The organism is Jeotgalibaca sp. MA1X17-3, assembly GCF_021513155.1.
In the GTDB taxonomy this organism is placed as follows: Bacteria; Bacillota; Bacilli; order Lactobacillales; family Aerococcaceae; genus Jeotgalibaca.
In genome coordinates, this window is record NZ_CP090983.1 from 1,059,728 (window position 1) to 1,117,398 (window position 57,671).

A 57,671-nucleotide genomic window follows, 5' to 3' on the forward strand; every position below is an offset into this window, starting at 1 on the left:
AAAAATTATAGAAAAAGTCAGAGGGAAAAAGCGATTACTCAAACGGCTCGTGGAAATTGTTGAAACTAGAGCCGATCAAATTGAAAATCAAACCGTTGGAATTGTTTATAGCAATGAGGAAGATATGAAAATAAAACTGATGGAAGCGATGGAGAGTCGTTTTAAATATGAAGAGCTTGTTGTTCGACCGGTGGGAGCTACAATTGCTACCCATACAGGGCTAGGGACGATGGGGGTCACTTTTTTAGAACAATATGAATCATAAAAAAAGAGTTGGGATAAAAGTCCCAGCTCTTTTCATTTGGTGTTTTTTGATAAAGTAACGACAATTAATTCGGGGCTATTAAATACTCTTACAGGAATAATACTATTGCCTAGTCCACGACTAATAATCAAGGAAGTATTGTTTTTAGTATGAATCCCTTCTGTTAATGAAGGGAACAAACCTTGATTAGGAGCAATGAGTCCTCCCATAAAAGGAATTCTAATTTGACCACCATGAGCATGCCCAGAAAAAACTAGATCAATTTTTTCTTTTGAATACCATTCAAATAATTCTGGTCGATGTGAAAGTAGAATGGTGAACGTGGTATCATCTTCTATTAAATTACTCAACGTATCTTCTATAGGTATTGAATCATTATGGTCCTTCCAATCTCTTTCAGTAAAAGAAGGGTCAGATAAACCTACTATACGAATTGAATCAAGATGATGATGGAATTCATCTGCTTGATTATCTAAAACAATAACCCCATTTGCTTCTAAGTTATTTTTAAGTTCATCGTATAACCCGGACCATGCCTCATGGTTTCCAGAAACATAATAGATAGGAGCAATATTAATTGCTTCCTTAATTAAATCCATTGCAATATCTAAGTTAGGGCGATTTGAATCAATTAAATCTCCAGTTATTACGATGAGATCTGGATCTATATGTTCTATTTTTGTAAGTAAACCATCTTGTTTTGTTCCAAATTCTTTATTATGAAGATCAGATAGATGTAAAATTTTAAAACCCTCAAATGCTTCTGGAATATCACTGTTTTTAAATTCTATTTCATGAGTTGTTATTGAATTATTTTGCCAATAGAAGAAAAGAATGAATCCTATTGTAAGACTTACTAGAGTGAGTAGAACCTTTTTTTTATTTTTCATATACTCGCCTACCTATTGTAAGATACGTACATTTATAAAAAAACTACTGAATGGTAGTGAAATATTCACTCCATGCAGTAGCTCTGTTTTTTTTGGAAACTTATTTATATGCGGCCAAGAGGACTTGAACCTCCACGGGATTTCTCCCACCAGCCCCTCAAGCTGGCGCGTCTGCCATTCCGCCATGACCGCAGTAACTTCTCTATTATAAAAGTAGTTTCCTTTTCTGTCAACAAAGAGTTACGTGTAGCAAGGACAAATTTATTTATAAAAAAAGGACCGAGAAAAGTCTCGATCCTTTTTTATTAGTATCCGAAATGGGTACGTTTTGGAGTAAATAATTGTGAGGTTGTTTGTGAAATAACCACTAAAATTAAAATAGTAAATCCTCCAGTTGCCAAAGCACTAGCGCTATTCAATAGGATAGAATAGATCCAAGGACTCATTCCTTCTGGTGCATATTGACCCCAAAAATAGTAACCAGCAATGGTATGCCAGAAATAACGAGCAATGGTTCCTACTACTGTAGCAACCACAATGAGGATAGAGGAACGTTTCCAATCTCTTTTTTCTACTGATTCTTGAACAGGTTTTGCCCAAAGTCCAGCAAATCCAGTAAAACCAAATGCAACAAAATATTCAATGAATCCTTGTAAAGGTGTTAGTATAGAAGCGTTCCCTACAAAGATATGTAAAATCCCCCACAAAAAACTAGCAATTAAACCAGGAACTAAACCACGACGCAAACAATATAAAACTATTACGGGAGCACCAACTGTTACAGAAAAACTAGGACCAATATTAAAAGGTACAAATGACAAGACAGTGGCAAGAGCAGCAATAATAGTCCCTTCAATCCAAATATTTAAACTTTTTGACATAAAAAAAACCTCCTTTGTTATTTGATAAAACAGACCTATAACAAAGGAGGAGAATACTTTACGTGTTCTCGACTCACACAATCCCTACGTTCGAATTAACGAAACAGGTTCCAAGGGTTAGAATTTTCATTCAATCTCAGCCAGTAACGGCACCCCTTTGTGATAAGCGTTCTATTCAATTACATACATCGTAGCATAGGCTTAAAATTAAATCAAGATAGGAAGAGGGTATTAAAAATTAGACTCCATATAAACTTTGAATGTTTTCTAATAGATGAACATGGATAAATAAGGAGTAATCAAACAATAAAACGATATCATGACCAATATTGTAAAATGAAAGGAATTGAAGCTTCATTTCAGTTATACTATACAATGGAACAAACAAGGGAAGGGGAAGATTAAATGCCAGAGATGGATTATGAATTATATATGGATACCGCAGTACTTGCTGGTAAAATTATGCTAGAGAGTAATGCAGAAACGTACCGAGTTGAAGATACGGTAACAAGAATTCTTCAGATTACAAATTTAGAAATGATTGATGCGTTGGCGTTGACAACGGGTCTGATCGCCACTCTGGACAGTCCTCATATGCATGCGATAACAGTGGTTAAAAGAATCTCGAATCGTACTGTAAATTTAAATAAAATAACGAAAGTAAATGATGTTTCAAGGAGACTTACAGAAGGAGTAATCACCGTTCATCAAGCCTATGATTTGTTACAAAATATTGATGAAATACAATATAATGAATTCCAACGTGATATAGCAATTATAGGGTTTATCCAAGCAATTGTGCTTATGTTTGATGGTGGAAAAAATGAGTTTATTTCGATACTGCCCATTTCGATTGCTGTTTCAATTATGATTCATTTTGGACGAAGTTGGAGAGTAAAGCCTTTTATCTTAGACATGGTAGCGAGTTTCGTTATTGCTTTATTAGCAACGATTATTTCTAGATATACTCCTTATCCTATTCAAGACGATATCTTAATCATCTCAGCTATTATGCCACTGGTTCCTGGAACAGCATTAACAATTGGAGTCCGTGATATCTTCCGAGGAGATTATATGTCTGGTGGAGCGAAAATCTTAGAAGCATTAATGATTGCGATCTTTATTGCAATTGGAATTGGTACGGGTCTTATTTTAGGGGGGCAATTACTATCATGATTACGATTATCATACAATCTTTTGTTGCTTTTATTGCGGTGTATTTTTTTGCAGTCATACTAGAATCTCCAAAGCGTTCTCTTTTAATGGCTGCAACTACTGGTGCAATTGGATGGTTTGTTTATCTAATAAGCTTAGAAATCATGAATAAAGTTCCGGCAACCTTAATAGCTGGTTTGGCTATTTCTGTCTTGTCTCATTACTTCGCTAGAAAATTAAAAACTCCTGCAACGGTGTACTTTCTTTCAGGATTTATTCCACTTGTTCCCGGAGCGGGACTGTATCAAGCTGTGTTTGCTTTTATTGATGGGAACTATGGGGAAGCTCAAATGTATTTAAATGAAACATTATTAATTTCTGGCTCAATAGCAGTTGCTATTTTTATGGTAGACTCCGTTTATGGATTGTATAATCGAATTAAAAGCACGAGGAAGTCTAAAGAAACTGAGTAAATGAAACATATCTGTAATGAAAAAAATAAAAAGTAGTAACCCAAAATATGGTAGGATAGATCGGAAAGGAGTTAAAATAAAATGTCTAATAATAATAATGAAAATCAGAATGAAACTAGAAAAGAACGCTATAAAAGTAATGAAAATCCTAATATGCTTGTAAAACTATCGATAGGATTGGCTGGTCTTTTAGTACTAGCTCTTGTATTCAATTATTTCTTGGGTGGTTCTAATGAAGATCCAAATCAAGTAGCAGGTGCGAGTGATCAAAATGAGTTCAGTATGATTAATAAAAATTCTGGTACCGATAGTTCCCAAGAATCCGTTACCAGTTCTGAAACACAAGTAGCAGAATCTTCTTCTCAAAAATCAGATAAAGAAGAAGCTGCTAATGAAGAGAAAGAAAAAGATTTAGAAGAAAAACAGGTTGAAACCAATGATTCAAATGTGAAAAAAGCTATAGTGGCAAATTGGGAACCTATTGGAACCAAACAAAGTGAGCCCCATGTTACCAGTTATGAAGATGGCAGTCAGGATCGTCTTGAAATAAAAGAAGCAGTATCTCAAGTAACGGGTGTTAACGGGAACGATATGATTGTAAACTGGGTAGGAAATGATACAAGGAATGATGGTGTCCAAAGAGTTACTTCTACCATTACACAGTCATCTACTGGAATGATTTACAAAGTGTATCTCCAATGGGTACCTAATGAAGGTTGGAAAGTAAACAGAGTTGAAGAATTGTATACAGTCATTCGTTAAAAAGAGGTTGGGACCCAAAAAAGTCCCAACCTCTTTTTTAATGTTCTGAATCATATTGGACTTCCAATGCTTTCATTTCAGAAAAACTCACTGGATCAAATACTTTAGCTGCAAGAAATAAATTGAAATCATCTCTAGCTTGATGATCAGCTGCATCCCATATTGCAAAGTCAGCTTCTGAATCGTCCAATAGATCATCTTGAAAAGAAAGCATGGTTTCTCTCCACTCGTTATACGCATCGTAATGTTCTGGTTTCACTCGTTCACCTTCTTATTGTAGGATATATACCATCTCAATGGCACGTTCTTCTATATCAACTGCACCACGCATAAAACCTGCATACTCCAGAGTGTGTTTTGCCCAAGTGTTACCAATAGCAGTTATCGTATATAGTGTTTGAAATGGTTTGATTTGTTCTGCATATTCGACAAACTTTCTAAGAGCATCTGTACCGTACCCTTTTGATTGGAAATGCCGGTCAATTAAAAATTCTTGTAACAAAATATTATTTGTTTTGGGATAGAGATGAAATAAAAGAAAACCAATCGGTACTCCATCTAAATGAATGATTAAAGGAATTAAATGATCAGGATTAACATAGGCACGTGCAAGGCTATCCGCAATAGGAGCAGCGAACTTTTCTTGCCAAGGTGCAACGGAAAGAGAAAGGCAAGTATCTATATCTTTTTGAGTGATATTTTTTAATTCAATCATTCTTGTATCCCCTTTATTTATTTTAGGAATCTGAATAAAAAATTATAAAAATTATTCCTTCTATCTATTTTAAATGACTAAAAAGGAATGGTCAATAGTACCACTTATAGGAAAAATATACAAAAAAATGCTATCATCAGGTAATAGAGAGAAAATGAAATGAAACGGGGAGAAAAAATGGAACCTTTGAAAAGAAGAAACGAAATCATTCTTATTTTGAAAAAACAAGAAGAGCCGATTCCTGCAAAAAAAATTGCTAAACTTTTTGATGTAAGTCGGCAAGTTATTGTAGGCGATATCGCTCTTCTTCGAGCAGAAGGGCAGGATATTATTTCGACTCCGCGTGGCTATATATATGAGCAAAAGAAAAGTAGTCATTCTGGAAAGTATATAGGCAAAATTGTTTGTTTACATTCTGTTGAAGAAACAGAAAAAGAACTCCAAATCATTGTAGATAATGGTGGGGAAACTACGAATGTAGAAGTAGATCATCCATTGTATGGAAGTATTTCCAGTTCCTTACGAATTCGTTCTCGTCATGATATAAAAGAATTTATGAAAAAAGTAAAAGAGCAAAATACTACCCTGCTAGCTTCATTAACAGATGGGATTCATCTGCACACCATTCAGTGTGAAGATGAACAGACTTTTATTCGAATTAAGCGGGAATTAGATGAGGCAGGAATCCTCTATCAACAGAAAAAATGAAAAAATGCTTGCTTATTTTCAAAAGTGACTTATAATAAACGGTGCAGGTGTCAAGACACATGTAAAGACTTTTAGGAAGGTATGATGATTCTTGAACAAAAAAGCGAATACTTATAAGGTTACAATTGCAGCATTATTAATTGCTATCGGAATTTTAATTCCAATGATTTCACCTTTAAAAATTATTTTAGAGCCAGCTTCTTTTACTTTAGCAAGTCACGTAGCTACAATGATTGCTATGTTTTTATCCCCAGCGATAGCAGCAGCTGTAGCAATCGGAACCGCATTTGGTTTTCTATTAGGAGGGTTTCCAATTGTCATTGCTTTACGAGCTGCGAGCCATGTGATCTTCGCTTTTGTAGGTGCTAAGATATTAAGCAGACGTCCGAACATACTCCAAAATCAAAAATCATTTTGGATGTTTAATTTATCCTTGGGAATTCTGCATGCACTATGTGAAGTTATCGTTGTTTCTTTATTTTATTTCTCAGGAAATTTATCATCCGATTATTATAACCAAGGAATGTTAATGTCAGTCATGCTCTTAGTAGGGGTTGGAACAGTGGTTCATAGTATGGTTGATTTTTGGCTGGCTAAAATAGTGTGGAAGACTGTAGGAAAACAAAGTAGAGTTAAATCTACTAGTTATATTAAATAATTCATATAGCTAGTCAGTATACATAAATGAGGAACCCCTTCAAAATGATAAGAAAAGTATAATAGGGCTCAAGTCGGAGGACTTTCACTTCTTTTTGGAGTACACTTATTCATAGAAATGTTTTGGAGGGATAAGAATGAAAAAATGGAAGCAGAAAATACAACTGCTAGCAGGATTAATGGCTATTGGAATTGTACCCCTTGTAGCACCTTTAACTGCTCAAGCAAGTTCTAATGGGATTGATACGACCGTTATTAATGAAAAGTGGGGAAGCCTACGTTTGTTTACGGAGGTGGCTTATCTGATGCTCAAATTAAAGAAACAGCAGAATTATTAGACATTGAAGATATGGATAACGTAAATAGTCTTCCAGTAACAGGTGAAGATTTAGAGTTTTATTTGAATGATGGGGATACTCAGACATCAGAAATGATTTCTTCCGTTCTTGTGCAGAAACAAAATGCCGGAAAAGGTGTTGAAGTTATTATAGAGAATCCAGAACAAATCACCCAAATTACTTCTGATCAGTATACGAACGCTTCGATTACTGCGGGCGTTGCAGATGCTAAAATAGTTATAGCGAGTATCAGTCGTGTTACTGGTGAAAGTGCCTTGACTGGTATCTATAAAGCCTTTGATAAGAATGGTGAGAAATTAGATCAGGATCGTATGGAAGTAGCTCAAGAAGAACTAGAAACCACAAATGAAATTGCTCAAGAAAACGCTGAGAGTGAAGGGTTTGATTCTTCTAAATTAGATCAAGCTATTATTGAAATTAAACAAGCCTTAGCTGATTTAAAAGAAAAACAAGGTGAGCTTGCTACACGAGAAGACGTAGAAAGAATCATTAATGAAGCATTATCCAAGTTTGACTTAGAAAATATGGTTACTCAAGAACAATTTGATAAGCTGCTATCACTTTTTGAAAAATATCAAAAAACTTCTGCTATTGATTCTACAGAAGTAAAGGAACAGCTTCTTAACCTATCTAGTAGTGTTCAAGATAAAGTTTCAGATCTAATTAGCCAAGCAGAGGAAAGTGGCTTTTTCGATCGAATTGGTAATTTTTTCAAAGAAATCTGGCAAGCAATTAGTAGTGTTTTTAATTAAGAATAATTACTTTACAGAAATAGGAAACGCGACATTTTGTCGCGTTTTTTTTGTAAAAAATAATAAATAAAGAATTGGTAAAAAATATATTGATCAGAATTAATAAGAAAAGAAGAATCAAGTGCATATATATGATAAAATAGAGATTCCCTACCTTTTAAATTTAAAGATAAATGATTAAAGGAGCTTGATAGTCGATGAATCAGAAAGAACAAGCAGAACTATTATTAAAGAAAGCCAGAGAGATTAAAGAAAAAGCGTATGCCCCGTATTCACATTTCCATGTGGGAGCTGCTGTTCTTTATCAAGATGGTACTATTATTACGGGAGTAAACATAGAAAATGTCTCTTTTGGCGCTACAAATTGTGCAGAGAGAACGGCTCTTTTTACTGGAGTTACACAAGGGTATACTAACAAAGAAGTAGTTGCAATTGGTGTTGCAGGTAACACCGAAGATTTCTTACCTCCTTGTAGTATCTGCCGCCAAGTGATGGTAGAACTGTGTCAACCTCATACATCTGTTTATCTAACGAATAACAAAAATGAAGTGTTGACCACAAATGTAGAAGAGTTAGTACCTTTTGCATTTTCAACTATGGATATGTAAAAAGGAGAGAGGGGCGAAAGCCCTTCTCTTTCTTCATGAAAAAGGATCTATTATTTTTGACATATATCTTTTGTGCGTGTAATCTAAAGGTGAACTAATTTATATTTTCTAGCAAAAATTTGCTAAGTCATTCGTTTTATTGTATTGGATAAAAAAAGGAGGAGTATTATGAGCCGAGTTAAAAAAGCGTGGATTAATATTATTTTGTTAGCAACTACACTAGCAGCAAACGCAGCAGGTGCATTTGGTCTTATTAACGGATTATCTCAAAAAGATATTTCTGATAAGTACCAAACTCTCATTACACCAGCACCGATGACGTTTAGTATTTGGAGTGTCATTTATGTCTTATTAATTACTAGTTTAATTGTTTTAATAATCAAACATGATAAAGAATACTATAGAAAAAGTATTGATCGGATTTCAATGTTATTCTGGTTGAGTTGTTTATTCAATATTCTATGGATTGTAAGTTTTTCTTATCTTCAATTAGTACTGTCTGTTGTATTTATCTTCTTGTTATTAGTAATGCTCACACTTATTTCTCAAAAGCTGATTCCTATTCATAGTCAAAAGAAAATCCTTTTACCGTTAACGTTTGGATTATATTCTGGTTGGGTTTTCATTGCAACCGTAATAAATATTGCAGCTTTACTAGTTAAAAATAATTGGAATGGATTCTCCATTGCTGATTCAACATGGGCGATGATTATTTTAGGAGTATCAGTAGTTCTTACTGCATTGGTTTTATTAAAAGTCAGAAACGCAGCATTTCCTTTACCGATTGCTTGGGGATTTTGGGGGATTTATCAGTTTCTAAAAGATACCAATGGTTTCCAAGGACAATATCCTGGAATAGAATGGACCGCTTTAGTCGGGATTGTTGTTCTGATTTTATTGAGTGGTTTAACATTTTATAAGAATCGTTATTCACTATTACCTAGACCAGAAAACAGATAAAAATAGAGGAAGAACGTAAGTTTAAAAACGTTCTTCCCCTATTTTTTTATATGGTTAAAGTTTAATGAATATATAGGCAATCGTACTTAATAAAATAGAGTGAATACTTACACCGAAAAGAGACCATTGAAATGATTTGCTTATAGAGTTCCCTTGCTGGGTAAAATATAGGTGAGTTGCTGAAACAAAGGAAACGAAATAAGAAAGGCTATGAATAAAAATAAGTAGAATAGCTGGAAGTGCCATTGCCAATGGAGCAATTAGATTCATAATCAAACCAATCCAGAGGAGAAGGTAAGTAAAGGAATTCATCCCAACAAACGGTGTAATCGTATTGTGAAAAATAAAGGATTCCTTCTTTGTTATTCTTTTAAAGATGTAAAGAATAATGGGGAAAAATAAAAAGAATAAGATAAAAATAATGCTTAACTTCCATATCCATTCAAATAAGTTAAATTGAAAAATGAGGTTAGGTAGAATAGAGATTTGAGATAGGAGTTGGTAGCTATTTTCTATAGCCGAAACAATTCTTGCCAATATAACCGAAGATAGGATAGACGCAAGGACGATATTGACATAACCAAAGATAGGGCTTTTTTCAAATTCTGATTCATTTTGAATTGGATCGATACTACGTTTCAAATTAAAAGCTAAGTAGTGAATACTTGCTTGCCATAGAAGATTCAATTTAAAAGAAGACTTCTTTCTCCTAGTCCCACTTTTTTCTCTAGGAAATGATTCTTGGGTATAGCGGGGTTCTTCTTTTGAGGGGTTTGGAGAGGGCTTGTATTCTTCAACAGTACTTAAATCAGATCCACACATCGGACAAATAATAGCATCTTTAGGTATTTCATTATGACAAAAATAGCATTCTTTCATATTTAGTTTTTCTCCTTTTTTAGTTCATACCTACTAGCTTAAAATATAAAGATACTGAAGGCAAGAGGTAAAATAAAAAAGCTGGCTTTTGGTTTTAAGGAAGAGTGCAGAAAACATTTTTCAGAAAATGATTTTATATTAGTTTACCTAGTTTTAGAAAATAGGTATTGCTTTATGAAAGTTATTATGATAATATATTCTTTATGCGATGAGGCGACAAGCAATCAGATGGTTTTACCATTCTGCTTCGGCAGTTGATGATTGCAGTTGTAGCGGGACATATGTGCTTCGGCACACCACAGGATGTGGATGTTTGATAAAAACTGTTGTGAACCGGGATTTATCCATGAGAAATCATGCCGCGGAAAAAATAGTATTCCTTAATTGGAATACTATTTTTTTTATTATTAAAAACTAAAGCGCTTTCACTTTAGTTGGAAAATTGCTATAATAAAGGGAATAAATATGATAATAGAGCGAGGGGATAGATTTGAAAAACTGGGGAAGGAACCTATTTTTTATTTTATTTTCAATGTTGTTATTCGGATGTTCTACACCTAATAATGACACAAGCCAAACGGTTGAAAACGTTGGGATGGAAGAAATGACGATGGACACAGATGTGGATTCAGAAGATAAAGAATCACAAGGGATAAAACTAATAGGAGATAAAGTTATTAAGACGGTAGATGTAAGTTATAAAACGGTCCATTATGAAGATACAATCAATTATATAATGGAAACCGTATCGAAATATAAAGCCTATGTAGAATACTCCTATGAGTCTACTTATTCTCAAGGAAATTCTGTTTCAAAAATGCAAAACCAAGAATATAGAACTATTAATTATACATTTAGAGTCCCAACGAAAGATCTAGAAGCGTTCCTGAAAGATATAGAGGGAGCACAAGCTGTAAAAGTAAGTGAACAAATTGGTTCTCAAGATGTTACACAGATGTATCGAGATACTGAAACAAGAATCAATGTACTTGAAAAAAAGAAAAAAGATTGAATGAGTTACTAGAACAAGCAGACACGATTGATCAGATTATTCAAATTGAAAATAGTCTAAGTGATACTATTTCAGAAAGAGAACAACTACAATCGCAATTAGATGGTTTTGATGATTTAATTGATTATACAGCTGTTCACATGACCATTGAAGAAAGACAACGAGTATCTTCTAGAAGTGGAGACTCTATTCCTTTTTGGGAGCGAGTGAAAGAAGCGTTATTAGATTCTGTTTTTGTCTTTTACTACTGGGTACAGAATGCATTTATTTGGATCATTTATGCATTACCATTTTTAATTATTATTGGGATTATAGTTTTTATTGTCTACATTTTTTTAAAAAATAAAAGACTGAAATAGGGTGAAATGTAGTTTAAATGAAAAAAACGAAAAAAATTCTTGAACGAAACTATATATCCTCATTTATTTATCATAAAAATATTGCAGATAATAGCTCAATTTAAAATATCAATATACAATAATCGTTCACAATTAAAAGCGCTTCCATCTTTAGTTTACATACATTATTGAAATATATTGAAAAATAAAAAAAGAAATATACCTCATATCTTGTTGTTTAATGGCACAAATCCCTAAGCAATGTTATTATGAAGATAAGAAGTATTTAATAATTTTTTAATAAATACAAACATGCTCATTTAGCAGGTTTTTTACAAGGGAGAAGGGGTAGTATGAAAAGAAACCTTTTTGAAAATTTAGAAAAAGAGATGTATTTATTCAATAAGGGAGAACATTATGAAAGTTATCGGATAATGGGAAGTAAAAGAAGTTTTGAAAATAAACAAGACGGCTGGAGGTTTACAGTGTGGGCTCCACACGCAAAGCAAGTGTCGCTTGTGGGAGACTTCACTAATTGGGAAAATGTTTCTATGGATAAAGTTGCAGAAACAGGGGCTTGGTCTGTTTTCCATACGCAAGCTGATGAAGGGCACTGTTATAAATACTTTATTGAAGATCAACAAGGAAATTCGAAGTACAAAATTGATCCTTTTGCTTTAGCCTTTGAGGTCCCACCGAAAGATGCTTCCATTATTCAAGATTTACCAGAAAAAAAATGGAATGATGGTAGATGGAGAGCCAATAAAAAACGGAAACCCATCTATAAAAAACCACTTAATATTTATGAGCTACATTTCAGTTCATGGAAACAACATGAAGATGGTACTCCTTATTCTTTTTATGAACTATCCGAAACACTCCTTCCATATGTAAAAGAAATGGGCTATACACATATCGAACTGATGCCCGTTATGGAACACCCGCTTGAAGCGTCCTGGGGTTACCAAACCACTGGGTTTTACGCAGTTGCTGCTCGCTTTGGTAATGTTTTAGAGTTTAGAGAGTTTATAGATAAAGCTCATCAACAGGGGATTGGGGTTATAGTCGATTGGGTGCCTGGTCATTTTTGTAAAAATGATTATGCATTAGCTTATTTTGACGGAACGCCTACCTATGAATATCACGATCCTAATCGTGCCATCAACCAGCGTTGGGGAACGTTAAATTTTGATTTAGGGAAAAACCAAGTACACAGCTTTTTAATTTCAAATGCTATTTTCTGGTTGGAAGAATTTCACTTAGACGGAATCAGAGTGGATGCTGTTTCAAATATGTTGTATTTGGATTATGACGAAGGAGATTGGACTCCTAATGAAGATGGTGGAAATGATAATCGACAAGGAACTGCATTTTTAAAAAAATTAAATACCGTCGTATTTAATCGTGATCCGGATACATTAATGATTGCAGAAGAGAGTACAGCATGGGCAAATGTAACGAAGCCCATTGAACTTGGTGGTCTTGGTTTTAATTACAAGTGGAATATGGGTTGGATGAACGACACCTTAAAATTCTACTCCATGGATCCTCTCCATAGAAAAAATCACTTTAACCTTATTACCTTTTCATTTATGTATGCTTTCAATGAAAACTTCATTTTACCTTTCTCCCATGATGAAGTTGTTCATGGTAAAAAATCATTACTAGGGAAAGTTCCTGGAGATCGTTATAACCAGTTTGCAACATTGAGGAATATTCAAGCATATATGATGTCTCATCCAGGAAAGAAATTGAATTTCATGGGAAATGAGATGGGAGTATTTCTAGAGTGGAGATTTTATGAGCAGCTAGAATGGTCCTCTTTGGAACAAGAATTTAATCAAGAATATCAAAATTATATTAAAGAATTGAATCATTTATATCTAAATCAAAAAGCACTTCACGAAATTGACGATGCACGTTCCGGTACAGAAATTATCGATGCAGATAATCATGAAGAATCTATCCTTTCTTTTATTCGAAAGTCAGAGAAAGAAAGAGATTTTTTAATTATCGTATGTAATTTTACACCGGTAGAGAGAAGAGATTTTAAAATGGGTGTTCCTTACGAAGGAATCTATGAAGAACTTTTGAATACAGAACGACAAGAGTTTGGAGGAACGTGGACAAAAGGCCAAGAAGACATGCGAACGATGGCAGAACCATATAAGCAATTCGAACATTCTATCAATTTGATCGTACCAGCAATGGGTGTTTTATATATACGTCCCAAAAGAATTTATGGAGTAAATAAAAAGAAATAATGATTTTAAAAAGGAGGGAAAGGGAAGATATCTTCCCGAAAACCATGGAAAAAGAATTATTAGCTATGATACTCGCGGGTGGACAAGGTTCTAGACTCGGAAAGTTGACTCGTGAAACTGCAAAACCAGCTGTACCTTTTGGGGGACGTTATCGTATTATCGATTTCGTTTTAAGTAACTGTTCGAACTCTGGTATTAATAACCTCGGAGTAATTACTCAGTATCAACCTCTTGAATTAAATGAACACATTAGTAACGGTGAATCTTGGGGAATGAACGGTCATAATGGAAGTGTTACGATTGTTCAACCTTATACGGACTCAGAAGGAGAAAGTTGGTTTAAAGGAACTGCGAATGCAATTACGAACAGCTTGCCTTATATTGATTCTGTAAATCCAAAATACTTACTGGTCCTCTCTGGTGATCATATTTACAAAATGGATTACGAACCGATGTTTGAGTACCATAAAGAAACAGGTGCTGATTTAACAGTCGGAGTAATTCCAGTGACAATGGAAGAAGCTTCTCGTTTTGGAATTATGAATACCGATGAGAATGGAAAAGTTATTGAATTTGAAGAAAAACCTGAAGTTCCTAAAAATAATTTAGCCTCTATGGGGATTTATATTTTTAACTGGGACAAACTTCGTAAAATATTGGTAGAAGATAAAGAAACTGATAAAAAAATGATAGACTTTGGACACGACGTAATTCCTGTTTATTTAGAAAACAAAGAAAAAATATATGCCTATGCATTTGAAGGATATTGGAAAGATGTAGGTACTATTGAAAGTCTTTGGGAAGCGAATATGGAATTTTTAGATCCTAATCATAGCTTACATATTCGACAAGAAGCATGGCAGATTTATACAAATAATCAAGTATCTCCTCCACAGTTTTTAACAGATACATCTGATGTAGCTCATTCAATGATTGTAGATGGCTGCTATGTTGAAGGAGAAGTCAAAAATTCTCTTCTTTCCCAAGGGGTTCAAGTTGGAGAAGGCAGTTCTGTTAAAAATAGCGTTGTTATGGCAAATTCAAAAGTAGGCAAAAATGTACAGATGGATTATGTGATTATAGGAGAGCACGCCATTATTGAAGATGGGGCTAAGTTAGTTGGTAAAAAAGGAGCAATAGAAGTTGTAGGGTACGGAGAACGGATTGGAGGGCAAAAAAATGAGAATGAATAGTATGTGTGCCATTATCAATATGACAGAAGCAAGCACTCAAAAATTATTTCCTTTAACATGGATGAGACCCATCTCAGCACTGCCGTTTGCCTCACGTTATCGAATGGTAGATTTTAGTCTATCCAGTATTAGTCATGCTGGAATGGATTCAGTAGCTATTTTTATTGGGGGAACGGGTCGTTCAGTTTATGACCATATTCGAAGAGGGGCAGAATGGAATTTAGCCTCACGCCTACGGGGAGGAATATTTACCTATTCACAGACCTACATGAAGCAATTCATGATTGAACAGACATATGGACAGGATGACTTTTATTCCAACCATAAAGAATTTTTACAAAAATCAAAAGCTGAATATGTAGTAGTGATGGGGGGCGCTTTGTAGCGAATGTGGATTACAAGCGCGTTCTCAACCAACATCTGGAAGCTCCAGGAGATATAACAGTCGTTTACAAAAATATTGAAACAAATAAAATAAAAAAACATCCTGAAGAAAGAATACTGAGAATGGACCAAAATGGTAAATTATTAGAGTCCTATCCTGTGAAGGATTACGTTTATGATGAGCCAACTCTACCTGTGAGTATGAATATTTATTTTCTAAGTGTACGTAAAATGTTAGAAATTATAGCGCGCTCTGAAGAAGAAGGGCTTCGTTTGGATGCAGATCGTTTAGTATCTCATTATCTAAAGGATTATGATGTAAATCCAAGGGAATATCCAAGTTATTTAGCTTTGGTAGATTCAATTGAATCGTATTACGAAGCAAACATGGAATTGCTAGATAAAGAAGTATTTAATGAGCTTTTCAATACACGACTTCCTATTATGACAAAAGTCAAGAATGAAGCACCTACTTACTATTCAAAAACAGCAAAAGTAACTGGCTCTTTATTTGCTACTGGATGTGTAATTGAAGGAACCGTTGATCATTCGTTGATTTTCCGAAAAGTAAAAGTTGCAGAAGATGCAGTCGTCAAAAACTCTATTATTATGCAAGGTTCAAAAATTGGAAAAGGTGCTGTTCTAGAATATTGTATTTTAGACAAGAACGTTGTTGTTCAACCAGGAGTAGAATTAAAAGGGACACCTGATAATCTAATCGTACTACAGAAAAATAAAGAAGTAGTATTGGAGGAAGAGGGTTAATATGAAAATATTATTTGCAGCAGGAGAAGCAGCACCCTTTTTTAAAACTGGTGGGCTAGGGGATGTCGCCTATGCTTTACCAAAAGAATTAGTAAAACAAGGTGTCGATGTTCGTGTTGTTCTTCCTTACTACAGTAGCATGCCAGATAAATATAAAAAAATGGCAGAAGATGTCCTTCATTTTACTGTAAAAGTAGGATGGAGAGATGTTTATTGTGGTATAAAAAGAATAGTATTAGATGAAGTAACGTATTACTTTGTTGATAATGAAGATTATTTCAATCGTTCCTCTTTATATGGGGATTGGGATGATGGAGAGCGATTTGGTTTCTTTTCTATGGCAGTGATTGAAATGATGGAAAAAATTGATTTTATTCCAGATGTTTTACATGTAAATGATTGGCATACGGCTATGATTCCTGTATTACTAGTGGATAAATATCATTGGATTGAAGCGTACCAAAATATCCGTAAAGTTATTACGATTCATAATATACAATTTCAAGGAATTTATGATCCTAGTATTTTATCGTCTGTATTTAACACAGGAAGTAGTATCTTCCATGAAGGTGGAGTTGCTTTCTACGGAAAAGTTAACTTTTTAAAGGGTGGTATTAATTTTTCGGATGTTGTTACAACCGTTAGCCCAACGTATGCTAATGAAATACAGACAGCAGAATTTGCAAATGGTTTAGAAAAAGTTCTTCAATTCAATAGTTGGAAAATACAAGGAATTATTAATGGGATTGACTATGAAATGAATAATCCCGAAACAGATGAAAAAATTCCTTATCACTTCTCTATAAAAGATTTAAAAGGAAAAGAAAAAAACAAAGTAGCTTTACAAGAAAAAGTAGGATTACCTGTTGATAAAGATATTCCACTGATTTCTAGTGTAAGTCGTTTAACCGACCAAAAAGGATTCCAGCTCGTTCAAGAAAAAATGGAAGAATTATTGAACACTCGTAACGTTCAAGTATTGATTTTAGGTACGGGAGATCAGAAGTATGAGCATTCGTTTAGTTATTTCGAAAAAAATATCCAGATCAATTTAAAGCGGTTCTTGATTTCGATATAGGGCTCGCTCAACAAATTTATGCAGGTTCTGATTTATTCTTGATGCCGTCTGCTTTTGAGCCATGCGGTCTATCACAGATGATGTCCTTACGATATGGAACTCTCCCCCTTGTTCATGAAACAGGTGGTCTAAAAGATACGGTTATTCCCTATAATATGACTACAGGTGAAGGAACTGGATTTAGTTTCTATGATTTCAATGGTTATACAATGTTAGGTACGATTTATCGAGCATTAGATATATATGAGAATCAACCAAAAGCTTGGCGAAACTTAATCAGTCAAGGAATGAATATTGATTTTAGTTGGGAAAAACCAGCAAAAAAATATATAAAAATATATGACTCTCTTGTATAAGAGAGTTATCATTGAAAGAGGAAGAACATGCAACCAATTAGTGTAGAACAATTCAAAGATGATTATATCAAAAAGTTTGAACAGCTATATGCGTATAATTATAAAGAAGGAACACAAAGGGAAAAATTTTCCGCATTAGGTTTCTTAGTTAAGAACTACTATATGGGTGACTGGAAAGATACAGTTGACGAATATAGAGACGAAAAGAAAAAGCAAATGTTCTATTTTTCTATGGAATATTTACCTGGTAGAATGTTAAGAAGTAATTTATTGAACCTTGGTCTAACGGAAGTAGTTGAGGAAGGTTTACAAGAATTAGGGTTAAATCTAGATAATATTACTCTAGGAGAAGTTGATCCAGCACTTGGAAACGGTGGTTTGGGTAGATTAGCTTCTTGTTTCATGGACTCCATTGCTTCAAAAGGACTCCCTGGACACGGAAATGGAATTCGCTATCAATATGGTTTATTTAAACAGAAATTCATTGATGGACACCAAATTGAATTACCAGAAAACTGGTTACGTAATGGAAACGTATGGGAAGTTCGTAAAGAAAATAAAGCAGTAGTAATCAGATTTGGTGGAGAAGTATATATGGTACCAGATGATCATGGTGAACTACATCCACATTATCACCATACCCAAAACATTCTGGCAGTTCCGTATGATACTGCACAAGTAGGTTATCAAAATGATACGGTTAATAACTTACGTCTTTGGGCTGCAGAAATCCCATACGGAGACGAGTACCTTTTCCGTACAGAAGAAGACCGGGATGGAGTAAAACAAATTACAGAAGTTCTTTATCCGGATGACTCTAGTTATGAAGGAAGACTTTTACGATTGAAACAAGAATATTTCCTTTCTTCTGCGGGGATTCAAAGTATTGTACGTTACTATCAAACGCTGAATGAAGATTGGAGTTTATTTGCAGATAAAGTTGCTATTCACGTAAATGATACTCACCCAGCACTTGCAGTTCCTGAATTAATGCGACTACTATTAGATGATGTTCGATTAACGTGGGATCAAGCTTGGGAAATTACGAAGAAAACAATTAGTTATACCAATCATACAATTTTACAGGAAGCAATGGAGAAATGGCCGATTGACATGGTTAAAGATCTACTGCCTCGTATTTATCAAATTATTGAAGAAATCAACCGTCGCTATGTTGAGAAAAAACTTCCTTTATATGGAGAAGATTTGACATATCGTACAGCTATTATTGGAAATGGTCAGATTAGAATGGCTAACTTAGCAATCATTGGAAGCCATAGTGTGAACGGAGTTGCTAGACTGCATACTACTATTCTGATTAATGAAACGCTAAATGACTTCTATCTTATTTATCCAGGTAAATTCAATAATAAGACAAATGGTATTACACAAAGAAGATGGATGCAGATCTCTAATCGTGGGTTAACCGAAATGTTAGATGATGTTATTGGAACAAGTTGGAAGAAAGAGCCAGACGAGTTAGTTATGTTGAAAGCATATAAAGATGATGAAAAAGTTTTACAACGCCTAGAAGATGTAAAAATTGAAAACAAAAAACGATTTGCAAGCTATGTGAAAGATGAAATGGGAATCGTTATTGATCCGAATGCTATCTTTGACGTTCAAATTAAGCGACTTCATGCCTATAAACGTCAACTTCTAAATGTTTTACATATTCTAGACCGCTACTTACAAATTAAAGATAATCCAGAAATTGATATGCCAAAACGTGTATTCATTTTTGGAGCAAAAGCAGCACCTAGTTATCATTACGCAAAACAAATCATTAAATTAATCAATGCGGTTGCAAAAATGGTTAATAATGATGAGGAGATTAATGATTTAATCAAAGTCGTCTTTATTGAAAACTATGGTGTTTCTCTAGCAGAGTTAATTATTCCAGCTGCTGATGTAAGTGAACAAATTTCTCTAGCTGGAAAAGAAGCATCTGGTACGAGCAATATGAAATTGATGGCAAATGGTGCTCTAACAATGGCAACAATGGATGGAGCTACTGTTGAAATCTTTGAGAGTGTTGGAGAAGGTAATATTTATATCTTTGGTTTAGGGAATGATGAAGTACAAGAGTATTATGCGAATGGAACATATAATTCTCATGACCTTTATGATAATAATCCACGACTGAAACGAGTATTGAATCTGTTGATTGATGGAACAATCCCTGATATTCAACAAGAAGGTGCAGATATTTTTGATAGTTTAGTTAAATTTAATGATGAGTATTTCTTATTGAAAGACTTTGATAGTTATATTCGCGCTCAATATAAATTAGATGAAGATTTTAAAGATCGTACGCTTTGGAATCAAATGGCGTTGATGAATATTGCACACGCAGGTCGCTTCTCAGCTGACTATACCATCATGCGGTATGCAAAAGAAATTTGGAAAATTTTCCCTCGTGGAGATATGGGACGTACTTTCCTCCCACAATAAAGCCTATAAAAAGAACGGACCTTCAAAAAAAGGTCCGTTCTTTTTAGTATGTATACTTACTTTGCAATACGAGAAAATAAATATTCTTTTTGTTCTGCTTCATCAAATAATAGGAGCGAGTATTCATTTTTTTTAGTTATATTTATTGAATATCCGTACTGATCTTGAAAAAGTAACTCATTGTTTAAAATATTTTGTAACGTTAATTCTAGGGGGCTGTTGTTCATGAAGATATTTGATTTTTCACTGATTTCCAGTAAAAGATCCCCTTTATCTGATACCCAAAGTCCTTTCCATTTTTTTAATGAAAGATCCTTTGTTTTGGACTTTTTCTCTTGTTGAGTGAGACGTAACTGGATCATAAAAGGAATCATGCTGAATAGTAGTGATAGTACAAAAACAACTTTTTTGAGTAACGTTTTCTGTTTCAATTTATTTCATCCTTTTATAAGTGTTGATAGTCTTATTATATTCCATCCATTATAAAATGGTAGAGTACTTAGACTACAAACAGGTTACAAATTATATATTTTTTATTACGAGTGATTGCAGATGAGAGAATAGAATGCTATTCTATATGAATGAATAATGAAAATAAGATGAGAAAAAGTAATGAGGTAATTCTATGAAAGTAATTAAATTTGGTGGTAGTTCATTAGCAAATGCAACGCAACTTCGTAAAGTTTTGAATATCGTAAAATCAGACCCTGAAAGAAAAATTGTAGTTGTATCTGCACCTGGAAAAAGATTTAAAGAAGATAAAAAAGTAACAGATGAATTAATTGAATTTGCTCGTTTGGTACTAAACGAAATGCCATACGAAACGATTCAAGAAGAAATTTTAAATCGGTATCGTGAAATAACAGAAGATTTAAAATTGAATTATCTTGTTATGGAAAAAATTGAAAAACATTTTGAAAAATTATTGCGAACGAACTTTGAGAGTAATAACTTATTAATAGAAGCTTTCAAAGCAAGTGGAGAAGACAATCACGCAAAATTAATTGCAGCTTTTTTAGAACAGGAAGGAATACCTGCTCGTTATATGAGTCCTCAAGATGCTGGAATATTTGTAACTAGTGAACCTGGAAATGCGACTATTTTACCTGAATCCTATAATTTTCTGAGAAGACTTCGTGAAATGGATGAAGTACTAGTTATTCCAGGATTTTTTGGATATAACGAAAGAGAAGAAATTATTACCTTTTCTCGTGGTGGATCAGATATAACTGGTGCAATTGTTGCCAATGGAGTTCAAGCCGATTTGTATGAAAATTTTACAGATGTAGATGCTATTTACGTTGCTAACCCTCACTACATACCGAATTCTAAGAAAATTAATCACTTAACTTATCGAGAAATGCGAGAACTATCTTATTCTGGATTTTCTGTATTTCATGATGAGGCTCTTCTCCCTGCTTTTAGTGGTGGGATTCCTGTTTCAGTTAAAAATACAAATAATCCAAATGGAGAAGGAACTAAAATTACTCGAACAAAACCCAAAAGTGATACGATTCTTTCAGGGATTGCAAGTTCAAGTGGTTTTATTAGTATTCATATTAGTAAATATTTGATGAATCGAGAAATAGGCTTTATTCGTAAAGTTGCTCAAATTTTTGAAGAGCTTCAATTGAATTTGGACCACATGCCATCAGGAATTGATGAAATTAATATTATTTTAAAAAGAGACCAGTTAACCCCTGGTAAACAGGCAGCATTACTTTATCGTTTGAAGAATGAATTACAATCAGATGAAGTTCGAATTCAAGCTAATGTATGTTTGGTGATGTTAGTTGGAGAAGGGATGGTTGCCTCAGTAGGAACCACAGCAACAGCTACACAGGCGCTAGCAGATGCAGGTGTTAACTTGGTGATGATTAACCAAGGATCATCGGAAATAAGTATGATGTTTGGAATAGTGGAAACAGATGAAGAAAAAGCAGTTAAAGCGATCTATCAAGCTTTCTTTTAATATAAATGGATTATAATAGTTATTCCATTTTGTTGAAGTTGAGTTTGGACTGAAAAATTAAAAAAGGAATATTCTCTAAAAATTAGAGAATATTCCTTTTTTTATTATTCAGGTATGCCTTTTGTGTTTTCTAAAACTGTAGCGGTAGTCGACTTACTTTCGACTCCCTTTACTTTTAACGGAATCAACATTCTTAATCCGTTTAAGATAACTAGGATTGTACTTCCTTCGTGTCCAATGACACCCATAGGCAAGTTGATCACTTGGAGCAGATTTGAAATGATTAAGATCGCAATTACGCTCAGAGAAAAAGTGATATTTGCAAGTGTTATTTTTCTCAGTTTTTTTGAGACTTTATAGGAATAGATTAGTAGAGATAATTTGTTTTTCATCAAAATAATTTCAGCAGTTTCCATTGCAATATCGGTTCCTTCACCAATTGCAATCCCAATGTCTGCATTTGCAAGGGCAGGTGCATCATTTACGCCATCTCCGACCATTGCGACCATCTTATACGTTTTTTGTAACTCCTTTACAATTTCTGTTTTTTCTTGGGGCATACAATTGGCACGAAATTCATCAATACCAACTAATTCAGCAATCGTTTTAGCAGTAGCTTCATTATCACCCGTTACTAAAATAGTATGAACACCTTGAGAACGGAAGAAGTCTACCATTTCTTTTCCATCTTCCTTTGGGGTATCTAATAAAGCAAAGTAAGCAACAACGTGATGATCTTTAGAAACGAAAATGACTGTTTTTCCTTCTTCTTGAATATGTCTTACTTCTTTCAAAAGAGCTTGTTTCTCAGAAGTTTCATTTAAAACAAAATCACCTTTTCCGATATTCCAAATACTACCATCAACTTCACCAGATAAACCAGATCCGGTAATGTCTCTAATATTTTCCATAGGTACTTTGACATAAGATTGACTATTTACATAATTTACTAAGGCAGTAGCAATAGGGTGGGTGGAACGATGCTCTAGTTCTTCTACAATTCCCAATACATATTCCTTTTCAAATTGTTCATCAATGAAATGTTCTGTAACGCGAAGTTTACCTTCTGTAAGGGTACCCGTTTTATCAAAGGCAATACAATCAATTTGACCAAAGTTTTCAATCGCTACTCCCCTTTAAAAAGGATTCCTCTCTTTGCAGTATTACTAATTGCAGAAAGGGTAGCGGGAGAAGCTGAAGCTACAAGAGCACATGGAGAAGCGACAGTTAGTAGAACCATTCCACGATAGAACGATTCATTCCATCCCCATTGCATCCCAAAATAGAAGATAGCAATCATAATGGGGACAAAAGTTAAAACAATTTTTACATATGTATCTTCGATTCGGTTGATAAAACTTGCTGTTTGCGAAGGAGTTGTTTGTGCCTCTTCCACCATGCGAATAATCTTTGCAAAAAGAGTATCTTCAGAACCTTTCGTCACTTCAATTACTAATGGTTCGAATAGATTAATGGTACTACCAAAAACATCATCTCCAACAATTTTTTCACTAGGAACGGACTCTCCAGTAATAGCAGATTCATTGATTAAAGCTCTTCCAGATAAAATTTCTCCATCAATTGGAATACTTTCTCCTTTAGAGACTAATACTTTATCACCAATAGAAAGGTCTTTAACAGATACTGTTTCAAGATCTCCATTTATCTTGTATCTTTTTGCAATGGTGGGGACGACATTTAGAAGAGAAGAAATAGCTTCTGTACTTTTGTTGGTAGCATATTCTTCCATTGAACCAGATAGAGAAAAAATGAAAATTAATAAGGCACCTTCTAACCAGTAACCAATTATTGATGCTCCTAAAGCTGCTAGAACCATTAATATGTCTACGTTCAAATGTTTATTTTCAAAGGTATCCTTGATTCCTTCAACTGCTTGATAATATCCTCCAATTAAGAAAGATAAAATAAATATAAGGATGGAAGGAAGACCGATATCTTGAGATTGTAAAATAATTCCCAAAGTAATTAAAATTCCACTAATTAAAGTAGCTACCATTGGTTTATTTTTATGTAGTACCTTCATGTTTAAAACTCCTTTTTTTATATAATAATAGAACACTCTTTCGCTATCTATAAGATACCACTTTAAAAAGCTAGATTGTATTAATTACAATCAAAAACAAATGACTATCATTCTCAATTACAATAAGTTGTTCACATTTACATAAAAGGCTTATAAAATAAAAGGCGAAATGAAAGGTGATAAATAGAAATAAAGACAACTGTATGGTATATTGAAGAAGAAGATAATAGAAAATGAATGAAATAATAACTAGAAAAAGGTGGAGTTATACATGTTCAATTTTTTTAAAAAAGATAAAAAAGAACAAAATGGACTATTAGAAAAGAAAAACCTATATTCTCCAGTAAATGGTAAAATAATTCCGGTATCTGAAGTAGCTGATCCAGTCTTTTCACAAAAAATGATGGGAGACGGTTATGCAGTAATTCCAACAGATGGAAATATTTACTCACCAGCAGATGGAGAAATTTTAAGTGTATTCCCAACCAAACACGCAATTGGAATCCAATTGGAAGATGGACTAGAACTTTTAGTTCATATGGGCTTAGATACAGTTGAGTTAAATGGGAAACCGTTTGAAACCCATGTAAAAGAAGGAGATAAAGTAACAGCAGAAACATTAATTGCTACTTGTGACTTGGATGCTCTAGCAGAAGCTGGAAAAAATAATGCGATGGTTGTAGTAATTACGAATATGGATAAAGTAAAAGAATTAACAATGAATATGGAAGGGCAAGTTCAAGCCCACGATGTAGTCGGAAGCGTACAACCAAAATAAAATCAACAACCATAAATAGGAGCGGACCGAGGGAATACCTCAGTCTGCTCCTGTTTTTTATTTTTATCTAGTAAATAAATCTTACCATGTTACGCAAACACACTCAGGAGCATATACATCTTTTTGTAACAGTGACAATTTTCCGCTCAAACTGTCCCGTTTAAATAAAGTAAGGTTATCAGAGTCTTGATGTCCAACAACTATAAAAGCATCATTCGGTGATAAACCAAAATCTCTGGGAGTATGACCTTCACTAGGAATGATTTCAACTAATGAAAGAGTTTGGTCGATATCTGAAACTTTAAAGACAGCAATAGAGTCATGCCCACGATTAGAAGAATATACATATTTACCATCTTTCGACACGCGAATAGCGGCGCCACTATTAAATGAGGTATGAGTAGAAGGGATGGTTGAAATACGATCAAGGAGGGTGAAACTTCCATCGAGACGATTGTACGTTAATACCTCGACTTCGCTGCTCAATTCTCCTAGTAAATAAACGATCGAACTGTTTGGATGGAACACAAGATGTCTTGGTCCTGTTCCTGGTTTAGCTGTATAACGAGATACTTCTGTCAAAGTACCATCATTAGCGACTTCGTAACTGTATACTTCATCGGTACCTAAATCACATACTAACAAGTATTTATTATCTGGGGATAAGGCCGCATAATGAACATGAGATGCTGCTTGATTTTCATGGACACTGCTTCCTTTGTGATAGATTCGATCGCGCAGGATTAGTGAATGATCTTCCATCTCTTGATAGACAGAAACGAACCCTTCATGATAGCTTGCAGTGAAAATGAAATTTCTTTCTGCATCATAAGAGATATAACAAGGAGGAATATTTTCAGAGGAGTTTACCGCTCTTTTTTTATATGTACCATCTGAGTTTCGCCCGTAAGAAATTACACCCGCACCATTTTCTTCTTTGTAAACAGAAAAAAGAGATTGTTTGTCAGCTGATAGGGTAAGGTAAGTAGGGGATTCCACTTCATCAACCAGCTTGTAATTTTTTAATCGTCCTTTTGTAGTATCTAAAGTAATTTGATGAATACCTGTACTTTCTTTTCTAGTATAAGATCCTAAATATATTGTTTGTTCCAATCGTATTTCCTCCTTTAATTATATAAAAATATTCTTTGTCTTTAGTATATCAAATAAGTGAAAATAATTCTTTTGTAAACTTTTATTTAGGAAATGAGAAGAGGTTTAGTATAGTAGAAAGCAGTACATATGCTAGAATAGAGTATGAATAAAAGAAAAAGGGGAGTCATTAATAATGAAAAGTATAATTACACATATTGGGAAAGATGCTATTGATAAAAAGGAACCTATTCTGGTTTTATTTGGAGAAGAAGCTTCATCTGCAATTAAAAATGTCTCCATTTTACAATCATTTGAAGAGGTAGACCAAACGATACATTTAAATGAAAATGATCAAATTATGTTTGGGAATCAAGTCTATACCGTTAATCATGTAGGGAAAAATGTAGATGCAAATTTACAATCACTAGGTCATGTTACCCTTGTTTTTAAAGAATTTAATCAAGAAAACTTTTTAGAAACAAGTGTATATGTATCTCCTTATGAGTTACCTGAATTATCGGAAGAGATGGAGATCCAATATATTTCTAAACAATAGGCGAAAGAGAAGTGAGTTCAAATGGATAAAAATCCAAAACGATATCGGAGTCAGTATCGAGCATCTTGGTTTGATAAATTAATCTTAAACAATAAATTTGTAATGGGATTATTAATTATTTTGTTACTATTATTAATTATATTTGTTTTTTCGAAAATTGCGTATCTATTTACACCTCTAGGAAGTTTCTTTAGTATTTTAGGTTTTCCTTTAATATTGGGAGGAATTCTTTACTATTTAATGAACCCACTTGTGAACTGGCTGCAAAAAAAGGGGATTAAGCGTGTATGGTCTATTGGGCTAACTTTCGTTGGATTACTTCTTCTTATTATTTGGGGGATTATTATTTTAATTCCAGTTATCCAAGAACAAACCATTGGAATTATTGAAGATCTTCCACTGTATTGGAAAAAAATTAACGATATGCTTTTAGGATTATTTGAGTATGACTGGTTTCGTTCTATTCAAGAACAAATTAGTCAAATCAATTCGACGATTGTTGATTCGGTTACCAACTGGGCGAATGATATTCTTTCGAATACGGTAACAGGTCTTGGGAGTGTCTTTGGAGTCGTAACAAACGTATTTGTTGGATTAGTAACCATGCCTATTCTACTTTATTACCTATTAAAAGATGGAGAAAAAATTCCCCACATCGTTCTTTCCATCATTCCTACCAAACACCGTAAGTCTGTTCGAACGCTACTGACAAAAATTAATTTACAAATTAGTCAATATGTTCGTAGCCAAATTATGGTAGCTATTTCAGTAGGAATTATGTTTGTAATTGGTTATTCAATTATTGGACTTAATTATGGAATTGTTCTTGGAATTTTAGCAGGTTTTTTAAATGTCATTCCTTACATTGGTTCATTTCTAGCAATGGTTCCTGCCATCATCATAGCGGTTGTTCATTCACCATTTATGCTATTACAAGTTTTGATTGTATTTGCTATTGAACAATTTATTGAAGGAAGAGTAATTTCACCACAAATACTAGGAAGTAATCTTTCTATTCATCCAGTTACGATTATTATGGTCTTATTAACTGCTGGAAAAATATTTGGATTAGCAGGTTTTGTAATTGGAATTCCAGGATATGCCGTTTTAAAAGTTGTGTTTATTCATGTGTTCGAGTGGTACAAAGATTACTCTGGACTGTATCATGAGGAACCTCCTTATGATGAAGAAGTAATTTTATCTGACACAGAAGGAAATGACGAAGCAGTAGTTTCTGAATAAATATATTTTAAAAAAGGAAGTAGGGGATAATCCTACTTCCTTTTTTTGAGACAAAAAAATTGACATGTATGACAGGCTGTCATATACTTTCAAAATATAAGTGACAACCTGTCACAAATAAAAGGGAGGTGTCCATATGCCCAAAAAAACATTTTTTAATTTATCAAAGGAAAAACAAAAACGATTACTAGATGCAGCGTATAAAGAATTTTCAAACGTCCCAATAGAAGATACTTCTATTAATGTGATTATACAAGATGCTGATATTTCAAGAGGAAGTTTTTATCAGTACTTTGAGGACAAAGATGATCTCTATTCGTATTGTCTAGATTTACTACGTGAGAATCAATTTGTTCAAGTTGAGAATTGTTTTAAAAATGTAGATGGTAAATTATTTATTGGTTTGTTTGATGTTTTTGACTATTTTTATCAGCACTTTTTTAAGGAAGAACATCAAAAGTTTTATCATCAGCTTTTTTGTAATTTAACGTATCAAAGAAGTAAGGATTTTTATAAGCAAGAGGAAAATAAACATCCATTTAGCTTGTTTGAAAGGATTGCAGAAGGTATTGATTATAGTGATTTAGTATTGGAATCAAAATCAGAAATAGTAGAACTATTAAAGTTCTTTTTTGAAATTATGCATGGGACAATCTCTCAAGTTTTCTCACAAAATTTGTCTGAAAAAAAAGCGTATGATTTAATGAGGAAGAAATTAATGTGGTTATCAAATGGAATTTCAAAAGAAAAAACAATGAATATGGAGGAAACACTACGATGATCCAACTTGGAAAAAGAATATCTTGGAAAGCTTTTTTAGGTTCTGTGCTTTTCATTATCATTCAAGTTTTTGCTGAATTAAATTTACCGAATATGACCTCCAATATTATTAACGAGGGAATTGCAAAAGGAAATATAGAATATATATGGCGAACTGGATTTATAATGCTGCTACTTACTCTAGTCACGATTACGGCTGCGATTATAAGCGTATATATTTCCGCCAGAGAAGCACAAAGAATCGGTCGAGAAGTAAGAGGGGATGTTTATCGGAAAATAATTAATCTTTCTAAAGATAAAATAGATACTGTGGGGACGGCATCATTAATTACTCGTACAACCAATGATGTAGAACAAATTCAAATGGTTGTAATGATGTTTTTACGTTTAATGATGTTTGCACCTATTATGGGGATTGGAGCAGCAGTTCTTTCATACTCTAAAAGTCCCTCACTATCACGCGTATTCCTTATCTCAATCCCGGTTTTAATAACATTACTTTCAGTTGTTATGTTTTCAGCAATACCGTTATTTAAAAAGATTCAAAAGAAAACAGATAAATTGAATTTAATCTTCCGGGAAGGTTTAACGGGTGTACGTGTTATACGTGCATTCAATAAAAGCACGTATGAGGAAGAACGTTTTTCTGAAGCCAATGAAAGTTTCAAAAAGAATAATATTAAAGCATTTTCTATTGTTAGCTTATTAAGTCCACTAATGACACTAGTTTTAAGTGGTACAAATATCGCTATTATTTGGATGGGTGGACAATTTATTTCAGTGGGGAATTTGTCAGTAGGAGATTTAGTTGCTTTTATAAACTATTCATTTATGCTTTTATTTAGTTTCTTAATGACTACGATGATTCTTACGATGATTCCTCGTGCTCAAGTTTCAGCTAATCGAATCAATGACGTATTAGCGATGGAAAGTACCATTCAAGATGGAAAAATTTCTTTTAGCGACACTCAATCCAAAAAATTACGAAGTGAACTAGAATTCAAAAAAGTATCCTATCGATTCTTGGGTGCTGAATTGGACACAGTGAAAGATATTAATTTTGATGTCCGAGCAGGACAAACTCTCGCTATTATTGGTGGAACAGGTTCTGGGAAGACAACAATTGCCAATCTAATCATGAGGTTCTATGATCCTACGGAAGGTGCAGTCCTGTTAAATGATGTTAACCTGACTGATTTAGAACAATACTCAATAAGAGAAAGTATAGGATATGTCCCTCAAAAAGCAAATCTATTTTCAGGAACGATTCGTGAAAATATACAATTCGGTAAAAAGAATGCAACAGATAAAGAAATTTGGAAAGCCCTAGATACCGCACAAGCGAAAGATTTTGTCTCGAAAATGGAGGATGGTTTAGATTCTCGAGTAGAGCAAGGTGGATCCAACTTTTCTGGAGGCCAAAAACAGAGATTGTGTATCGCGCGTGCCATTATTAAAAATCCGGAAATTTATCTCTTCGATGATAGTTTTTCAGCACTTGATTACAAAACTGATGCCGCTTTACGCAAGCAGTTGAAATCTGAAACAGACGATGCAATCGTTGTAATTATTGCACAGAGAGTTAGTACCATTATGGATGCAGATGTCATTGTTGTGTTAGATAATGGAAATGTTGTCGGTAAAGGTACTCATGAAGAATTGAAAAATTCTAATGTAACTTATCAAGAAATTCTTGAATCACAATTTAAGGAAGGTGAAGGGGAATGAGAAATGCAGCACCGAAAGTAGTCGTTAAACCCAAAAACTTTTGGGGAACCCTAAGCCGTCTATTGAAATATATGTCAGGAAAGCGCTGGGTTTTATTGCTAACAGTAGCTCTATCAGCTGTTGCAACGATTTTACAAGTACTAACTCCACGTATCTTAGGAACTGCTACGACCACGATTTATGAAGGTGTAAAACAAGGGATGCAGATTGGTGCAGATGGAGTAAATCGTTTCCCAGTTGATTTTGATCGGATTGGTCAAATTTTATTGTTAGTGATTACACTTTATGTAATTAATGCTGTTTTGAGCTATTCTTCTCAATTTATTGTAGTACGAGTCGTTCAACAGACGGTCTATCAGATGAGACAGGACTTCAAAAATAAAATGTCCCGTGTACCTATTTCTTATTATGATACCCATAGTAATGGTGATATTATGAGTCGTGCAATTAATGATGTTGATAATATTGCTCGTTCTCTGATCCAGTCTGTTAGTCAATTTATCATGAGTTTTGTACAGTTTTTTGGAATCCTGGTTATGATGTTAATAATTAGTTGGAAACTTAGTTTAGTCGCATTAATTACGATTCCTTTGAGTGCCCTGATTGTTTCACAAATCGCACCACGGTCTCAAGCGTATTTTAAAGAGCAACAAAAAACATTGGGATTATTAAATAACCAAATAGAAGAAAATTACTCTGGTCATGCAGAAATTCTTAGTTTCAACCAAGAAGAGCGTGCGATTGAAGAGTTTAGTACTCAAAATGAAGAACTTTATCGAGTTTCTTGGAAAGCTCAAGTAGTTTCAGGAATATTAATGCCATTGATGAATATGGTGAAGAATTTAGGTTATGTATTTGTTGCTGTTATCGGTGGAATTGAAGTAGCTTCAGGCAGATTACCTATAGGGGATGTACAAGCATTTCTTACTTATAACAATCAGTTTTCAGAACCAATGAAGCAATTGTCTAATATCTTAAATACGATACAAGCAATCATCGCTTCAGCAGAGCGTATTTTTGAAATGTTAGATGAAGACGAAATGATACAAGAATCTTCAGAAATAGAGCCAATTGAAACAACTGATAAAGTTACATTTGAGCATGTACGTTTTGGATACAATGATCAAGATGACTTGATGACTGATTTCAACCTCTCCGTCAAACCAGGTCAAATGATTGCAATTGTTGGACCTACAGGAGCAGGGAAATCTACACTCATTAATCTTTTGGAACGTTTTTATGATGTTAGAGGTGGAAGTATCAAGCTTAATGGTGTAGATACTAGAGACATCAACAGACATGAATTACGAGAACATTTTGCGATGGTGTTACAAGATACTTGGCTCTTTAATGGAACCATCTATGATAATATAAAATATGGTGCCCCATTGGATGCAACCAAAGAGGATATTTGTCAAGCCTCTAAGATTGCTTATGCAGATGAATTTATTCGTACTTTGCCAGAAGGGTATGACACGGTACTGAATGAGGATGCTAGCAATATTTCTCAAGGTCAGCGTCAACTATTGACGATTGCAAGAGCATTTGCTAGTAAACCAGAAATTTTAATTTTAGATGAAGCAACTTCTAGTGTAGACACACGGACCGAAATTTTAATTCAAAAAGCAATGGAGAAATTGCTTTCTGGAAGAACCAGTTTCGTTGTTGCTCACCGTTTATCCACCATCCGTGATGCAGATAATATTGTAGTAATGGATAATGGTGATATCGTAGAAACAGGTACCCACGATGAACTCCTAGCCAAAAAAGGTTTCTATGCAGACTTATATAACAGTCAGTTTGCAGATGTGGAAGCTTCTTAAAATGAAAGAATGGAAGAAAGATTTAAAGAGGGCAACCTGTTTAGATTCTTTCTTTTTTTATGGTTTATGTTATACTTGTTATATAACAAGTATAAAGAGGTGAGGAAATGTTTCTAGAAATTGATCTATCAAGTGAAACACCTATATATATTCAATTAATGTATCAATTAAAAAAAGGAATCATAAATGAGGAGTTGCTACCCGAAGAGAATTTTACCGAGTGTCCGTGTTTTAGCAGGTGATTTAGGAGTCAACATGCATACGGTTAATAAAGCTTACAATCTCTTAACAGAAGAAGGGATTTTAACAAAAAATCAAAGAGGGTATTCTCTTCAACCTATGGGCTTAAGAATTCAAACGGAGGAATCAAAAAAACAAATGAAAGAACGCTTGAAAGAATTAATGATTGATGCCTTTGTTTATGGTCTTTCTGAAGAAGACATGAAAAACTGGCAAATAGAAATGATGGATGAATTAAAAAAGGAGGAAGAATAAATGTGGACCTTTGTACTTTTGATGTTTTTTGTCTTTTTGACGATTGGAATAACGACTGGAATTATACCTTTATTTAGTAGACATGCTACTCCTTTTAGTGTGTCCCTTCCAGTAGACTACCTTCAAAAACAATTTGTAGAAATCAGGAAAAAACGATATGCCGTTTGGAATATTCTAATGAGCATTTTGTTAGGAGTGCCTCTTTTTATTGCTCCTTATATTGATACCGAACTAAATCAAGAACTTTTCACTAGTATTTATACAGTAACTGGAACGATTTTTTTAATAGTTTTTTCTTTTGTACTATACTTAAAATATCGGCATGATCTTCTAGAGTGGAAAAAAATGATACCAAGAGAAGCTTTTGAAGAGTCAAAGAAAATAGTTGTAGACAGTCAATATCACCAAAAATTAGATACACGTGGAAATTTTTCTATTTTCATTTGGCAATTATCTATTATTGTTCTCACGGTTATTTTGACCTATGCATTCTACGAGCAAATTCCTCAAGAGATTCCTATTCATTGGAATACTTCTATGCAAGTAGATCGATGGATTGAAAAAAGTCCGTGGAGTGTGTTAATGTTACCAACTATGCAAGTATTATTAATTCCCGTTTTTAATTTCAGTCATTATGCTTTTATTCAATCAAAACAAAAACTATCTCCTTTAAAACCAGTTGTATCTGCGAAAAAAAGTAGGCTATTTAGAAAAGCTTGGTCTAATTTTTTATGGATGACTGCTATTTTGACTCAAATATTTTTCTCTTTCCTAAATATATTTTCTTTGTTTATGAAGGAAAGTCCCTTTTAGCCAATGATGGTTGTAATTATTCTTTACTTAGTAATCATCTTAGGAACAACAATTTATTTGACCTTTAAGTACGGGCAAGCTGGAGAAAAATTAAAATTAGCAGATGACGATGAAGGACAGGAACGTTACTACGAAGATGTTGAAGAAGATAAAAAATGGATAGGTGGACTCTTTTATTATGATCCTGAAGACTCTTCTATCTTTGTAGAAAAACGTTTTGGGATTGGCTCAACTCTTAATATGGCTCGTTGGCAATCTTGGATGATGATTGCGGGTCTTTTTTGGTTTTATTATTTTAACAATTCTCCTTTCTCTTATAATGGAATAGAAAAAATACAAAAACGTGTATGGAATGATAAATTCCGTACACGTTTTTGTTTTATGATTTTGTATTCTTTTGTTGTTGAGTTTTTATTGCCAAGTCTATCATGCGGTCTGCCAATGAAATATTACGAACAAGTAAAGGCCCATGTAAATAAGAACAGAAAACATTTTTATACCGAGCACCTTCTGTGTCGTCTTCGTTGTTGTTTCCATTTCCTACTCGTACAATACCAAGAGGTTCAACGTTTTCACCTAAAAAAGTGCGACCATTATGATTTTCAAAACCAGTGTATATTTCACCTGTTTCTTTATCATCAATCGTGATATCACCAGTAAATCGCTTATTTTCTTGGTTTAATGTGTAATGATCGAGTGCACCAATTCCTTCAATCCGATTCCCCGCTGCATCCATATAGTAATGTCCTAACAATTGAAAACCACCACAGATAGCAAGGAAAACACCATTATTTTCAATATACTGCTTTAATGAATCTGCTTTATCTTGGATATCTTTTGAAACAATGAATTGTTCATAATCCTGTCCACCACCAAAAAAAACGAGATCATAGGCATTTGGATCAAAAGGTTCATGGAGACTAACAATTTCTGTTTCGACTTCAATACCTTTTTGGCGGGCACAATATTGAAGCATTAAGAGGTTGCCATTATCCCCATATGTATTTAAGAGGTTGCCATATAAGTGACATATTTTTAGCTTCAATTATTTCATCCTTTCAGCAAGATAGCCTTTTTCAGCTAGCAATTTGCGTATATTTAATACAGCTGTATAAGTAGCCATGATATAAATTTTATCAGTAGGCGCATCTTGAAGAGAATCTATTAAAATAGATAAGGAGTCAGTTGTTTTTAACTTGTCTTCCTCAATACCGGCTACTTTTAAACGTAAATATAATTCATCTTTTCTTATTCCACCAACAAACACGGAAGGAATTTCAAATTCAGTAAGGCGTTCAAATTCACCATCCCAAATCCAACTAACATCCGTTCCATCTGCGGGGCGGTCATTTAAGATAACAGCAAGGGAAAAAGGATCCTTTTCGTAATCCAATAGGGAAATAATTTGATTGAGTCCCACTGGGTTTTTGATAAGATTCAGAATAATCTTCTTTTCACCAATTTGAATAGTTTCTTGGCGACCAAATTTTTGTTGAGCAGCCGAAAAGCCAGCTTGAATATCATCAGTTGTTAAACCAAATTCACGCGCAACAGAGTAGGCTGCTAATGCATTATAAACATTATATAAGCCGGCTACATTAATTTTAAAGGGGTGTCCATCTATTTCGAAAGAAGAAGATTGATAGTCCAAATGATCAACAGATGTTACGGCATATTTTAATTCCGGACGATGGAAGTCACAATTTGGACAATAATATTTTCCTAAGTTTGCATAGGTATTAAATTTATAATGAAGAATATGTTGACAAGTAGGACAAAGAACTCCATCCGTATTATAATGAGCCATTGTTTCCCCATCTTCTTGATGGTTAAATCCAAAATAAAGTTGTGGATTTACCATTTCTTTTGAATGGAAAATCGGACTATCTCCATTTGCTAATACAATAGCATCTGGAGCTAAAGCAGCTCCCTCTAACATTTTTTGGTAAATGGTATAAATTTCTCCAAAACGATCCATTTGATCGCGGAATACATTTGTATTAACAATAATTTTTGGCTTAATGTATTTTGTCACATAAATGAGACTCGCTTCATCAACTTCTAAAACTGCTAATTTTTTATTTCCATGTTTCTTTCCACTATTTTCTAAAAAAGCAGAAATAATTCCTTGTACCATGTTTGCTCCAGTTGGATTCGTTAAGATATTTTGAAAACGTTGACTTAAAACATGATAGGTAAGGGAAGTAGTTAACGTTTTTCCATTTGTACCCGTTATAATCACTACTTCATAATTTTTAGAAAGTTGAGACAATACAGCAGGATCAATTTTAGCTGCCAACTTTCCAGGTAAACTGGTTCCACCTTTTGTAAAGGTCCGTAATGCCCATTGCGATCCTTTTCCTACTATAAGGGCGACTGTTCCGCGAATGCTCAAATAAATCTCTCCTTCTTTAAAATCTCATGGATATCATAGCACAAAAGATGATAATTCTGAATATAATAGATAAGGAAAGCAACATATTTTTCCAAATCTTTAATGGTTCATAACGAATAAAATGAGTTGATCTTGTTTATCAATAGTAATTTATATTAAAAATAGAGTCTCGTTTATTGACTTTATACCCTTTTATTACTATTATATTACAGATAACTACTTTGAAGATAACGGTGGAGGAAGCGATGGCTCAATTATTTTTTAAATATGGTGCGATGAACAGTGGGAAAACAATTGAGATATTAAAGGTAGCCCACAATTATGAAGAACAAAATAAACCGGTACTAATTTTTACTAGCGCCGTGGATAATCGAGATGAAGTTGGATATGTTACTAGTCGAATTGGACTTAGACGAGAAGCCATTCCAGTTTTTGATGATACAGATTTATGGCAAGCAGTTAAAAATGCAAAAGAGAAACCGTATTGCATTCTATTGGATGAAGCACAATTTCTCAACAAATCTCATGTCCTTCAATTAGCGAAGGTAGTCGATGATTTGAGCATTCCTGTAATGGCGTTTGGATTGAAGAATGATTTTACAAATGAATTGTTTGAAGGATCAAAATACTTGCTCCTTTATGCAGATAAAATAGAAGAATTAAAAACGATTTGTTGGTATTGTCACAAAAAAGCTACGATGAATATGCGGATTCTAAATGGCAAACCAGTTTATGAAGGAGAACAGATTCAAATAGGCGGAAATGAAGCCTATATTCCTGTTTGCAGAAAGCACTATTTTTCTCCAGTTCTGCAAGATCCGATTCATAAATAATTATTCCGCGAAATTGAACTTAGAAGGGTTTTGAAAAAATGTTTGATCAACTAGATGCTTTCATTATCCGCTACGAAGAGCTTACAGAATTGTTAAGTGATCCAGAGGTTATTGAAGATACAAATCGCCTAATGGAACTTACTAAAGAAGAGTCAGAACTTCGAGGTAAAGTAGCGGTTTTTAGAAAATATAAAAATATAGAAAAAGAAATGGAAGAGACACTTGAATTGCTTTCTGAAAACTTAGACGATGAAATGGCTTCTTTAGCAAAAGAAGAGCTTACTTCGTTGAAGAACGAAAAAGAGCAAATGCAAGAAACTATCAAAGTCATGCTTCTTCCCGAAGATCCAAATGATGGTAAGAATATTATTATGGAAATCCGTGGAGCTGCTGGTGGAGACGAAGCAGCCTTATTTGCTGGAGATCTATTTGAAATGTATACCAAGTATGCAGAAAATCAAGGTTGGAAAGTAGAAGTAATGGATGCTCACATCACTGGGATCGGTGGCTATAAAGAAATTACTTTGATGATTACGGGTCAGAGTGTTTTCTCTAAATTAAAATATGAGAGTGGAGCTCATCGAGTACAACGTGTTCCAGAAACGGAATCACAGGGGCGAGTTCATACATCTACATCCACTGTGGTTGTTTTACCAGAGATGGAAGAAGTTGAAATTGATATCGATGAGAAAGATATCCGGGTAGATATTTACCATGCAAGTGGAGCGGGAGGACAGCACGTTAACAAAACAGCTTCAGCCGTTCGTTTAACTCACCTTCCAACCGGAATAGCAATAGCGATGCAGGACGAACGTTCTCAAATTAAAAACCGTGAGAAAGCAATGAAAATACTACGTGCACGAGTCTATGATAAAATTTCATCTGATGCACAATCCGAATATGATGCAGATCGTAAGTCCGCAGTCGGAACGGGAGATCGATCGGAACGAATTCGAACTTATAATTTCCCGCAAAATAGAGTAACTGATCATCGCATTGGCTTGACGATTCAAAAACTTGATCAAATTTTAAGTGGTAAATTAAATGAAATCATTGATTCACTAATTATTGCAGACCAAACAAAGAAGTTGGAGAAAATAAATAATGGGACTAACTAGTACAAAAACCTATCAGAATGTGATTCAACAAGGGGTTCTGTATCTGGAAAAGCATCAAAAACAATCTTTTTTAGCAGAGAGACTAATTATGGATCGAATGGATTGGAATCGTACTGACTTACTTCTTCATTTAAAAAAGAAAATGTCAGAACCTGCTTATTTACAATATTTGAAAGATTTAAATGAATTAATAGAAGGTAAACCTTTGCAATATATTGTTGGGAAAGAGTGGTTCTATGATCTTCCCTTAAAAGTTACTTCAGATACATTGATCCCTCGTCCGGAAACGGAAGAATTAGTTCATGAAGCATTGAAACAATTAAAAGGAAAAGAAAATTTGAATGTGTTAGATATCGGTACCGGTTCAGGAGCAATTGCGATTGCCATGAAAGCTAATCGTCCGAACGACGAAGTGACAGCAACAGATATTTCTGAGAAAGCATTACAGGTTGCAGAAGAAAATGCGCTCACTCATCATGTCGACATCCGTTTTTTACAAGGAGACTTACTGGAACCTGTTTCCTTAGAAATGTTTGATTGTATTTTAAGTAATCCCCCTTATATTAGTCATGACGAAGAGTATTTGATGGATGAATCCGTACTAAAATACGAACCTCATTCAGCTTTATTTGCAGACCATGAAGGATTAAGTATCTATGAAAAGTTAGCTTATGAACTTCCTTTCTATCTGAAAACAGATGGGTGCTTGTTTATGGAGATTGGTTTTCAACAAGGGGAACGGTTATCTACATTATACAAACGTGCTTTTCCTGACAAAGAAGTATCAATCTTACAAGATAGTAACGGGCAGGATCGAATCTTAATGGTTCTATAGAAATACTCACAAAGAAGTTTGGAGCAACTGCTTCAGACTTTTCTTATGCACAAATGTAAAGGAGTGAATGTGAAATGGAGACAAAAATATACACATCTCTTACGATTGAAGAAGCTGGTCAAAAGTTACGGGAGGGACAACTGGTTTCTTTTCCTACTGAAACCGTTTATGGATTAGGAGCACTTGCATCCAATAATGCAGCAGTAAAAGATGTTTATCGAGTAAAAGGAAGACCGAGCGATAATCCTTTAATTGTACATGTTGCTTCAAAGAACATTAAAGAATATGTGGAAGTTGTTTCTGAAGAAGCTTCTCGATTAATGGATGCATTTTAGCCAGGACCACTCACACTTATCTTAAAAGGAAAAGAAGGAGTATTTGCTCCTACGTTAACAACTAAGCAGGGTACCGTTGCATTAAGGATGCCTAATCAGCCTCTTACCCTGCAGTTGATAGAAGCAGCTGGATTCCCCCTTGTAGGTCCTAGCGCGAACATTTCAGGCAAGCCAAGTCCGACAACCACTCAACACGTTTTGCATGATTTAAATGGGAAGATTGCTGGTGTGTTAGAAGGTGGAGCTACAGATATTGGAGTTGAATCAACGGTTCTCGATTTGACTAATGAAAAAGGGCCTGTTATTTTGCGTCCTGGAGCCATAACAGCAGAAGAAATTGAAGGTGTTCTCCGCAGGAAAGTTCGTTCGGGAGGAGATCCCAATAATAATGAAGCCCCTATTGCTCCTGGTATGAAGTATACTCACTACTCTCCTAAACAACCTGTATATATTATGAATGGAGAAAAACAAGATTGGCTTCATTTTATTGAAAAACTCCGATTAAAAAATCAAAGTTTTGGAATTCTTGCGTCAGATGAAATGATTGAAATGCTTCAAGAGATAGCTATCAAACAAAAGGAATGGATTTTTTCTTTAGGGAAAAAAGAAACTCCACAACAGGCGTCTCAACGCTTTTATTCGGGATTACGCTATTTTGACGATAAAGATATCGATTATATTTTAGTAGAAGCCTATCCTAAAAAAGGGATAGGGGAAGCGTTCATGAATCGATTGGAAAAAGCTTCTTCAGGAAGTTATCCAACGGGATTAACTACTCCCCTGTAAACTAAAACGAATATATGCTATACTAAAAACGAATTTTAATCAAATTTTCATAAAAGGTGTTTAAGACAGGGGATGGGTATGAATGGATACAGAAATTTTTAAATTAATTATCAAAGAAAAAGAAAGACAAGAACAAGGAATCGAGTTAATAGCTTCTGAAAACTTTGTTTCTACAGAAGTATTAGAAGCACAAGGTAGTATTTTGACAAATAAATACGCAGAAGGTTATCCAGGTCGCCGCTACTATGGTGGATGTGAATTTGTTGACATCATAGAAAACTTAGCGATTTCTCGTTTGAAAGAATTATTTGGTGCAGAATATGCTAACGTTCAACCCCATTCAGGAAGTCAAGCGAACATGGCCGCGTACCGAGCGCTAGTTGACCAAGATAGTAAAATATTAGGAATGGATTTGAATCATGGTGGACATCTAACTCACGGTTCAAAAGTAAATTTTAGCGGACAAAGTTATCATTTTGTAAGTTATGGTGTTGATCCAGAAACAGAAATGATTGATTATACGGAAGTAAGAAAAATTGCTTTGGAAGAAAAGCCTGATTTAATTGTTGCCGGTGCAAGTGCCTATGCACGTCAGATTGATTTCAAAAAATTCAGAGAAATTGCTGATGAAGTTGGAGCATTGTTCATGGTAGATATGGCTCATATTGCCGGTTTATGTGCGACTGGTTACCATCAAAATCCAGTTGAGTACGCAGATGTTGTTACATCAACTACTCATAAAACAATGCGTGGTCCTCGTGGTGGAGTTATACTTGCCAAACAAAAATTTGCTAAAAAATTAAATAGCGCTGTTTTCCCTGGTATTCAAGGCGGACCTTTAGAACATGTCATTGCAGCTAAAGCTGTATCATTCCATGAAGCTTTACAACCATCATTCCATGATTATATTGGGCATGTAGTTGAGAATGCTAAAGCAATGGAAGAAGTATTCCATGATTCAAAATTCCGAATAATCGGTGGGGGAACAGATAATCATTTACTTCTGCTAGATGTATCTGGATATGGAGTAAATGGAAAAGAATTAGAGACATTATTAGATGAAGTAGGAATTACTGTAAATAAAAATTCCATACCATTTGACAAATTGCCTCCAAGTAAAACAAGTGGAATTCGTGTGGGAACACCTGCTATTACAACTAGAGGGTTTGGTATAGAAGAATCTAAAAAAGTTGCAGAATTGATCATTCGGACAGCGGAAGCAAAAAATCAATCTGAAAAAATTGAGGAAATTCAAAAAGAGGTTCAAATACTAACGAGTGAGTTTCCTTTGTATATAAACTAAAAATAGAATATCACTAGTAAAATGCAAGTTCTTCCATTACAATGGAAAAAGTAAAAAAAGAAAGCAGGGGTATAACAAATGGGACGAGTAACAGTAATGGACCATCCATTAATCCAGCATAAATTAACGATTATCCGAGAAAAAATACTGGAACGAAAGATTTTCGTGAAGTGGTTAGCGAGATAGCTATGTTAATGGCGTATGAAGTAACTAGAAGTATGCCGTTAGAAGATGTTGAAATTGAAACACCGCTTGTAAAATCAATACAGAAACGATTGAGTGGTAAGAAAGTTGCGATTATCCCTATCTTGCGAGCTGGACTAGGAATGGTAGATGGCTTTTTAGCTATGTTACCTGCTGCAAAAGTAGGACATGTAGGAATGTATCGGGACGAAGAAACATTTGAACCTCATGAATACTTCGTTAAAATGCCTGCTGATATTGCAGAAAGACAGCTGTTTGTTGTAGATCCAATGCTAGCTACAGGAGGCTCAGCTGTAGCTGCTATTGAAGCACTTATTAAAAGAAATGCAAAGCCAGAAAACATTAAATTCATCTGTCTAGTTGCTGCTCCTGAAGGAGTTAAGGTACTTAATGATGCCTATCCAGAAGTAGAAGTTATAGTGGCAGCGATGGATGAAAGATTAAATGAACAAGGATATATTTTACCTGGTTTAGGAGATGCGGGCGACCGTTTGTTTGGAACTAAATAAGGTAATCAAATAGGAATGGTTCAAGCGTGAATATACTCGTCACGCTTGAACCATTTTTGCGTAATTTTGTGGTCTTTATTTTGTTACACAATATATAAGTGCAATATATTGACTTTTTTCTCAAAAAAAACTTTAGGAATTTTATGCTTTTTTTTGATTATTTAAAGGATAGGTGGTATGATTGCAATGCAAATGGGTCATGAAAACTTTTATCAGTCTTTCTTTTTAGAGATAGGTATTCAAAAGCAGAACCTTCTGTTTATAAGAATATTTGACTAAAGGTTTGAGGTGAAGTGGAATGGTCCATTCTATTTGTATGGAAAAGAGGTGACACGTTTGGAACATGAAACGAAAGTTCTAGAGTTCATGGGGATTGGTTTTAGCGCAAATATTCTCATCAGTGTGGCAGCGACCGTACTGTTGGTTTTTTTATTTTGTTTTTGGGCAACCCGGAATTTGTCGATTCGACCAGGGAAAGCACAGTCAGTGATGGAGTATCTAATGGATTTTGTGAAAAACATCATTCAGAATTCAATGGATTGGAAAAAAGGAGAACAATTTCATCTTCTCGGTTTTACACTTTTTCTTTTCATTTGGGTATCTAACGTTTTGGGACTTGCATTAATTTTGAATATTGATGGTTTCTCTTATTGGAAAAGCCCGACTGCCAGCCCAGTTGTTGCCTTAGCTTTAGCATTAATGGTTATTTTACTAACACATTACTTTGGTGTTAAGGAACAAGGATTTAAAGACTATTTTTTGAATAGCTATATTCGACCGGTATGGCCATTGATGCCTATCAAAATTTTAGAAGAATTTACAAATACTTTAACATTGGCACTCCGTCTTTACGGGAATATTTACGCTGGAGAAATACTACTGGGGTTAATTGCCTCATTAGCTAACTCAAGAGGAGCACTTACTTGGGTTGTTGGACTTCCTTTACAGATAGTATGGCAAGGCTTCTCCATATTCATTGGATCGATTCAAGCCTTCGTATTTACGACCCTGACAATGGTGTACTTGGCTCATAAAATCGAAGCGGAATAAAAATGTACATTAGACAACAAAAAAATTATTAGAAATAAAGGGGAAATTAATATGAATTTTATAGCAGCAGCAATTGCGGTAGCAGGAGCGGCCATCGGAGCATCTTTAGGAAACGGTAGAGTAATTTCTACAACCATCGAAGCGATTGCTCGACAGCCGGAATTACAAAGCCGACTTCAAACACTTATGTTTATTGGGGTTGGATTGATTGAAGCCGTTCCAATTATGGCGGTAGTTATTGCATTCTTGCTTATTTTCCAGTAAAAATTGGGAAATATCGGATGACAGGGAGGAAATACGATGACAGGGACTTATACGCTAGGAGCCATCACAGCATTAGGAGATACAATTGTAACTGTAGTAGGGTTTTTGATACTGGTTTGGCTGGTAAAACGATTTGCATGGGAATCAATCATTAATACAATTAATGAACGTGAAAGAACCATCAATGCTGACATTGATAAGGCTGAAGATGCAAGAAAAACAGCCGAAAAACAGCGGAAAGAAACACAAGAACAGTTACGAAATGCAAGAAGTGATGCAAATGAAATATTAAATCGAGCACAAAAAGAAGCAAGTGATTTACAAAAAGCAATTATTTCTGAAGCAAAAGAAGATGTTGTCCGTTTGAAGCAGCAAACACAAAGAGAAATTGAATTGGAAAGGAAACAAGCATTCCAAAATATGCGTTCTGAGATAGGAGCAACATCTATCAATATTGCTCAGAAAATTATTGGTAAAGAAGTTCACGCAAAAGATCATCAACGATTAATCGAGGAATTTATTGAAGGACTGGAGAAATAATATGGTGAAAGACAATAAAGAAAATTACGATGTAACAGCCTTTGTTCGCTCCCATTACAATACTCTAGCTAACTCACAAATTGCAGATAAAATTTACAATGAGATGAATCTTCTTTTTGATGGATTACAGGAGGCAAATGATGATCAAGAAGCACAAAAGCATCTTGAAAAATTGGTTCCTTACCTATCAGCTGAAGGAGTAAATTTCCTTTCTGGTTTAGAAGAAAATGTTGAAAAAGATGGAAAGATATCCATTGAAGACATGGTTTCAGCAATTGAAGAGTTTAGAAAACTTCATGAAAAAGATAGAGAACCAGTAGATGTTACATTAACATCTGCAGTACCTTTGAATAGAGAACAAAAAGAACGTGTCATCGCAAGCTTTCGAAAAAAAGTAGGCGGTCACCATCTTTTTATTCATGAAGTGATTGATCAAGATGTAGTGGGCGGCGTTCGCTTGGAAACAGAAAACTATTATTACGACAATACAATTGTAAAAAAACTAAAAGAAATAAAAGAGTTTATTTTAAATGACGAATGAGATTGAAGAGGTGAGAAATGTGGCTATAGAAAAAGAAGATTTGCATTCTTTAATCAATCAACGAATCAGCACTTTTCAATCTGCTTCAGGAATGGAAGAAATTGGAAAATTAACCTATGTAGGGGACGGAATCGCTAGAGCAGTTGGACTTCAAAATGTAATGAGTGGAGAATTACTTGAATTTTCCAATGGTTCAATTGGAATGGCACAAAACCTAGAGGCGAATGATGTTGGTATTATCATATTTGGTAAGTATACAGATCTTCATGAGGGAGATATTGTTAAAAGAACGGGCCATATTATGGAAGTACCTGTAGGAGAAGAATTGATTGGACGTGTCGTGGATGCTTTAGGAAGACCATTGGATGGTCAAGGAGCTATTTCCACAACTAAAAAAAGACCAGTTGAGAATGAAGCACCAGGTGTAATGGCTCGGAAATCCGTAACAACTCCATTACAAACAGGTTTAAAAGCAATTGACGCTCTTGTACCTATTGGACGAGGACAACGTGAATTGATTATTGGTGATAGAAAAACTGGTAAAACTAATATTGCAATGGATACCATCATTAACCAACGTGGTAAAGATGTTATTTGTATTTATGTAGCAATTGGTCAAAAGGAATCAACGGTTCGAAATTTAACGGAAACGTTAAAAAACTATCATGCGATGGACTATACAATTGTTGTTTCAGCCAGTGCATCAAAACCTGCGCCGATGCTTTATATTGCTCCTTATGCAGCAACTGCAATGGCAGAAGAATTTATGTACCAAGGTAAACATGTCTTAATTGTTTATGATGATTTATCTAAGCAAGCAGCAGCTTACCGTGAAATGTCACTATTACTGAAAAGACCACCAGGTCGAGAAGCTTATCCTGGAGATGTATTCTATCTTCACTCTCGCTTATTAGAGCGTTCAGCTAAATTAAATGACGAATTGGGTGGAGGATCCATTACATCCTTACCGATTGTGGAAACTCAGGCAGGAGATATTTCTGCGTACATCCCTACAAACGTTATTTCTATTACGGATGGGCAGATTTTCCTAGAGAGTGACTTGTTCTTCGCAGGAATTCGTCCAGCTGTTTCAGCAGGGTTATCCGTTTCTCGTGTAGGTGGAGCTGCTCAAATTAAAGCAATGAAAAAAGTTTCAGGGACTCTACGTTTAGATTTAGCTTCCTATAGAGAATTAGAAGCCTTTACTCAATTCGGATCAGACTTAGACCGAGCTACTCAGCAACGTCTAAATCGAGGACATCGTACAGTAGAAGTATTGAAACAAGGTTTCCACTCCCCAATGGATGTGGAAAAACAAGTAATCATTCTATTTGCCTTAACCAAAGGATTCTTAGATACGATTCCTGTTGAAGATTTAGCGCGTTATGAAAAAGAATTGATGAACTACATGGAGTTATCGTATCCACGATTGTTGGAACACATCACAAGAACAAAAGATTTGCCAGCAGAAGAAGATTTAATAGATGCACTGCAAGAATTTGTTCACGTTTTTGTGCCACACAGCAACTAATAGCTAATCCGTTTTTTCTTTAAGAAGAATAGGATCCTATGTGTTCTTCAAAAGAGGGGTGAAAAAATGGGATCATCATTGATTGATATAAAAAAACGTATTACATCTACTAAAAAAACAAGTCAGATTACAAGTGCAATGCAAATGGTTTCTGCTTCAAAACTAATTAAAGCAGAACAAAAAGTTAAAAATTATCATATTTATGCTAATAAAATTAGAGAGATTGTTACACACATTGCAAGTTCTCAGTTATCACTTTTAGAAGAAAAAGGTCATGCATTTGCTCATGTTCAGCAATTGATTGACTTTAACGACCTTCTGATTGAGCGCCCTATTAAAAGGACAGGATATCTCATTGTCTCTTCAGATAAGGGATTGGCAGGAAGCTATAATAGTTCGATTCTAAAATCCACTCGTGAAATGCTACGTGCAGATCATGAAAGTTCAGATGAATATGTCATTATTTCTATTGGAGAAACATTAGCTAATGATTTAAGGAAAAATAGTATTCCTGTAGGTTATGTCGTTTCGGACTTGAGTGACCAACCGTCCTTTGATGAAGTTCGAGAGGTTGTTTCTAAAACAGTAGATTACTACCGGCAAGGAATGTTCGATGAGTTGTATGTTTGTTACAATCACCATGTGAATGCACTAACGTCACTCTTTCGAGCAGAAAAAATGTTGCCACTAACGGACTTGGATGCGGAAGAAGCAACAGATTATGAAGTAGAATATCTGTTTGAACCAACTAAAGAAGATATACTAGAAGTTTTATTACCTCAGTATGCACAAAGCTTGATTTACGGTGCAATTATTGATGCGAAAGCATCCGAACATGCTTCCCGTATGACTGCTATGAAGAGTGCAACTGATAATGCAAGTGATATAATTGACGAATTAACAGTTACTTATAACCAAAAACGCCAAACAGCTATTACACAAGAAATAAATGAAATAGTCGGCGGCGCACAAGGATTAGAAAATTAATGACAGGGAGGCATATAAATTTATGAGAAAAGGACATATTGTTCAGGTAATTGGACCCGTTGTCGATGTAGGCTTCTCCTTGTCTGAAGGAACTCCTGATATTCATAACGCATTGACTGTTCAAAAGAAAGCAACAGAAGATGGCAAAATCGAAACAGTCGTCCTAGAAGTTGCAATTGACTTAGGAAAAGGAATTGTTCGAGCGATCGCAATGGAATCTACGGATGGACTTCAACGAGGATTGGATGTAGTTGATACCGGTTCTCCTATAAAAGTTCCGGTAGGAAGAGAAACCCTGGGAAGAGTATTTAATGTTTTGGGAGAAACAATTGATTTAAAACCAGATTTCCCAAGAGAGTATCCAAGAGAGTCTATTCATAAACCAGCACCTACGTATGAAGAATTAAGTAGTAACTTTCAAATTTTAGAAACGGGAATTAAAGTAATTGATTTACTAGCTCCGTATCTAAAAGGTGGGAAAATTGGCTTATTTGGTGGTGCAGGAGTAGGGAAAACCGTACTTATTCAGGAACTAATTCATAATGTTGCTGAAGAACATGGTGGGATTTCTGTGTTTACTGGTGTAGGGGAGCGTACTCGGGAAGGGAACGACCTTTACTTTGAAATGAAAGAATCAGGCGTAGGAAAAAGAACAGCAATGGTATTTGGTCAGATGAATGAACCACCTGGTGCACGGATGCGTGTAGGTTTGACAGGATTAACAATGGCAGAATACTTCCGTGATGAAGAAAAACAAGATGTACTGTTGTTCATTGATAACATCTATCGATTTACTCAAGCTGGTTCGGAAATTTCAGCACTATTGGGAAGAATGCCTTCAGCTGTAGGGTATCAGCCAACTTTAGCAACGGAGATGGGGCAATTACAAGAGCGGATTAGTTCCACTAAAAATGGTTCGATCACATCCATTCAAGCAATTTATGTACCTGCGGATGATTATACAGATCCAGCACCAGCTACAACCTTTGCTCACTTGGATGCAACGACGAACTTAGAAAGAAAATTAACAGAACAAGGGATTTATCCTGCAGTAGATCCGCTTGCTTCTTCCTCTAGTGCTTTATCAGCAGAAATTGTTGGAGAAGAACACTATCATATTGCTACTGAAGTTCAACAGATTTTACAAAAATATCGTGATTTGCAAGATATTATTGCAATCTTAGGTATGGATGAATTATCAGATACAGAGAAGGTTACGGTGAGTCGTGCGAGACGAATTCAGTTCTTCCTTTCACAGAACTTCTTTGTGGCAGAAGCATTTACTGGAATTCCTGGATCTTATGTTCCTGTTAAAGAGACGATTAGTGGATTTAAAGGAATTATTGAAGGGAAATATGACGATGTGCCAGAAGAAGCATTCCGAAACGTCGGTAGTATTAACGAAGTTCTGGAAAAAGCGAAAAGCTTAGGGTATGAAGGAGCGGAGTAAAATGGTCTTTTTACAAGTTAATGTAGTTACTCCAGGCGGAATGGTGTATCAACATCGTGCCAAACAAGTACACGCGATAACGACTGATGGAGGCATCACAATCTTGCCAAACCACACACCGATTATTGTTCCGCTTGCTATTGACAATTTAACCGTTACTAGAGATACAGAAGAGAAAAAATGTAACCATTTAGCTGTAAGTGGCGGTATTTTGGAAGTACGAGATAATATTGTAAATATCATTGCGAATACAGCTGAACGGGCTAGAGATATTGATATTAATCGTGCTGAAAGAGCTAAAGAAGCTGCTCAGAAATTCTTGTCAGAAGCAGAACAGCAAAAGAATAAACAAGACTTCCAAAGAGCAAAATTAGCATTGGCCAAAGCCATTAACCGAATTGGTGTTTCAGATAAATCTATCTGATAGAGAAAAAGGAAAGAGGATAAGACGAAAGTCTTTCTCTTTCCTTTTTTTATACTTTTAAATTATAGTAAAGGTCTATCAAAAAGAAGTAAAATTAATTATAATAGAACTAAGGTCTTAATTGTGCTTTCTATGACCTTTTTAATCAACACTATAGCGGAAAATGACTTAACGTTTTTAAAAAAAGCTATTTGAAACTAAATCATTTTTTTTTAATATGTTTTGTGTTAGTATAGTTTGGAACTAAGGGGAGGTGTGAACAATTGGACTATATTTTATCTTTTAGTCTATTAACACTTTTATCCCATATGGTCTTCATTTTTCTAGCATTTTGGGCTTTAAAAGCATTAATGATAGAAAAGTGGATTAGAAAAGGCCATGTTAGAGAAGCGCGATTACTTTATTTTTTCCTAGCAATTGCACTTGGATACACTGTTAGTTCTTTTTTTCTAAACTTTATTGAAATTTCACAAAGTGTTAGCTTTTTAATAACGAAATAATATATTCCAAGGTTTACCTTGATTGAGAAGCTGCTGGTAACCATTCTCATTTATTGCTAAAGAATTTTAATGAAACAGATAAATATATCTCGCATCAAAAATATGCGAGATTAAATTCGGAGGGTATTTTTTTATGGATAAAATGATTGTTCAAGGTGGGAATCGCCTTCAAGGGACAGTTAAAGCTGAGGGAGCTAAAAATGCTGTTTTACCTATCATTGCTGCAACTATTTTGGCAAAAGAAGGTAAGTCAGTTTTAACGAATGTTCCTAATTTATCAGATGTATTTACAATGAATAATGTACTAAAAAATATTGGAATTGAAGTTGACTTTGACGAAGAAAACAATACGATTATTACGGATGCTACCGGAGAAGTAAACTGGGAAGCACCTTTTGAATACGTTAGTAAGATGAGAGCATCTATTGTCGTGATGGGTCCACTTTTAGCTCGATTAGGTAGAGCAAAGATTGCACTTCCTGGAGGCTGTGCAATTGGCACACGTCCCATCGATTTGCATTTAAAAGGTTTTGAAGCAATGGGAGCAAAAATTAAAATCGAAAATGGTTTTGTTGTTGCTCATGCAGAAAAACTTAAAGGAGCTAAAATTTATTTAGACTTCCCTAGTGTAGGAGCAACCCAAAGTATCATGATGGGAGCGGTTCTTGCTGAAGGAGTTACTCTTTTAGAAAACGTAGCGCGTGAACCTGAAATCGTAGACTTAGCAACCTTCTTAAATCGAATGGGAGCAAAAATCTATGGAGCGGGAACTGAAACGATTCGAATTGAAGGAGTTCAAGAGCTACATGCTACAGAACACTCTATTATCCCAGATAGAATCGAAACGGGAACTTTTATGATTGCAGCTGCTGTAACGAATGGTGACATTTTTATAGAAGATGCTATCGCAGATCACAACAAACCATTGATTTCAAAGTTGAAAGAAATGGGTGTGATCATTGAAGAGTCAGATAATGGCGTTCGAGTGATTGGTCCAAAACAGTTACAACCTACTGATGTAAAAACAATGCCACATCCAGGATTTCCAACGGATATGCAAGCGCAGATGACGGTTGCTCAATTACTTTCTTCAGGATCTAGTACGATGACTGAAACAGTTTTTGAAAATCGCTTTATGCATTTGGAAGAACTACGTAGAATGAATATTAATTTTAAAATTGAAGGCCAAACGGTTCTTCTGTATGGTAATTCAGATTTGCAAGGAGCAGAAGTAGAAGCAACGGACCTAAGAGCAGCAGCAGCACTTATTATTGCTGGATTAGTTTCTAAAGGATATACACGCGTAACTAATTTGGCTCATTTAGATCGTGGATACTATCAATTTGACCGCAAACTACAAAATCTTGGTGCAAATATTGAACGAGTAAATGAAGATGAAAATCAAATGATCTCTTCAACAGAGTTAGAGAAATTATTTGCGAAATAATAAATGATTGTTAGAAATAAATTGTAAAGGAAGTTAACTATGAAGTTTGATTTTAAACCCATTATCACTACCATACTTTGGATTGCTCTTTTCTTGCTATTAGCTCTCGTGTTATTCGCAATCGGATTGATGATTGGGTATGGGGGATTAGGTAATGGAGAAACAATGCAAGTTTTTCAACGAGAAACATGGGAACATATCTTAGACTTTATACGTTGACTATAATCAGGACCGGTCGTTACACCCAGTGGAGACGAATGGTTCTGATTTTCTTTTTCGTGATAAAAACATTGTGTAAGTTTTCTGCCTCTGTTATAATTTATACATTGTTGTCTCCTTAGTGTAATGGATATCACGTAAGATTCCGGTTCTTGAGATGGGGGTTCGATTCCCTCAGGAGACGTAGATAGAGATGAACTAGCTACTTCTTAACGTCTACAAAGAACGTTTGGAGGTAGCTTTTAAACCTTTTGAAATAATATCTTTTTAAAAGCAATCATTTAAATTGACCTTTATTGACCAAAGGTGTAAAATCAGATTTATAGATTAAGAAAGCAAGCTACATAGGAGGAAATCAAATGAATTTAATACCTACAGTAATTGAACAATCATCACGTGGCGAACGTGCTTACGACATTTATTCTCGTCTACTAAAAGATCGCATTATCATGTTAAGTGGTGGAATTGATGACAATGTATCCAATTCAGTTATCGCACAGCTATTGTTCTTGGATGCACAAGATCCTGAAAAGGACATTTATATTTACATTAACTCACCAGGTGGGTCTGTATCTGCTGGACTAGCTATTTTTGATACAATGAATTTTATAAAAGCAGATGTTCAAACGATAGCAATGGGAATGGCAGCATCTATGGGAAGTTTCTTATTGACTGCAGGAACAAAAGGTAAGAGATTTGCTTTACCAAATGCAGAAATTATGATTCACCAACCATTAGGTGGTGCTCAAGGGCAAGCTACAGAAATCGAAATTGCAGCACGTCATATTTTACAAACACGTGCACGTCTTAATGCGATTCTTTCTGAAAGAACAGGTCAACCGATTGAAGTAATCGAACGTGATACGGATCGTGATAACTATATGACAGCAGAACAAGCAAAAGAATACGGAATTATTGATGAAGTAATGTCCAGTTCTAAAGCTTTACATTAAAATTGAAAGCAAGCAAAGAGAGTGAACACTCTCTTTGCTTGCTTTTTTCTATTTATTTATAAGGAAAGTGCGCGGTTGCTAGGTAGTACGTTAAACTTCCCTTTTTCAAGGATAGGGACAAAAAAGGGCCAAGCAAAATATTCATCATAGTATTAATAAAATGAAATGAATTATAAAAAAACACTATAAATAAGCTAAAACAGTTGTAATTCCCTCTAGATGTTGGTAGAATACAGAGGTGAGAGTGAGATGGACAAAAAATTGTGTTTTTACTTCTGAACGATCACTGCATAGATATTTGATAAATCTTCACATTGTTGGTCGTCGTACGGCCAACGGATAGAAAAGGGGGGATTTGATGAAGGACTCTATTTCTGTCTTACAAAAAATCATTCCTGACTTTCTATTAGTGTTGTCCCATCGTTACCGAATTCTAGAAGTCATCCATTCGGAAGCACCGATTGGAAGACGTGGATTATCTGAGTTTTTGCATCAATCAGAACGTACACTAAGGACGGAAACTGATTTTTTGCGAGAGCAAGGGTTAGTTACTAGCTCGAAAGTAGGAATGGGATTAACAACAAAAGGAAAACGTGTTTTTTCTGAACTTCAAAACATTATGGAAAAAATAATGAAAATGAATGTTAAAGAAGAAGCATTAGCAAAAAAGCTTAAAGTGCAGTTTTGCCGCATTGTTCCTGGAGATTCGGATAAAGATGAAAAAGTTTTAGAAAACTTAGGAGCAAGTGCTGCTGCTATGTTTGATGAACTTTTACCGGATGGAGAATTCATTGTTGCGGTAGCAGGCGGAAGTACGATGGCTGCTATGGCTCACCACTTAACTACGGAATTATCGAAGCATCGTCACTTTACCTTTGTTCCTGCAAGAGGTGGTCTGGGTGAATTGATGTCAATCCAAGCGAACACGGTAACTGATCTGATGGCTCAAGCAACTGGTGGTAAAAATATAGCTTTATTTGCACCAGATAACTTGAGTGAACAAGCTTATCAGTCGTTAAAAGATGAACCATCTATCCGATATACAATGGACATGATTCAAAAAGCGAATTGTTTGTTATATAGTATTGGAAATGCTAAAATTATGATGGAACGTCGAAGGATGACGGATGAAGAAAAAAACGTCTGGTTGAACAAGATGCAGTCGGTGAAGCATTTGGCTGTTACTTTAACAAAAAAGGAGAAATTATTTTTCGCCTTTCCAGATTTGGTCTTCAAATAGAAGACATAGAGAAGATCCCCTATGCGATAGCCATAGCAGGCGGGACTTCTAAAGCTTGCGCAATTGAAGCTTACTCTAATATCGCACCTGAATATACTTGGCTCGTAACAGATGAAGGTGCAGCTAACTCGATTTTAAAAGGGGTAACCCTTTAAAATAAATTAATTATCCTAAAGGAGGATTTTTTTAACATGACAGTAAAAGTAGCGATTAATGGTTTCGGACGTATTGGACGTTTAGCACTACGTCGTATTCTAGAATCAAATACAGGTATGGAAGTTGTAGCAATTAACGACTTAACAAGCAATGAGGACCTAGCTTATCTATTAAAATATGATACAGCTCAAGGACGTTTCCCATATTCAGTATCAGTTGAAGGCGACGACCTAGTTGTAGATGGCAAAACAATCAAATCTTATGAAGAAAAAGATGCAAGCAAATTACCTTGGGGCGATCTAGATATTGATATCGTTCTAGAATGTACAGGATTCTACGTAAGTGAAGAAAAATCTCAAGCACACCTTGATGCAGGAGCAAAACGTGTTCTTATTTCTGCACCAGCTTCAGGCGACTTGAAAACAATCGTTTACGGTGTAAACCACGAAGAAATTACAGCTGAAGATAAAATTGTTTCAGCAGCATCATGTACTACAAACTGTTTAGCACCACTTGCTAACACATTGAACAACACATTTGGAATTGATAGTGCATTGATGTCTACTATCCATGCATATACTGCAACACAAGCAATGCAAGATGCTCCAGGCGGACGTAAAAACCGTGCAGGTGCAGCAAATGCTATTCCAGCATCAACTGGTGCTGCTAAAGCAGTAGGTAAAGTAATTCCAGAATTGAACGGTAAAATTGATGGAACTGCTGTACGTATTCCAGTAATCACTGGTTCAATGGTTGAACTTTATTCAGTACTTTCTAAGAAGACTACTGTTGAAGAAGTCAATGCAGCAATGAAAGCAGCATCTTCTGAAGCATTCCTTTATGAAACAGATGAAATTGTTTCTTCTGATGTTATTGGTGTTCCAGCTGGATCAATCTTTGATGCAACACAAACAAAAATCATCGACGGTGAAAATGGCCAATTGGTTAAAACTGTTGCATGGTATGACAACGAATATGGTTTTGTTGCAAACATGGTAAGCACATTGTCTTACATGGCATCAAAATAATTTAGAATGTACTCGTAAAATAGGCGGGAAGCGTCGCGCTTCCCGTTTTTTTTATAAATTTGAGTGGAGGTTCTCATATGACAACGAAAGTAGTTACAGATTTAAATGTTACAGGAAAGAAAGTACTCGTACGTGCAGATTTTAATGTTCCAATGAAAGACGGAGCAATCACAAATGATAACCGTATTGTACAGGCTTTACCAACTATTAAACATTTACTTGAAAATGATGCAAAAGTAGTTTTATTTTCGCACTTAGGTAAAGTAAAAACGGAAGAAGACAAAGCAGCATTGAGTTTAAAACCAGTAGCTGATCGTCTATCTGAATTATTAGATAAAAAAGTTACCTTTGTACCTGAAACTCGTGGAGAAAAGCTAGAAAATGCAATTGCTGATCTAAAAGATGGCGAAGTATTGATGTTTGAAAATACACGTTTTGAAGATATTGATGGTAAAAAAGAAAGTAAAAATGATCCTGAATTAGGGAAATACTGGGCAAGTCTTGGCGATTTATTCGTTAATGATGCGTTTGGAACTGCACATAGATCACATGCATCCAATATTGGAATTGCATCTAACCTAGAATCTGCAGCTGGATTCCTAATGGATAAAGAAATCAAGTTTATTGGTGGAGCAGTAGATAAGCCAGAGCGTCCTTTTGTTGCAATTTTAGGTGGGGCAAAAGTAAGCGATAAGATTGGTGTAATTGAAAATCTATTGAAAAAAGCTGATAAAGTTATCATTGGTGGAGGAATGGCCTATACTTTCTTGAAAGCTCAAGGAAAAGAAATTGGTAAATCCTTGCTAGAAGAAGATAAACTTGATTTAGCAAAAGAGTTATTAGAACGTGCTGGCGACAAGTTGATTTTACCAGTTGACTCTCGTCTAGCAAGCTCATTCAGTAACGATGCTGAAGCAGGAGTATTTTCTGTTGATGATATTCCAGCTGATTTGCTGGCATTGGATATTGGACCAGAGTCAGAAAAACTTTTGCAAAAGAGTTAGAAGGCGCAAAAACGGTTGTATGGAACGGACCGATGGGTGTGTTTGAATTTGATAACTTTGCTAAAGGAACGATTGCCGTATGTGAAGCAATTGCAAAATTATCAGATGCGACAACCATTATTGGTGGGGAGATTCTGCAGCAGCTGCAATGCAGTTAGGATTTGCAGATGATTTCACACATATTTCAACAGGTGGTGGAGCTTCTCTAGAATATCTAGAAGGAAAAGAACTTCCAGGAGTTTCATCTATTTCTAAGAAATAAATTAGTAGTTTTGAAAGGGGTAAAATTATGCGTAAACCAATTATAGCAGGCAACTGGAAGATGAATAAAACAGCTGAAGAAGCTCATGCATTTATCGAAGCTGTCAAAAATGAAGTACCTAGTGAGGACAAAGTAGAGTCAGTTATTGGAGCATCAGCATTGTATTTAGAAAAAATGGCTGCTGATACAAAAGATTCTGATTTGAAAATTGCAGCTCAAAATTGTTATTTTGAAGATGAGGGTGCTTTTACAGGAGAAGTTAGTCCTAAAGCGCTTGGAGAAATGGAACTAGACTACGTAATTATCGGACATTCCGAGAGACGTGAGTACTTCCACGAAACTGATGAAGATGTAAATAAAAAAGCTCATGCAATTTTCCGTAATGGAATGCTTCCAATCATTTGCTGTGGCGAAACTCTTGAACAAAGAGAAGCTGGCGAAACAAATGAATGGGTTAAAGGACAAGTTACAAATGCGTTGAAAGATATGACAGAAGGTCAAGTAATGAACGCTGTAATTGCTTATGAACCAATCTGGGCTATCGGAACTGGTAAATCTTCTTCTGCTGAAGAAGCAAACCAAACGTGTGGCGTAATCCGTGATACATTGAAAGATTTATATGGACAAGGTGTTGCTGATGCAGTACGCATTCAGTACGGTGGTAGTGTGAAACCTGCGAATATTGCTGAATATATGGCTCAAGAGCATATTGACGGTGCATTAGTAGGAGGAGCAAGTATCGAACCTGATTCTTTCTTAGCATTATTGGAGGCAGTAAATAAATGAATAAAAAACCAGTAGCAATCATTATCCTTGATGGATTTGGTTGCCGTAAAGAAGTTATGGGAAATGCGGTAGCACAAGCAAATAAACCTAACTTTGATCGCTATGTGAATGAATTTCCACACGCAACCATGCAAGCATCTGGTTTAGCTGTTGGTTTACCAGAAGGTCAAATGGGTAATTCTGAAGTAGGTCATACAAATATTGGTGCAGGACGTGTAGTTTATCAAAGTTTAACTAGAATTGATAAAGTAATTAAAGATGGAGAGTTCTTAACGAACCCAGCTTTAAATAATGCTTTTAGTCATGTTAATGAAAATGACTCTAGTTTACATCTTTTTGGATTGCTATCTGATGGCGGAGTTCATAGTCATATCAATCACTTGGTCGCGCTTATCAAGGCTGCCAAACAAAAAGGAATTAAAAAGCTGTATCTACATGCTTTCTTAGACGGAAGAGATGTAGATCCTCATGCTGCACCTGGCTATATTTCTACTGTGGAAGCAGCGATGCAAGAAGCCGGCTTAGGTGAGATTGCAACAGTATCTGGTAGATACTATGCAATGGATCGAGACAAGCGTTGGGAACGTGTAGAAGTAGCTTATAATGCGATTGCTCACGGAGAAGGCGAAAAATTCGATACTGCACAAGAAGTAGTAGAGAAAAGCTATGAAAATGATATCACAGACGAATTTGTACTTCCAAGTGTAATTGTTAAAGATGGCAAGCCAGTGGCAACTATTGAAGATAATGACAGTATTATCTTCTTTAACTTCCGTCCAGACCGAGCCATCCAACTTTCTAATGCATTCACAAATGAAGAGTGGGAATTCTTTGATAGAGGAAATCGTGCAGCGAATGTTAAATTTGCAACCTTTACTCTTTATCAAGAAAGTGTAATTGCTGATGTTGCATTTGCTCCTATTCCTTTGAAAAATGTAGTTGCTGAAGTATTAAGCCAACAAGGAAAAACACAGTTACATATTGCGGAAACCGAAAAATATCCACATGTTACATTCTTTATGAATGGTGGAAAACACGAAGCATTTGATGGCGAAGATCGTATCTTGATTCCTTCACCAAAAGTAGCTACGTATGATTTGCAACCAGAAATGAGTGCCTATGAAGTAGGGGATGCATTGATGGAAGCAATTGATGCAGATAAGTATGATGCCATTCTATTGAACTTTGCTAACCCTGATATGGTCGGACATTCCGGCATGCTGGAACCAACTATTAAGGCTATCGAAGCAACTGATGAAAACTTAGGTAGAGTTGTAGATAACATTTTAGCGCATGACGGATATGCAATCATTTTTGCCGATCATGGAAATGCAGATACAATGATGACACCAGAAGGATTACCTCATACTGCACATACAACTGTTCCTGTACCGGTTATTGTTACTAAAAAAGGAGTAACTTTACGTACGGATGGTAAATTAGCAGATGTAGCACCAACGATGTTAGATTTAATGGGTGTAGAGAAACCAGAAGAAATGACTGGTGAATCTTTAATCATCAAGTAATCATCAAGGAATGATTTAAAAGAAACATTGCAATCGTAAGAGATATTGTCTAAAATTAACATGTATCAAAAAAGTATTGATTTGAGAAGGGGAGAAAAAGAATGCCATACATTACAGATATTTTGGCTAGAGAAGTACTTGATTCACGCGGAAATCCAACAGTTGAGGTTGAAGTTTACACAGAAAGCGGAGCATTTGGCCGTGGAATCGT

At 35.0% G+C, this 57,671-nt stretch carries 55 protein-coding genes, 2 tRNA genes, 8 pseudogenes and 1 riboswitch (2 of these 66 running past the window's edge); of the genes and pseudogenes, 53 read left to right on the forward strand and 12 right to left on the reverse strand.

Features of this window, described 5'->3' with window-relative positions; genetic code table 11:
* A pseudogene (locus LZ578_RS05250) lies at positions 1-265 on the forward strand (DegV family protein) (it extends 580 nt beyond the left edge of the window).
* Between the two features lie 32 nt (positions 266-297).
* On the opposite strand, the gene LZ578_RS05255 reads toward LZ578_RS05250, so the two are convergent.
* From LZ578_RS05255 to thiT, 3 genes are all read right to left on the reverse strand, one after another.
* Positions 298-1,155, reverse strand: a complete 858-nt coding sequence (locus LZ578_RS05255; RefSeq protein WP_235146254.1) for a metallophosphoesterase — start codon at positions 1,153-1,155, stop codon at positions 298-300.
* Between the two features lie 109 nt (positions 1,156-1,264).
* A tRNA-Leu gene (locus tag LZ578_RS05260) sits at positions 1,265-1,347 on the reverse strand.
* A gap of 113 nt (positions 1,348-1,460) precedes the next feature.
* Positions 1,461-2,036, reverse strand: a complete 576-nt coding sequence (gene thiT / locus LZ578_RS05265) for an energy-coupled thiamine transporter ThiT (protein ID WP_235146255.1) — start codon at positions 2,034-2,036, stop codon at positions 1,461-1,463.
* Positions 2,037-2,100: 64 nt separating this feature from the next.
* Positions 2,101-2,203, reverse strand: a riboswitch (TPP riboswitch).
* 238 nt (positions 2,204-2,441) lie between these two features.
* On the opposite strand from thiT, the gene LZ578_RS05270 reads away from it, so the two are divergent.
* The 3 genes from LZ578_RS05270 (at position 2,442) to LZ578_RS05280 (ending at position 4,426) form a co-directional block, all read left to right on the forward strand.
* On the forward strand, positions 2,442-3,212 hold the full coding sequence (locus LZ578_RS05270) for a threonine/serine exporter ThrE family protein (RefSeq protein WP_235146256.1): 771 nt from the start codon (positions 2,442-2,444) through the stop codon (positions 3,210-3,212).
* Positions 3,209-3,664, forward strand: a complete 456-nt coding sequence (locus tag LZ578_RS05275; protein ID WP_235146257.1) for a threonine/serine exporter family protein — start codon at positions 3,209-3,211, stop codon at positions 3,662-3,664. The genes LZ578_RS05270 and LZ578_RS05275 overlap by 4 nt, the downstream gene beginning before the upstream one ends.
* Before the next feature lie 81 nt (positions 3,665-3,745).
* Positions 3,746-4,426: a YrrS family protein gene (locus LZ578_RS05280; RefSeq protein ID WP_235146258.1), complete on the forward strand. Its 681-nt coding sequence runs from the start codon at positions 3,746-3,748 to the stop codon at positions 4,424-4,426.
* Positions 4,427-4,463: 37 nt separating this feature from the next.
* Here LZ578_RS05280 and LZ578_RS05285 read toward each other — a convergent pair whose 3' ends face one another.
* Positions 4,464-4,685 carry a hypothetical protein gene (locus tag LZ578_RS05285; protein ID WP_235146259.1) on the reverse strand — a complete coding sequence of 74 codons (222 nt, stop codon included), beginning with the start codon at positions 4,683-4,685 and terminating at the stop codon, positions 4,464-4,466.
* 12 nt (positions 4,686-4,697) lie between these two features.
* Complete coding sequence (locus tag LZ578_RS05290) at positions 4,698-5,141, reverse strand: GNAT family N-acetyltransferase (protein WP_235146260.1); 444 nt, start codon at positions 5,139-5,141, stop codon at positions 4,698-4,700.
* 159 nt (positions 5,142-5,300) lie between these two features.
* On the opposite strand from LZ578_RS05290, the gene LZ578_RS05295 reads away from it, so the two are divergent.
* The 6 genes from LZ578_RS05295 (at position 5,301) to LZ578_RS05320 (ending at position 9,185) form a co-directional block, all read left to right on the forward strand.
* On the forward strand, positions 5,301-5,849 hold the full coding sequence (locus tag LZ578_RS05295; RefSeq protein WP_235146261.1) for a transcription repressor NadR: 549 nt from the start codon (positions 5,301-5,303) through the stop codon (positions 5,847-5,849).
* 91 nt (positions 5,850-5,940) lie between these two features.
* Positions 5,941-6,507: a hypothetical protein gene (locus LZ578_RS05300; protein WP_235146262.1), complete on the forward strand. Its 567-nt coding sequence runs from the start codon at positions 5,941-5,943 to the stop codon at positions 6,505-6,507.
* A 136-nt stretch (positions 6,508-6,643) separates the two neighbouring features.
* Complete coding sequence (locus tag LZ578_RS05305) at positions 6,644-6,844, forward strand: hypothetical protein (RefSeq protein ID WP_235146263.1); 201 nt, start codon at positions 6,644-6,646, stop codon at positions 6,842-6,844.
* Complete coding sequence (locus tag LZ578_RS05310; RefSeq protein ID WP_235146264.1) at positions 6,772-7,617, forward strand: DUF1002 domain-containing protein; 846 nt, start codon at positions 6,772-6,774, stop codon at positions 7,615-7,617. Before LZ578_RS05305 ends, LZ578_RS05310 begins: the two co-directional genes overlap by 73 nt.
* A gap of 197 nt (positions 7,618-7,814) precedes the next feature.
* Positions 7,815-8,225 carry a cytidine deaminase gene (locus LZ578_RS05315; protein WP_235146265.1) on the forward strand — a complete coding sequence of 137 codons (411 nt, stop codon included), beginning with the start codon at positions 7,815-7,817 and terminating at the stop codon, positions 8,223-8,225.
* A 168-nt stretch (positions 8,226-8,393) separates the two neighbouring features.
* Entirely contained in the window at positions 8,394-9,185 is a 792-nt protein-coding gene (locus tag LZ578_RS05320) for a TspO/MBR family protein (RefSeq protein ID WP_235146266.1), read from the forward strand.
* A gap of 54 nt (positions 9,186-9,239) precedes the next feature.
* Here the strand turns inward: LZ578_RS05320 and LZ578_RS05325 are convergent, their stop codons facing one another.
* On the reverse strand, positions 9,240-10,064 hold the full coding sequence (locus LZ578_RS05325) for a hypothetical protein (RefSeq protein WP_235146267.1): 825 nt from the start codon (positions 10,062-10,064) through the stop codon (positions 9,240-9,242).
* 610 nt (positions 10,065-10,674) lie between these two features.
* On the opposite strand from LZ578_RS05325, the pseudogene LZ578_RS05330 reads away from it, so the two are divergent.
* From LZ578_RS05330 to LZ578_RS05360, 7 genes and pseudogenes are all read left to right on the forward strand, one after another.
* Positions 10,675-11,435, forward strand: a pseudogene (locus tag LZ578_RS05330) (DUF4349 domain-containing protein).
* 332 nt (positions 11,436-11,767) lie between these two features.
* On the forward strand, positions 11,768-13,678 hold the full coding sequence (glgB, locus tag LZ578_RS05335) for a 1,4-alpha-glucan branching protein GlgB (protein WP_235146268.1): 1,911 nt from the start codon (positions 11,768-11,770) through the stop codon (positions 13,676-13,678).
* Between the two features lie 44 nt (positions 13,679-13,722).
* Positions 13,723-14,871, forward strand: coding sequence for a glucose-1-phosphate adenylyltransferase (locus LZ578_RS05340; RefSeq protein WP_235146404.1), 1,149 nt, complete (start codon positions 13,723-13,725; stop codon positions 14,869-14,871).
* Positions 14,858-15,256 (forward strand): sugar phosphate nucleotidyltransferase, encoded by a 399-nt coding sequence (locus LZ578_RS05345; RefSeq protein WP_235146269.1) that lies wholly within the window; start codon positions 14,858-14,860, stop codon positions 15,254-15,256. Before LZ578_RS05340 ends, LZ578_RS05345 begins: the two co-directional genes overlap by 14 nt.
* A 5-nt stretch (positions 15,257-15,261) precedes the next feature.
* On the forward strand, positions 15,262-16,020 hold the full coding sequence (gene glgD, locus LZ578_RS05350; RefSeq protein WP_235146270.1) for a glucose-1-phosphate adenylyltransferase subunit GlgD: 759 nt from the start codon (positions 15,262-15,264) through the stop codon (positions 16,018-16,020).
* Between the two features lies 1 nt (position 16,021).
* Positions 16,022-17,454 (forward strand): annotated as a pseudogene (gene glgA, locus LZ578_RS05355) (glycogen synthase GlgA).
* A 27-nt stretch (positions 17,455-17,481) separates the two neighbouring features.
* Complete coding sequence (locus LZ578_RS05360; RefSeq protein WP_235146271.1) at positions 17,482-19,908, forward strand: glycogen/starch/alpha-glucan phosphorylase; 2,427 nt, start codon at positions 17,482-17,484, stop codon at positions 19,906-19,908.
* 56 nt (positions 19,909-19,964) lie between these two features.
* On the opposite strand, the gene LZ578_RS05365 is transcribed toward LZ578_RS05360, so the two are convergent.
* Complete coding sequence (locus LZ578_RS05365; protein WP_235146272.1) at positions 19,965-20,339, reverse strand: DUF4828 domain-containing protein; 375 nt, start codon at positions 20,337-20,339, stop codon at positions 19,965-19,967.
* Between the two features lie 194 nt (positions 20,340-20,533).
* On the opposite strand from LZ578_RS05365, the gene LZ578_RS05370 reads away from it, so the two are divergent.
* On the forward strand, positions 20,534-21,880 hold the full coding sequence (locus LZ578_RS05370) for an aspartate kinase (RefSeq protein WP_235146273.1): 1,347 nt from the start codon (positions 20,534-20,536) through the stop codon (positions 21,878-21,880).
* Positions 21,881-21,984: 104 nt separating this feature from the next.
* Here the strand turns inward: LZ578_RS05370 and LZ578_RS12470 are convergent, their stop codons facing one another.
* Together LZ578_RS12470 and LZ578_RS12475 are read right to left on the reverse strand one after the other, a co-directional pair.
* Entirely contained in the window at positions 21,985-23,004 is a 1,020-nt protein-coding gene (locus LZ578_RS12470) for an HAD-IC family P-type ATPase (RefSeq protein ID WP_311198609.1), read from the reverse strand.
* Between the two features lie 2 nt (positions 23,005-23,006).
* On the reverse strand, positions 23,007-23,924 hold the full coding sequence (locus LZ578_RS12475) for an HAD-IC family P-type ATPase (protein WP_255763952.1): 918 nt from the start codon (positions 23,922-23,924) through the stop codon (positions 23,007-23,009).
* Positions 23,925-24,195: 271 nt separating this feature from the next.
* Here LZ578_RS12475 and LZ578_RS05380 point away from each other — a divergent pair, with 271 nt between their 5' ends.
* Positions 24,196-24,702: a PTS glucose transporter subunit IIA gene (locus tag LZ578_RS05380; RefSeq protein WP_235146274.1), complete on the forward strand. Its 507-nt coding sequence runs from the start codon at positions 24,196-24,198 to the stop codon at positions 24,700-24,702.
* Between the two features lie 81 nt (positions 24,703-24,783).
* On the opposite strand, the gene LZ578_RS05385 is transcribed toward LZ578_RS05380, so the two are convergent.
* A complete protein-coding gene (locus LZ578_RS05385) occupies positions 24,784-25,815 on the reverse strand; it encodes a lactonase family protein (RefSeq protein WP_235146275.1) in 1,032 nt (343 codons plus the stop codon).
* Positions 25,816-25,990: 175 nt separating this feature from the next.
* Between LZ578_RS05385 and LZ578_RS05390 the strand changes: the two genes are divergently transcribed.
* The 8 genes and pseudogenes from LZ578_RS05390 to LZ578_RS05425 all read left to right on the forward strand — a co-directional run.
* Positions 25,991-26,353 carry a PTS glucitol/sorbitol transporter subunit IIA gene (locus LZ578_RS05390; RefSeq protein WP_235146276.1) on the forward strand — a complete coding sequence of 121 codons (363 nt, stop codon included), beginning with the start codon at positions 25,991-25,993 and terminating at the stop codon, positions 26,351-26,353.
* Between the two features lie 21 nt (positions 26,354-26,374).
* Complete coding sequence (locus tag LZ578_RS05395) at positions 26,375-27,595, forward strand: AI-2E family transporter (RefSeq protein ID WP_235146277.1); 1,221 nt, start codon at positions 26,375-26,377, stop codon at positions 27,593-27,595.
* A gap of 136 nt (positions 27,596-27,731) precedes the next feature.
* A complete protein-coding gene (locus tag LZ578_RS05400) occupies positions 27,732-28,376 on the forward strand; it encodes a TetR/AcrR family transcriptional regulator (RefSeq protein ID WP_235146278.1) in 645 nt (214 codons plus the stop codon).
* Positions 28,373-30,103 (forward strand): ABC transporter ATP-binding protein, encoded by a 1,731-nt coding sequence (locus LZ578_RS05405; protein ID WP_235146279.1) that lies wholly within the window; start codon positions 28,373-28,375, stop codon positions 30,101-30,103. Before LZ578_RS05400 ends, LZ578_RS05405 begins: the two co-directional genes overlap by 4 nt.
* Complete coding sequence (locus LZ578_RS05410) at positions 30,100-31,926, forward strand: ABC transporter ATP-binding protein (RefSeq protein WP_235146280.1); 1,827 nt, start codon at positions 30,100-30,102, stop codon at positions 31,924-31,926. The genes LZ578_RS05405 and LZ578_RS05410 overlap by 4 nt, the downstream gene beginning before the upstream one ends.
* A gap of 186 nt (positions 31,927-32,112) precedes the next feature.
* A complete protein-coding gene (locus LZ578_RS05415; RefSeq protein WP_235146281.1) occupies positions 32,113-32,421 on the forward strand; it encodes a GntR family transcriptional regulator in 309 nt (102 codons plus the stop codon).
* Positions 32,422-33,234, forward strand: a complete 813-nt coding sequence (locus tag LZ578_RS05420; protein ID WP_235146282.1) for a DUF1648 domain-containing protein — start codon at positions 32,422-32,424, stop codon at positions 33,232-33,234. It abuts the gene before it with no gap.
* A 6-nt stretch (positions 33,235-33,240) separates the two neighbouring features.
* Positions 33,241-33,483 (forward strand): annotated as a pseudogene (locus tag LZ578_RS05425) (DUF5808 domain-containing protein); the annotation flags it as partial.
* Between the two features lie 130 nt (positions 33,484-33,613).
* Here LZ578_RS05425 and LZ578_RS05430 read toward each other — a convergent pair.
* The gene (locus LZ578_RS05430) at positions 33,614-34,279 is read right to left on the reverse strand and encodes a type 1 glutamine amidotransferase (RefSeq protein WP_235146283.1); all 666 of its coding nucleotides are present in this window, start codon (positions 34,277-34,279) and stop codon (positions 33,614-33,616) included.
* Positions 34,280-35,629, reverse strand: coding sequence for a Mur ligase family protein (locus LZ578_RS05435; protein WP_235146284.1), 1,350 nt, complete (start codon positions 35,627-35,629; stop codon positions 34,280-34,282).
* 245 nt (positions 35,630-35,874) lie between these two features.
* On the opposite strand from LZ578_RS05435, the gene LZ578_RS05440 reads away from it, so the two are divergent.
* The 26 genes and pseudogenes from LZ578_RS05440 to eno all read left to right on the forward strand — a co-directional run.
* Positions 35,875-36,462 carry a thymidine kinase gene (locus LZ578_RS05440; RefSeq protein ID WP_235146285.1) on the forward strand — a complete coding sequence of 196 codons (588 nt, stop codon included), beginning with the start codon at positions 35,875-35,877 and terminating at the stop codon, positions 36,460-36,462.
* Between the two features lie 38 nt (positions 36,463-36,500).
* Complete coding sequence (prfA, locus tag LZ578_RS05445) at positions 36,501-37,580, forward strand: peptide chain release factor 1 (protein WP_235146286.1); 1,080 nt, start codon at positions 36,501-36,503, stop codon at positions 37,578-37,580.
* Positions 37,567-38,415 carry a peptide chain release factor N(5)-glutamine methyltransferase gene (gene prmC, locus LZ578_RS05450; protein WP_235146287.1) on the forward strand — a complete coding sequence of 283 codons (849 nt, stop codon included), beginning with the start codon at positions 37,567-37,569 and terminating at the stop codon, positions 38,413-38,415. The genes prfA and prmC overlap by 14 nt, the downstream gene beginning before the upstream one ends.
* 74 nt (positions 38,416-38,489) lie before the next feature.
* Positions 38,490-39,056, forward strand: a pseudogene (locus LZ578_RS12670) (L-threonylcarbamoyladenylate synthase); the annotation flags it as partial.
* Positions 39,057-39,536: a Sua5 family C-terminal domain-containing protein gene (locus tag LZ578_RS12675; protein ID WP_396326727.1), complete on the forward strand. Its 480-nt coding sequence runs from the start codon at positions 39,057-39,059 to the stop codon at positions 39,534-39,536. It begins immediately after the preceding pseudogene.
* An 82-nt stretch (positions 39,537-39,618) separates the two neighbouring features.
* Complete coding sequence (glyA, locus tag LZ578_RS05460) at positions 39,619-40,839, forward strand: serine hydroxymethyltransferase (RefSeq protein WP_235146288.1); 1,221 nt, start codon at positions 39,619-39,621, stop codon at positions 40,837-40,839.
* Between the two features lie 78 nt (positions 40,840-40,917).
* Positions 40,918-41,552: pseudogene (gene upp, locus LZ578_RS05465) on the forward strand (uracil phosphoribosyltransferase).
* Between the two features lie 336 nt (positions 41,553-41,888).
* Positions 41,889-42,602, forward strand: coding sequence for a F0F1 ATP synthase subunit A (gene atpB, locus LZ578_RS05470; RefSeq protein WP_235146289.1), 714 nt, complete (start codon positions 41,889-41,891; stop codon positions 42,600-42,602).
* A 51-nt stretch (positions 42,603-42,653) separates the two neighbouring features.
* On the forward strand, positions 42,654-42,866 hold the full coding sequence (gene atpE / locus LZ578_RS05475) for a F0F1 ATP synthase subunit C (protein ID WP_062469104.1): 213 nt from the start codon (positions 42,654-42,656) through the stop codon (positions 42,864-42,866).
* 36 nt (positions 42,867-42,902) lie between these two features.
* Complete coding sequence (atpF, locus tag LZ578_RS05480) at positions 42,903-43,406, forward strand: F0F1 ATP synthase subunit B (RefSeq protein WP_235146290.1); 504 nt, start codon at positions 42,903-42,905, stop codon at positions 43,404-43,406.
* 1 nt (position 43,407) lies between these two features.
* On the forward strand, positions 43,408-43,947 hold the full coding sequence (locus tag LZ578_RS05485) for a F0F1 ATP synthase subunit delta (protein WP_235146291.1): 540 nt from the start codon (positions 43,408-43,410) through the stop codon (positions 43,945-43,947).
* 19 nt (positions 43,948-43,966) lie between these two features.
* Positions 43,967-45,478: a F0F1 ATP synthase subunit alpha gene (gene atpA, locus LZ578_RS05490; RefSeq protein WP_235146406.1), complete on the forward strand. Its 1,512-nt coding sequence runs from the start codon at positions 43,967-43,969 to the stop codon at positions 45,476-45,478.
* Positions 45,479-45,544: 66 nt separating this feature from the next.
* The gene (locus tag LZ578_RS05495; RefSeq protein WP_235146292.1) at positions 45,545-46,465 is read left to right on the forward strand and encodes a F0F1 ATP synthase subunit gamma; all 921 of its coding nucleotides are present in this window, start codon (positions 45,545-45,547) and stop codon (positions 46,463-46,465) included.
* A 22-nt stretch (positions 46,466-46,487) separates the two neighbouring features.
* On the forward strand, positions 46,488-47,915 hold the full coding sequence (atpD, locus tag LZ578_RS05500; RefSeq protein ID WP_235146293.1) for a F0F1 ATP synthase subunit beta: 1,428 nt from the start codon (positions 46,488-46,490) through the stop codon (positions 47,913-47,915).
* Between the two features lies 1 nt (position 47,916).
* Positions 47,917-48,339, forward strand: coding sequence for a F0F1 ATP synthase subunit epsilon (locus LZ578_RS05505; protein ID WP_235146294.1), 423 nt, complete (start codon positions 47,917-47,919; stop codon positions 48,337-48,339).
* Positions 48,340-48,602: 263 nt separating this feature from the next.
* Entirely contained in the window at positions 48,603-48,839 is a 237-nt protein-coding gene (locus tag LZ578_RS05510; protein WP_235146295.1) for a DUF1146 family protein, read from the forward strand.
* A gap of 133 nt (positions 48,840-48,972) precedes the next feature.
* The gene (gene murA, locus LZ578_RS05515; protein WP_235146296.1) at positions 48,973-50,286 is read left to right on the forward strand and encodes a UDP-N-acetylglucosamine 1-carboxyvinyltransferase; all 1,314 of its coding nucleotides are present in this window, start codon (positions 48,973-48,975) and stop codon (positions 50,284-50,286) included.
* Between the two features lie 39 nt (positions 50,287-50,325).
* Positions 50,326-50,505, forward strand: coding sequence for a DNA-directed RNA polymerase subunit beta (locus tag LZ578_RS05520; RefSeq protein ID WP_235146297.1), 180 nt, complete (start codon positions 50,326-50,328; stop codon positions 50,503-50,505).
* 112 nt (positions 50,506-50,617) lie between these two features.
* A tRNA-Arg gene (locus tag LZ578_RS05525) sits at positions 50,618-50,689 on the forward strand.
* A gap of 175 nt (positions 50,690-50,864) precedes the next feature.
* On the forward strand, positions 50,865-51,458 hold the full coding sequence (clpP, locus tag LZ578_RS05530) for an ATP-dependent Clp endopeptidase proteolytic subunit ClpP (protein ID WP_235146298.1): 594 nt from the start codon (positions 50,865-50,867) through the stop codon (positions 51,456-51,458).
* Positions 51,459-51,816: 358 nt separating this feature from the next.
* Positions 51,817-52,853, forward strand: a pseudogene (locus tag LZ578_RS05535) (sugar-binding transcriptional regulator).
* A 36-nt stretch (positions 52,854-52,889) separates the two neighbouring features.
* Positions 52,890-53,882: a type I glyceraldehyde-3-phosphate dehydrogenase gene (gene gap, locus LZ578_RS05540; RefSeq protein WP_235146300.1), complete on the forward strand. Its 993-nt coding sequence runs from the start codon at positions 52,890-52,892 to the stop codon at positions 53,880-53,882.
* Positions 53,883-53,959: 77 nt separating this feature from the next.
* Positions 53,960-55,148 (forward strand): annotated as a pseudogene (locus tag LZ578_RS05545) (phosphoglycerate kinase).
* 27 nt (positions 55,149-55,175) lie between these two features.
* Positions 55,176-55,934, forward strand: a complete 759-nt coding sequence (gene tpiA / locus LZ578_RS05550; RefSeq protein WP_235146301.1) for a triose-phosphate isomerase — start codon at positions 55,176-55,178, stop codon at positions 55,932-55,934.
* Positions 55,931-57,460, forward strand: a complete 1,530-nt coding sequence (gene gpmI / locus LZ578_RS05555; RefSeq protein ID WP_235146302.1) for a 2,3-bisphosphoglycerate-independent phosphoglycerate mutase — start codon at positions 55,931-55,933, stop codon at positions 57,458-57,460. Before tpiA ends, gpmI begins: the two co-directional genes overlap by 4 nt.
* Before the next feature lie 101 nt (positions 57,461-57,561).
* Positions 57,562-57,671, forward strand: the 5' portion of a protein-coding gene (gene eno / locus LZ578_RS05560; protein ID WP_235146303.1) for a phosphopyruvate hydratase. It continues 1,186 nt past the right edge of the window; 110 of the gene's 1,296 nt are visible here — the first part of the coding sequence; the start codon lies at positions 57,562-57,564; its stop codon lies off the right edge, out of view.

Excerpts from the sequence above, each read along its gene's own strand:
- LZ578_RS05255 (WP_235146254.1), bottom strand. The coding sequence starts at position 1,155 with ATGAAAAATAAAAAAAAGGTTCTACTCACTCTAGTAAGTCTTACAATA.
- thiT (WP_235146255.1), bottom strand. The coding sequence starts at position 2,036 with ATGTCAAAAAGTTTAAATATTTGGATTGAAGGGACTATTATTGCTGCT.
- LZ578_RS05270 (WP_235146256.1), top strand. The coding sequence starts at position 2,442 with ATGCCAGAGATGGATTATGAATTATATATGGATACCGCAGTACTTGCT.
- LZ578_RS05275 (WP_235146257.1), top strand. The coding sequence starts at position 3,209 with ATGATTACGATTATCATACAATCTTTTGTTGCTTTTATTGCGGTGTAT.
- LZ578_RS05280 (WP_235146258.1), top strand. The coding sequence starts at position 3,746 with ATGTCTAATAATAATAATGAAAATCAGAATGAAACTAGAAAAGAACGC.
- LZ578_RS05290 (WP_235146260.1), bottom strand. The coding sequence starts at position 5,141 with ATGATTGAATTAAAAAATATCACTCAAAAAGATATAGATACTTGCCTT.
- LZ578_RS05295 (WP_235146261.1), top strand. The coding sequence starts at position 5,301 with ATGAAACGGGGAGAAAAAATGGAACCTTTGAAAAGAAGAAACGAAATC.
- LZ578_RS05305 (WP_235146263.1), top strand. The coding sequence starts at position 6,644 with ATGAAAAAATGGAAGCAGAAAATACAACTGCTAGCAGGATTAATGGCT.
- LZ578_RS05315 (WP_235146265.1), top strand. The coding sequence starts at position 7,815 with ATGAATCAGAAAGAACAAGCAGAACTATTATTAAAGAAAGCCAGAGAG.
- LZ578_RS05320 (WP_235146266.1), top strand. The coding sequence starts at position 8,394 with ATGAGCCGAGTTAAAAAAGCGTGGATTAATATTATTTTGTTAGCAACT.
- LZ578_RS05325 (WP_235146267.1), bottom strand. The coding sequence starts at position 10,064 with ATGAAAGAATGCTATTTTTGTCATAATGAAATACCTAAAGATGCTATT.
- glgB (WP_235146268.1), top strand. The coding sequence starts at position 11,768 with ATGAAAAGAAACCTTTTTGAAAATTTAGAAAAAGAGATGTATTTATTC.
- LZ578_RS05340 (WP_235146404.1), top strand. The coding sequence starts at position 13,723 with ATGGAAAAAGAATTATTAGCTATGATACTCGCGGGTGGACAAGGTTCT.
- LZ578_RS05345 (WP_235146269.1), top strand. The coding sequence starts at position 14,858 with ATGAGAATGAATAGTATGTGTGCCATTATCAATATGACAGAAGCAAGC.
- LZ578_RS05360 (WP_235146271.1), top strand. The coding sequence starts at position 17,482 with ATGCAACCAATTAGTGTAGAACAATTCAAAGATGATTATATCAAAAAG.
- LZ578_RS05370 (WP_235146273.1), top strand. The coding sequence starts at position 20,534 with ATGAAAGTAATTAAATTTGGTGGTAGTTCATTAGCAAATGCAACGCAA.
- LZ578_RS12475 (WP_255763952.1), bottom strand. The coding sequence starts at position 23,924 with ATGAAGGTACTACATAAAAATAAACCAATGGTAGCTACTTTAATTAGT.
- LZ578_RS05380 (WP_235146274.1), top strand. The coding sequence starts at position 24,196 with ATGTTCAATTTTTTTAAAAAAGATAAAAAAGAACAAAATGGACTATTA.
- LZ578_RS05390 (WP_235146276.1), top strand. The coding sequence starts at position 25,991 with ATGAAAAGTATAATTACACATATTGGGAAAGATGCTATTGATAAAAAG.
- LZ578_RS05395 (WP_235146277.1), top strand. The coding sequence starts at position 26,375 with ATGGATAAAAATCCAAAACGATATCGGAGTCAGTATCGAGCATCTTGG.
- LZ578_RS05400 (WP_235146278.1), top strand. The coding sequence starts at position 27,732 with ATGCCCAAAAAAACATTTTTTAATTTATCAAAGGAAAAACAAAAACGA.
- LZ578_RS05405 (WP_235146279.1), top strand. The coding sequence starts at position 28,373 with ATGATCCAACTTGGAAAAAGAATATCTTGGAAAGCTTTTTTAGGTTCT.
- LZ578_RS05410 (WP_235146280.1), top strand. The coding sequence starts at position 30,100 with ATGAGAAATGCAGCACCGAAAGTAGTCGTTAAACCCAAAAACTTTTGG.
- LZ578_RS05415 (WP_235146281.1), top strand. The coding sequence starts at position 32,113 with ATGAGGAGTTGCTACCCGAAGAGAATTTTACCGAGTGTCCGTGTTTTA.
- LZ578_RS05420 (WP_235146282.1), top strand. The coding sequence starts at position 32,422 with ATGTGGACCTTTGTACTTTTGATGTTTTTTGTCTTTTTGACGATTGGA.
- LZ578_RS05440 (WP_235146285.1), top strand. The coding sequence starts at position 35,875 with ATGGCTCAATTATTTTTTAAATATGGTGCGATGAACAGTGGGAAAACA.
- prfA (WP_235146286.1), top strand. The coding sequence starts at position 36,501 with ATGTTTGATCAACTAGATGCTTTCATTATCCGCTACGAAGAGCTTACA.
- prmC (WP_235146287.1), top strand. The coding sequence starts at position 37,567 with ATGGGACTAACTAGTACAAAAACCTATCAGAATGTGATTCAACAAGGG.
- glyA (WP_235146288.1), top strand. The coding sequence starts at position 39,619 with ATGGATACAGAAATTTTTAAATTAATTATCAAAGAAAAAGAAAGACAA.
- atpE (WP_062469104.1), top strand. The coding sequence starts at position 42,654 with ATGAATTTTATAGCAGCAGCAATTGCGGTAGCAGGAGCGGCCATCGGA.
- atpF (WP_235146290.1), top strand. The coding sequence starts at position 42,903 with ATGACAGGGACTTATACGCTAGGAGCCATCACAGCATTAGGAGATACA.
- LZ578_RS05485 (WP_235146291.1), top strand. The coding sequence starts at position 43,408 with ATGGTGAAAGACAATAAAGAAAATTACGATGTAACAGCCTTTGTTCGC.
- LZ578_RS05495 (WP_235146292.1), top strand. The coding sequence starts at position 45,545 with ATGGGATCATCATTGATTGATATAAAAAAACGTATTACATCTACTAAA.
- atpD (WP_235146293.1), top strand. The coding sequence starts at position 46,488 with ATGAGAAAAGGACATATTGTTCAGGTAATTGGACCCGTTGTCGATGTA.
- LZ578_RS05505 (WP_235146294.1), top strand. The coding sequence starts at position 47,917 with ATGGTCTTTTTACAAGTTAATGTAGTTACTCCAGGCGGAATGGTGTAT.
- murA (WP_235146296.1), top strand. The coding sequence starts at position 48,973 with ATGGATAAAATGATTGTTCAAGGTGGGAATCGCCTTCAAGGGACAGTT.
- LZ578_RS05520 (WP_235146297.1), top strand. The coding sequence starts at position 50,326 with ATGAAGTTTGATTTTAAACCCATTATCACTACCATACTTTGGATTGCT.
- clpP (WP_235146298.1), top strand. The coding sequence starts at position 50,865 with ATGAATTTAATACCTACAGTAATTGAACAATCATCACGTGGCGAACGT.
- gap (WP_235146300.1), top strand. The coding sequence starts at position 52,890 with ATGACAGTAAAAGTAGCGATTAATGGTTTCGGACGTATTGGACGTTTA.
- tpiA (WP_235146301.1), top strand. The coding sequence starts at position 55,176 with ATGCGTAAACCAATTATAGCAGGCAACTGGAAGATGAATAAAACAGCT.
- gpmI (WP_235146302.1), top strand. The coding sequence starts at position 55,931 with ATGAATAAAAAACCAGTAGCAATCATTATCCTTGATGGATTTGGTTGC.